Origin of the sequence: Rhodopseudomonas palustris (genome assembly GCF_034479375.1) — a bacterium.
Lineage (GTDB): Bacteria > Pseudomonadota > Alphaproteobacteria > Rhizobiales > Xanthobacteraceae > Rhodopseudomonas > Rhodopseudomonas palustris_M.
In genome coordinates this window covers 2516406-2573755 of sequence record NZ_CP140155.1, presented here as the reverse complement: position 1 = coordinate 2573755, position 57350 = coordinate 2516406, and the positions used below count along the sequence as shown (strand labels likewise).

The following is a 57350-nucleotide window of genomic DNA, read 5'->3' as shown; positions in this document are numbered from 1 at the left end:
CGGCGGATGGGCCGAAGCACTCGGCCGAAGATAGACCGCGGCCACCACAGCTTTGCAAGCGCGGCGCGGCGGAGCAGGTAACTGCAGTCGCGGCGGATTTGCGGCCGTCAACACGTCCTTGCCATTGACGCTGCGAAGCCCGACCCGCTAGACCCGAGTCGAGGCTGATCACGAATCCGACCAGACCCGGTCTCACCAGATCCGATGATTACTGGGCGGGCCTGGTCCCCATGAATATTGTTCAGCCGGCCTCTGACGGCCGGCACCACGCGACGGACAGAACTTGGCGCAGACTCCCGACAGCCAGACCCCGCCGCCGCAACAACCCTGGCTGTGGATGGACGTGTCGACCAGCCATCGCGCGCGCTCCGGCCAGATGAACGGCACGCTGCGGGTCGAGCACAGCATCGCCACCGCGCTGTCCGAACAGATGGGATCGCAGCTCGGCTTCTGCCGCTACGAACCGTTGCGGCGGGACTACGTGCCGGTCGCCGCCGCGCCCGACCTCGGCGCCAGGCCGGTCGCCGCGGCGAAGCCGAAGCCTGCGCGTGCGACGATGCTGTCGTCGATCAAGCCGCTCGGCAAGAAGCTCGAGCGCGCGATCCGCACCTCGGTGCGCGGCGCCGCCGCGCCGCTGTTGCAAAAAATGTCCGGCAGCGCGGGACTGCCGCCGCCCGGCGTGGCCGGCGGCCACGAAGTGCTGCTGCTCGCCGGCGAGAATTGGTCGCGGGTCGACTACGCGGCGGTGGCGCAAATGCGACGCGCCCGCGGCACCCGGATCGCCGCGGTGTGCCAGGACTTCATCCCGGTGGTGGCGCCGCAGTTCTTCGCCGACGGCGAGTTCGTCGCGCAATTCGAGGCCTATGCGCAATTCCTGATCCGCGAATGCGATCTCGTAGTGTCGATCTCGGACTCGACCAGCGCCGATGTGCGGGCCTATGCGAACCGCCATGGCGGGCTGCACGGCGCGATCGAGGTGGTGCATCTCGGCGCCGATCTGGCGACGCCGGCCGCCGCGCGCCGGCCTGCTGCGCTGGGCGGTTCGCAGGCGCAGCGCTTCGTGCTCAGCGTCTCGACGATCCAGTCGCGCAAGAATTTCGACCTGCTGTATCATGTGTGGCGGCGGCTGACCGAGCAGGGAACGCCGGATCTGCCGACGCTGGTGATCGTCGGCCAGCCCGGCTTCGGCAGCGCGGATCTGTTGTGGCAGATCGCGCACGATCCGGTCACCGCGTCATCGATCGTTCATTTGCCGCGCGCCGGCGACGACGAACTGGCGTGGTTGTACCAGCACTGCGCGTTCACGCTGTATCCCTCGTTCTACGAGGGCTGGGGGTTGCCGGTGTCAGAGAGCCTGGCTTTCGGCAAATACTGTCTCGCATCGAACACCTCGTCGCTGCCCGAGGCCGGCGCCGGCCTCGCCGGCCACCTCGATCCCTTGGATTTCGCCGCCTGGCGCGACGCGGTGCTTGACCTGATCGGTTCGCCTGAGCAACTTGCCAAGTACGAAGCGGCGATCCGGGAGAACTATCGCCCGGTGACCTGGGCACAATCCGCCCGCCGCCTGGCGGAGGTGCTGCGCAGCCTGTCGGCCGCGTCCCACCCCAAGATCTAGGAGTCCAATGGTTTCCGTCCTCGCCCGATCGTCGCGCGCCCGGCAGAGGCTGGAGCGGACCCGCGACTGGCTGATACGCGTGCGGGCCGGCGAGAAGCTGTTCATCCTGTCGATGTGCCTGGTCTATGTGATGCACAGCATCTGGCTGGCGCGCACCGTGATGTGGTTCCTGGTGCTGCCGGTGATGCTGATCGCGACGGCGTCGGCCCGGAACCTGCTGCCGATCGTGAGATCGGGCGTGTTCGTCGCCGCCGCGGCGTTCCTGCTGCTGATCATCGGCACCTCGGCGCTCGGCGGCGAGACGCCTGCGCCGATGCTGTTGAAGAACCTGCGCTACCTCGCGGCGGTGCTGGTGTTCGTCGTGGTCGTCGCGCAACTGGTGCGCAGTGACGGCGATTTCCTGCGGCTGCTGTTCCTGGTACTGGCGCCGGTGGCGGCGCTGGCGGCGATCCGCGATGTGGTGTCGTTCAGCGGGCTGTCGCTGGAGACGCTGCTCACCGTCCGGCTGCAGGGCGTCAAGGGCCTGACCGTGTACTACAATTCCAACGTCATCGGCATGATGTTCGCGATGCCCTGCGTCGGCGCGGCGGCGGTGATGGCGTCGCGGACGCTGCGGCGCTGGCAGTTCGCGATGCTGGCGGTGTCGGTGCTGATCCTGCTGTTCGCGATCGTGCTGACCGGCAGCCGCGGCTCGCTGATCGCGGCGACGGTCGGCATCGGCGTGTCGATCCTGTCGGCGAACTGGCGGTTGGCGGCGGCGATCGTGGCGCTGGTGGCGGTCGCCGCCGCGGTCGCGCTGCTGACGCCGCTGGCCGGCGAATTGCTGCAGCGGCGCGACAGCCTGCGGCTGACGCTGTGGCCGGTCTATCTCGACATGGCGCTGCTGAAGCCGTGGCTCGGCTACGGTCTCGCCTTCGACACCCAGCGCACGCTGCCCGACGGCAGCGTGGTGATGAACGGCCACAACATCTTCCTGTGTGCGGCGGTGCGTGGCGGCGTGCTCAGCGTGATGGCGCTCGCGGGCGTCGTTCTGGCGTCGCTGATCAGTGCGCTGCGGGCGTGGTCGCGCCGCCGCGAGATCGTCGCGCTGGCGCTGCTCGCAACCTGTCTCACCGCCACCAGCGTCGACTACGAAATCATCCCGAGCGATCTCGGTTATCTGTATATTCTGTTCTGGCTGCCGGTCGGGATCTGCCTCGGTGCGGCGCTGGCGACGGCGCAGCGCGGGGTTCCGGGCCGTCGCGCCGCGATGGCTGAAACTCCGGCCGCCGCGTCGCCGGCCGCTACGTCACACAATTGCCGACCGGCCGGCGCTTAGCTTTGCCGACTGGATTGTCATACCGATCCGCCATATTCTCGTCTCATCGCGATGTTTCAGGTGTTGCCATGAATACACATCGACCGATCCGTATCGTCGCGCTGGCGGCCGTCGCCGCCTTCACGTACTTGTTCTCCGCGGCTGTTCCCGTGGCCGCCGCGGAACCGACCGCCGTCGGACTCTGGCAGCGGACCGACAACGGCAAGCCGACCGGCAAGCCGGTGGTCTGGGTGCTGATGCTCGACCGCGGCAACAACATGTACGAAGGCGTCGTCGCCAAGACCTTCAACCCGCCCGGCCAGACCGCCATCGCGGTCTGCGACGAGTGCGAGGACGACCGCAAGGACCAGCCGGTGCTCGGCATCTCGCTGATCCGCGACATGAAGCGCAAGGGCCGGGTCTACGAGAACGGCAACATCCTCGATCCGCGCAACGGCGACGTCTGGAAGGCGATGCTCACCGTGAGCCCCGACGGCCAGACCCTGACGCTGCGCGGCTATCTGATGACGCCGGCGCTCGGCAAGGACGAGGACTGGTTCCGGCTGCCCGACACCGCGATCGCCCAGCTCGACCCCGCGATCGTCGCCAAGTTCATGCCCGAACAGGCGGCGGCCGTCACTCCCCCCGTCGGCACCAAGCCCGGCACCACCGCCGGCAAGGCGAAAGCCGCCCCGGCCCCGATGCAAAAGGGCGGCATGATGGCGCCGGCGCCCGCGAAGTAAGCGGGCGGCGCAGAAACGCTTCGAACGACGCGCTGCGTCTTCCCAAAGAGCACCCCTCGGCCCGAGGGGTGCTTTTTTGATTCTTGCCGCACGTGAAGGCTCGAGCGCTTCATCGTTTGATTGAGCGATGTGGCTTCACCAAATGCACCGACTCCTCATCCTGAGTGTCTGACCGGAAATGCGGGCCGCCAAATCAACGCCCTATCTCCGTCATTGCGAGCGAAGCGAAGCAATCCAGTGCGCCGAGCACAAGAGTCTGGATTGCTTCGTCGCTTCGCTCCTCGCAAAGACGAACTTAGGCGCCTGATATGGTTGCTCTCATTTTGAGTCGGACTCTGAGGAGCCGGGCGTATCGAAGGTTGCGGCGACGCAGGACCGGCGGCGCATGGTTCGAGACGGCGCTGCGCGCCTCCTCACCATGAGGTCGTGCCTGTGGTGAGCGTCCCGGGGCGCCGGCGCTGACCATCGAAGACAGAACGGCTCTAATCAGTCTCCGAGGCGGGACGCGGCCGCGCATGGGCGCCGCAGGATCGCGCGGGCGCGTTCGGCTGCTGGCGGCCTATGACACATGTTACGACACATGGCACGCCGAGCGCACGGTCGACGTCAGCAAGATCAAGCCGCTCGAGGTCGCCTGACCGGCTGCCCAACCGGGCATCCCCGAACGTATCTCCCGCTGTGCTTCAGCGCAGCCTCACTGTGCCGCCGGTGGCGGCAGCGGCGCGCTGGTGACGTCGGGGGCGGATTCCAGCGACAGCACCGCTTCGGCCGCCGGCACCGCGGCGTCGGCCATCGCGGCGTGGCCTTCGGCTGAGGGATGGACCGCGCCGCCATAGACGGCGGAGACGACCCCCCAGGTGGCGTCGTGGATGTCGGCCGGCTGGATCGCGGCGGGCAACCCTTGGGGAAACGTCATCGCCGCGAAGTAACTGTCGTTGGCGTCGCGGATCCAGCGCGCGCGCGGCAGGTAGGCGCGGAACTTGCTGGCGCCGACGCCGCAGGCCATCGGCGAATTCGCCGCCTCGACGATGTCGCTGGTGAAGCTGTCGCCACGCGGTGAAAAGCAGGCGCGGTCGAATTCCGGATCGGTCTCGGCGCGGGCGCAGAAGCCGTGATTGGCGAAGGTGCGCTGATGCGCGTCGACGAAGGTCATCGCGTCGGCGGACGGATTGCGGCACAGCACGCCGCCGGTGCATTGCGCCAGATCCTTCAGCCGCGGCAGGAACTCGTTGTCGACGAAGGAGGCGACCGCCGCCAGCCGGTTCGGGTCGGCGTTGAACGACGGATGGACGTCGAAGCCGCCGCGACCGCCGGGGCAGGGGACGCCGCGGCTCGCCAGCGCCGGATTGGCGTAGGTGACGTAGATCACGCGCGACATGTCGCCGTCGACCAGGCCCTTCAGCGTCTCGCGCATCTTCGAAAAGCTCTGCGGCAGCGTCCGCGCCAGCGCGGACCGCGACTCCTCGATCGAGCCGATTACGCCGGAGCGGCGGAAGATGCCGCGTTCGGTCGGGCTGTCGACGATGACGTCGGCGACCAGGCCCGAGAAGTTGATGTCGTTGGCGCCGACCGACAGCAGCACCAGATCGAGCGTGCGCTGCGGCTGGCGTTTTCGCGCCGCGGCGACGGCCTCGCGGAGCTCGGTGAGCTGGCCGTTGACGCTGCCGGGGCAGTTGGTGCCGGATTTGGTGCGATAGCATTCGCGCGGCCGCTGCGAGCCGAACAGGCCGTCGGCGATGGTGGCGCCGGTGCAGGCCAGCGGCAGATAGGTCACCGCGATGTGTGGATGGCGCGCCGCCAGCGCCAGCGCACTACGGGTCTGGTAGCTGTACAGCGAGCGATGGCAGGCGGCGTTGAACCAGGTCGCCGAATAACGCTGCCAGTTCGCCAGCGTGTCCGGCGCCTCGCAGGCGCGGCCGCCTTTGTAGCCGGCGCGGCTCGGCCGATAGAACTGGCCCGGCCCGGCGCCGATGCCGGTCCCGATGCCGAGATAGGAGCGATAGCAGAAGCCCTCGTCCGACAGCCCGATCGGCCGGTCCGGATTGCCTTCGCCGGAGGCGATCGAGTCGCCGAGGCCGGCGATGAAGAAGTCGCGCACCACGATTTCGGTCGTCACCCGCAGCGGCGCGTCGGCGCCGCTGGTGACGTCGACCGTCGCCACGGTGGGCTTGCCGTAGCGGGCGCGGAAATTGATCGGCTCTGCGCAGTCCTGCGTGGCGTTGCGCGGGCCGTCGCCGTCGTCGAAGGTCCAGGCGCAGATCGCGCCGACCGGGATCGCGCCCGCCAGCCGCACCGTGACCGGGTGCTCGGTCGGCGTCAGATAGCTTTCCTTGACGCCGTCGCGGGTGCAGGGCTCGCTGACCCGGCCGGTGAGATCGATGCACAGCCGGTTGACGACATTGCGGGCCCAGCCGCGGCCCTCGCTCTGCAGCCCCAGCGTCTGCTCGGAGGCGAGCACCGTCAGCCCGCGCAGCGCCTCGGCCTGCTCGCGGAAGTCGCGCTCCTCGCGAAACAGCCGGAACCGGTTGCGGACCTCCCAGACGATCTGCATCGAGCCGTCGGTGACCGGGATCGCGGCGACGGGAGGGGCGATCGGTTGCGCGGCGCCGGGCTGGACGGCTGGCGGCGGCGCAAGCTGCGTTTGCGCGCGGGCTGCAGGGGACGCCAGCACGCCGAGGGCGGTGGCGAGCGCGACGAGAACGGCCGGACGACGGAGAAGGGGGACTGTGATCATGCCGCGTTTGACGCCTTGGTTTGGGCGAAAATATGGGAAAGCCGGGCGGATCCTCGTGACCCCTGAGCCGGATGTCTCCTGTGATTGCGCACGGTGTCAAGAAGTAGTAAAATTTCATACCTCTGAGGATGCTTGCATGGCCAACATCGAGAAGGTCAGCGTCGCGCTGACGGGTGAACAGGTCTCGCAGCTCAAGGCGGCTGTGGAGTCCGGCGAATACGCGACCACCAGCGAGATCGTCCGCGAAGCGCTGCGCGACTGGCAGCTCAAGCGCGAGCTGCGTCATGTCGATATCAAGCTGATGCGACAGCTCTGGGACGAAGGCGTCGCCAGCGGTTCGGCCGGCGAGATCGACCTGCCCGCGCTGCGCAAGGAAGCCCGGGCTCGGCTGAAGGCGAAAGGGTGAGTTGCGGCGATGCCGGTCCGGTTGACCTGGACGAAGGCGGCGCGTGACGATCTGCTCGACATTTATGAAGCGATTGCGCGCGACCAACCGGCGATCGCCGAACGCACTTTCGATCGGATCGAGGCGAAGGTCGATCTGCTCGGAACACAACCGCGAATGGGTGTGCGGCGGCGGGATATCCGGCCGGCTCTGCGAATGCTGGTGGAAGCGCCGTCTGATCCTGTATCGCACCGAGCCGGACACCGACGAGGGGCCGCTTCGAGGCGTGGAGATCGTCCGCGTCGTCGATGGGCGACGAAATCTCGCGGCTTTGTTCTGACGCCCTAGCTCAGCCCTGGTTCGAGGAGCGGCGCTGCGCGACCTGGCGGACCGTGGCTGTGGCGCTGAGCGGGTGGCCGGCGGCGGCGCGTTTTTCCTGCCAGGGTTTGACCACGCTCAGCCACAGCTCGCGCATGCCGAGGATCGAGATCGCGATGCCGAACGGCAGCAGGAAGTACAACACGCGGTAGATCAGCAGCGTGGCGATGATATCCTCGCGGGCGAACATCGGCAGCGCCACCAGCATGGCCGCGTCGAACACGCCGAGGCTGCCCGGGGCATGGCTGGCGAAGCCGAGCAGCGTGGCGAGGATGAACACCACCGCCAGCGACACGAAGTCGATATACGGCTCGGACGGCATCAGCATGTACATCGCCATCGCGCAGAAGCCGAGATCGACGACGCCGATCAGCACCTGCACCAGCGTCAGCTTGGCCGAGGGCAGCATCACCTTCCAGCCGTTCTGGCCGAGCTGCCGGCGCTTCTTGCCGGTCGCGATCCAGACGAAATAGGCCGCAATGCCGGCGAGGCAGGCGACGCCGATCAACTGATTGACGCTGTCCGGCAACAGATCCATCGCGCTGGCCGCAGCGGGGTGCCAGATCATGCCGATGCCGAGCACGAACAGATTGCCCAGCCAGAACGTCAGGCCGGAGATGAAGCAGATCTTGGCGACGTCGATCGCGGTGAGTCCATAGTCGGAATAGATCCGGAACCTGATCGCGCCGCCGGTGAACACGGTGGCGCCGAGATTGTGACCGACCACATAGGAGGTGAAGCTCGACAGCGCCGCGATCCGGTACGGCACGTGCAGCTTGCCGATGGTTCGCAGGGCGAAGAAATCGTAGAAGGTCAGCGTGCAGAACGCCCCGACCACGAACAGCGCGGCGAGCCCGATCTGGCCGGGGGTCTTCTCCGTCAGTGCGGTCAGGATGACGGCGCTGTCGACACCCTTCAGGGTGCGGACCAGCGACGTGATCGCAAAGCCGATGATCAGGACGCTCGCCACGATGCCGAGCCGTTTCCAGCCGACATAGGTCTTGAAGCCACGCCCCAGCGCGCTCAGCAGTCGATGCATTCGTCCTCCCGGCGGGGCGGCAACGCGACGGGAGCCGCATGCAACACGGCCTGGCACCTGGCACCCGACAAACTCATCCGCGCAATTCCTTAGGGCATAATCGGCCCGTCGCGCAATCCGGCCGGCGGCACGAACGACGCATCCTTGGGACGGTCGGCGCGGTTGGCCCTTGACGTGGCGCAAACGAGCCGTCCGGCCGCAGCATGGCGGCCCTCTTACTCGGACAGCTCTCGCCTCAGCACGTTCCATATAGGGGGCTCCGCGTCCATGCGCCATCGGATAGCGGCGTTTCGCGCGGCGCGCGGAACGGCTGTCCGGCGGGCTGGTTAACACCGGACCCGGGACGCGACGGAAGAACGATCGCGAAACCGCCCGCTGCTAACCCGAGAGGAACCGCGATGGGACTTTTTACCAAAGACATCAAGACCATGGATGACCTGTTCGTGCACCAATTGCAGGACATCTACTACGCCGAGAAACAACTCGTGAAGGCGCTGCCGAAGATGGCCGACAAGGCCACCGATCCGACGCTGAAGCAGGGTTTCATGACCCATCTCGAAGAGACCAAGGGCCATGTGAAGCGGCTGGAGCAGGTGTTCGAAATGCACGGCGCGCCGGTCAAGGCAGTCGATTGCCCGGCGATCGACGGCATCATCGAAGAAGCGGACGAAACCGCCGGCGAGGTCGCCGACAAGACCGTGCTGGACGCCGCGCTGATCAACGCCGCGCAGGCCGCCGAGCACTATGAAATCGTGCGCTACGGCAGCCTGGTGGCATGGGCGAAGCGGCTGGGCCGCAACGACTGCGCCGCCGTGCTGCAGAAGACGCTCGACGAGGAAAAGGCCACCGACAAGAAGCTCACCATGCTGGCCGAAAGTTCGATCAACATCCGCGCCGCGGGCTGATCGAATTCCGCTTGCTACAAAGTAAGCTGAGGCTAAACGCCGCGCAGGAGACTGCGCGGCGTTTTCACGCCGCGGGAAATTTGCACGAACGACTCTGCGGAAGTTGTATCGGCCGCCAAGTACGACAACCATATGACGACTGATATATGACGACTGATAATGGAGGCGACGTACTCGATGCGGCGCTGCTACGCATCCGGAGCGCCGAACGGCTCCGGTCGGGAACGCTGCGCACGCCGACCGCCAGCACGGCCTGCAGAGCCGTCCTCAGCCCTTGCGCAGCGCAAAATGCGCGCCGCAGAAGGCCATCGCGCAACCCAGCAGCAGTGTTGCCAGCCCCGAGACCACGCCGGCGGTGGTCGGCCCGGCCGACGGCGCCGAGGCCGCTTGCCCCGCTGCGGCCAGCACCAGGACGCCGATCGCGATCAGGAACTGCCGCATCCGCGGCGGGATCTGGCCGGCCACGGCGTGATGCATCAGCGTCGCGGTGAAGTAACCGCCGGCGAAGCCCGCGGTCGCCACCAGCCACCACGCCAGCGCCGCGCGCGCCGGCATGAATTCGGCCAGATCGGTCCGCCACAGCCCGCCGAGATCGAGCCCGAACCGCATCCCCAGCATGTGCAACGCCAGCGCCAGCAGCACGCCGCTGACCAGCGCGCCGGCGAAGATCAGATGGCGGGGGAAATAGGTGGTCTCGGATTTCGGCATCGGGACTCGGGCGATGGATCGGCCGGGACGTTGTAGGAAACCGGGAGGGCGCGGGCAAGCAGCCGGGCGGCGGCTTTGCCTCGTGTGCAGCAGAGCAGGCGGATCGGCCGCATTGCATCGCGACCGCCACTGCGGCAATGACGGCCGAGCAGGAGGCGGCGGTGGCACGATCGGATCGGAATGCGGACGCGGAGAAGGCCGCCTATGCCTTCAGGGCGTCGCTGATCGGCGCGGCGCAGCAATTCGAGCTGACCGACGGCGGCCTGGTGTGGCGGATCGGCCCGAGATCCGGGCTGTGGCCTTATGCGACCATCGCCAAGGTGCGGCTGAGCTACCGGCCGGTCTCGATGCAGTCGCAGCGCTATTGCGCCGACCTCGAGGACACCGGCGGCGCGCGGCTGCGGATCCTGTCGACGAGCTGGCAGACCGTGGCGCTGATGGCGCCGCAGAGCGATGCCTATCGCGGCTTCATCCTCGAACTGCACCGGCGGATGCGCGACGCCGGCAGCCAGGCCGAACTGGTCGGCGGGCTGCGGCCCGGCGTCCACACCGCCGCTCTGGTGCTGATCGCGGTGCTGGCGGCGGCGATGACCGGCCTGCTGGCGCGCGCGGTCGCGACCGGCTCGTGGTCGGGAGCGCTGTTCCTGGTCGGCTTCGCCGCGCTGTTCGGCTGGCAGGTCGGCGGCTTCATCCGCCGCAACCGCCCGCGACGCTATAGCTTCGACGAGGTGCCGAAGGATCTGCTGCCTTAGGAAGGTTGCACACGTCATTCCGGGGCGCGCCGTCAGGCGCGAACCCGGAATCGCGAGCTGTTCATCGTCCTTCGCAACAACTTCTGGATTCCGGGTTCGCGCTGCGCGCGCCCCGGAATGACTACAGCTAGGTATGACGTGTTGTTACTTGCCGTCCCGCACCACCAGCACCGAGCAGGGCGCGTAGCGGACGACGTGGCCGGCGTTGGAGCCGAGGAAGTAGCTGCGCATCGCCGGGCGGTGCGAACTCATCACGATCAGGTCGGCCTTGATGGCGCCGACCTCTTCGATGATCTCGTGATAGATGCCGCCCTGGCGCACCACGGTCGACAGCCGCGCCGGTTCGATTCCCGACGCGCCGGCGACTTCGGCGAGCGCCGCCTCGGCGTCGCTGCGCTGCTGGTCGTCGAAATCCGCCGGCACATATTCGGCCAGCACCACCGGGGTGATCGAGATCACGTGCAGCAGCCGCACCGTGCCGTCATAGGTGCGCGCCAGCGTCGCCGCGGTCTCGATCGCCGGCCGCGCCAGCGCGGTATCGGCGAGATCGATCGGCACCAGAATCGATTTGAACATCGAAGGCCTCCCACGACCGGACGGCGACGCACGCAGTCTAGCGCGAAGGCGGGCCAGTTCCAATTGCCGGGAGGGGCGTCGGGCGGAGGCGCCCTGCTTGCTAGCTCGCCTCGCGCAGAATCTTCGGGCTGACGAAGTGCTGCAGCTTGCCGGCGCCGAAGCGGGCGTCGGCCCAGTCGGCGATCGGGAAGTCGATCACCGCGACCGCGCTGGTCGGCATGCTGCCGGACAGCAACTTGCGGTCGCTCTCGCCGGCGCCGCAGGTGAGGCCGAGCGCCAGTTCCTGCAGGCCGGGATTGTGACCGACCAGCATCAGCCGGTTGATGCCGGCGGAGACCTCGTGGATCGCCTGCAGCAATTGCGCGGGGCTGGCGCTGTACAATTCCGGCAGATGCTCGACCTGCGGCTCGGCGCCGGGCGGGAACAGGTCGGCGAGGATGTCCCAGGTCTGGCGGGTGCGCGTCGCCGACGAGACCAGCACCTGGTCCGGCACCAGCCGGTGCAGGGCGAGCCATTCGGCGATGGTCGCCGCGTCGGTCCGGCCGCGATCGTCGAGCCGGCGGTCGTGATCCTTGCCGCTCGGCGCATCCGTTTCGGTCTTGGCGTGACGCAGCAATATCAGACGGCGCATGGATCCCTTCCGGCGGGCGCGAGCTTGCGGAATAATCGAGAAGTCCGGACAGGACAAGGTGACAAGCGTCCGGGCTGTCCGTAAGGAAACGTCATGACCCCGCCGGCGACAAGTGCGACCAATGGACCGGACCCGCTGGTGCCCGATACGGCGGCGGATCCGCACGCGCGGCTGACCTTCGATCTCGACGTCGACCTTTGCGTGATCGGTGCCGGCCTCGCCGGATTGTCGGTGGCGCTGGAGGCCGCGCAGCAGGGCCTCAGCGTCGCCGTGCTCGAAGCGCGGCGGGTCGGCTGGGGCGCGTCCGGCGCCACGCTCGGCAGCGTGATGCCGGGTTACGGCGTGCCGGTCGGCGACCTGATCGAGCGGATCGGGCTCGCGCACACCCGCGACCTTTGGGCGCTGTCGCGCGAGGGCATGGCGATCGTCGCCGAGCGCGCGTCCGAGGAGGCGATGCCGGGCATCGCGTTGACCGCAGGTGCGCTCGAAGTCTCCAATGTCGACCTCGGCGACCGGCTGATCGAACGGCTGCAGACGCTCGGCGTCGATTTCGGCACCGAGGTCGAGGGCTGGCAGATCGACCGCGTTCGCGACACGTTGCGGACCGACCGCTACTTCCATGCCATCCATTTTCCCGATGCGTTCCAGCTCGACGGCCGGCGCTACATCCGTGGCCTCGAAGCGATGGCGCGCCGCGCCGGCGTCCGGATCTTCGAGGACACGCCGGCGCTCGGCATCGACTTCTCCGGCATCCGCAAGCGCATCGCCACGCCGCACGCGCGGCTGCGCGCCTCCGACATCGTGCTGGCCGGCAATGTCGATCTCGGCGCGCCGTCGCCGCGGCTGACCGCGACGCTGCTGCCGATGTGGCGCGCCGCGGCGCTGACCGCGCCGCTCGGCGAGCGGCTGGCCGAGGCGATCGCGTTCCCCGGCTCGATCACCGATACCGACGGCGTCGATCACTACCGCATCGTCGGCGGCGACCGGCTGCTGTGGACCGGCCCCGAGACCACCTTCCCGGTCGCGCCGAAGCGGCTCGAAGGCCTGATCCGGCGGCGGATCGCGGCGCTGTATCCGCAGCTCGGCGCGGTGGCGATCGCGCAAAGCTGGAGCGGGGCGATCGGCCAGACCGTGCACGGCATGCCGCAGATCGGCGAATTGCGTCGCGGGCTGTGGGTCGCGAGCGGCTTCGGCCGGCAGGGGCTGGCGACCACCGCGATCGCCGGCCGGCTGATCGCGCAGGGCATCGTCCATGGCGACCAGCGCTGGCGGCTGTTCGATCCGTTCGAGCTGGTCTGGGCCGGCGGCCGGATCGGCCGCGTCGTCGGCCAGGGCGTCAGCATCGTCGAACGCCGCGCCGCGATGACCGCGGGCCTGCTGGCGCGCTACCGCGAACGCGCCGCCGCCCGCAGCCGGCTCCGCGAGGAGCGGCTGGAGGCCGCCAACAGTCGCGTGCGGGTCAATCGCGGGCAGCGGCCGGCCGCTGCAGCGCCGCAGGACCGCGGAGAGCCGGGGGCGCAGGACGCCCGCCGCAACGAGCCCGGCATGATCGAGTGATCGTGCCGCGGTGCACGCCGCGTCCGCTCGCGACAATGTGAGTGCGCGGGGAGGGGGCTGATGTAACTTCGGCGGAGCGGCTGCGTATCTCGGTCGAGGCCACGACCCGACCGGGCCGCTCGCGCCCCGCATCGCAGGGAGACACCATGATCGACCGCCGCATCCTGCTCGCTTCCGCCGCTCTCGCCGCGGTGTTCGGTTTCCGCTGGCTGCGGCCCGACGACGCCCGCGCCGCGGAAAAATTCGAGATCGAGAAGACGCCGGAGGAATGGCGCAAGCAGCTCACGCCGATGCAGTATCACATCCTGCGCGAGGAGGGCACCGAGCGGCCGTTCTCCAGCCCGCTGCTGAAGGAACACCGCAAGGGCACCTTCGCCTGCGCCGGCTGCGACCTGCCGCTGTTTTCGTCCGAGACCAAATACGACAGCGGCACCGGCTGGCCGAGCTTCTGGCAGCCGCTGCCGAACGCGGTCGGCGAGCGCAAGGATTCGACGCTCGGCATGACCCGCACCGAAATCCACTGCCGCCGCTGCGGCGGCCATCTCGGCCACGTGTTCGACGACGGTCCGAAGCCGACCGGCCTGCGCTATTGCATGGACGGCTTCGCCCTGACCTTCAAGCCGGAGCCGTCGAAGCCGAGCTGACGCGATCGCCAGGCGCGTCGTCCCAGAACGGGCGCCCAGCGCATTTGCCTTGTCGTTGCGTCTCAGTTCGACGTTTTCAAACCGCGGAAATCGCCGGCCCGATTGACAAGGCCGCGGCATCTCGCCTCTAACCGCCACAATTCAACATCTGGAAATGTTGCGGCTGGCGGATGGATCGAGTTTTGTCCCGGTGGGGTTTCTCCGCCGGTCTGTTGGCGCTGGTCGCGGCCGCGCTCGTGTTGCCTGTCGTGCTCGCTGCGCTGGTGTTTCCGACGCCGCTTTACGACACCCGCGAACTGGTCGCGTGGGGCCGGCATTTCCCGATGCTGACGCCGGTGCATCCGCCGATGATGGTATGGGCCGGCGGCGCTGTCGATCGCGTGTTCGGGCCGTCCGGCACGGCGATCGTGTTCGTCAACCAGATCTGCCTTGCGATCGGATTGGCGTATCTCTACGCCACGCTGCGCCTCCTGGTCGACCGCGCGATGGCAGCCTATGCGCTCGCGCTGACGGCGGCGTCGTTCTACGTCGTGTTCGCGCCGCTGTCCTGGGCGCTCAACGCCGACATCCTGCAGCTCACCTCCTGGCCGGCGGTGCTGTATCACTTCCTGCGCGGGCGCAGCACCGATCGCTGGCTGCACTGGATCCTGCTCGGCGTCTGGGCGGCGATCGCGGCGCTCACCAAATACAACGCCGCGGTGCTGTTCGCCGCGATGGCGGCCGGCATCGTCGCGGTGCCGTCGGTCCGCGCCTGCCTGCGCCGGCCGGGACCCTATCTCGCGGTGCTGGTCGGTGCGCTGCTGTTCCTGCCGCATGCGTTGGCCGCGCTGCGCTACGGCACGACGATCGCCTATGGCGAACGGCACTTCACCGGCTTCGGTTCGGTGGCCGACACGGCCCGGCGGCTCGGCCTGCTCGTCGCCGGCTATCTGCCGGTGCTGCTGCCCGGCGCGATCGTGCTGGCGGTCGCGGCGGGGCGGCGGATGATCGCGTGGCGTGTGCCGCGCTTTTCCGAGGCCAGTGACGAACTCAAGTTCATCGTCGTCGTCAACGTCGCGATGTTCGTGCTGCTGGCGGTGCTGATCGGCGTCTGCGGGCTGGAATACATCGCCCGCTACGGCGCGCCGTTCGCCGAACTCGCGGTGCTGACGCTGGCGCCGCTGTTCACCTGGAACGAGCGCCGGCGCGATCTCGCCGTGCGCCAGACTGTGTGGTCGCTCGGCGCGCTGTACGCCGTGCTCGCCGCCGGGGCTTCGGTCGTCTATCTCGTCTTCGCCTCGCATAGCGGGCTGCAGGAGCCGACCGCGCAGGCGGCTCGGATCATCCTCGCGGACTGGAACAGCAAGTACAAATGCGGTCCCGGTTACTATCTGGGCGACCGGCAGACCGTTTACGGCATCGGCATCGCCGCCGGCCCCGACGGCGATTCGATGACCATCAATTTCATTCCGAAGGCGCGCTGGTTCGATACGGCGAAGCTCGAGGCCAACGGCGCGGTGCTGGTCTACACGCTGCCGCAGGTCCCCGGCGATTTCGCAAAGGCGTTTCCCGGTGCGACGATGTCCGAGGAGAAGCGCATCAGCGTGCCGGTGCTGCGCACCCACACCGGCAAGACCAAGGAGTACTTCTATCGCTTCGTCGCGCCGAGAGCGTGCGGGGGCTGAGGCTGGAGAGCCTTCGCTCACCGCGCCAGCGCGGACCATTTCTCGGCGGCTGCGATCGCGGCCGGGCGTAGTTCGTCGGCCGGCAGGCCGCGGTGCAGCGCCTTGGCATATTCGCAGACCGCCATGAAGGTCGAGGCGCGGGCCTCGTCGACCTCGAAGGAGTGCGGCGTGCCGTCGCCGGTGACCAGCCCGACCAGCCCGTTGAGGATGCCCAGCGCTGCCTTCGAATCCGCAAGCTCGGTCTGCTGCAGACTGTGCAGCACGCGCTGCGCCATTTCACCTTCGCTCATGCTCTCCCGCTCCGACGTCGTGTCCGGTCGCCTGATACAAGAGCGGAATGCCGGATGTCGTGATCTGGCGCAAGCCGGAACCGGGGCGGACGAGGGGCTTCAGTTCAACTCGTCGCCCGGCCGCCATCCCTCAGCGCCCGGCGCAGCACCTTCGACAGGTCCTCGACCGAATACGGCTTGTGCAGCAGTTCGAAACCGTGGTGGCCGTGGTCGGCGAGGACGTGGGCATAGCCGGAATTGAGCACCACCGGGAGGTTGGGCAGGCGCTTCCTGATTTCGCGGCCGAGCGCGACGCCGTCCATGCCGGGCATCACCACGTCGCTGAGCACGAGGTGGAAGCGGGGCGCGTCCTCGTCGAGCAATCGCAGCGCCTGATCGGCGCTCGACGCAAGCACGACATCGTAGCCGAGGTCGTGCAGGAGCTGCGTCGAGAACTCGCCGACCTCGGCATTGTCTTCCACCAACAGCACGCACCGCCGCTCCTGCAATTTGCCGGTGTCGGCGTCGGGCGTGCGGTCACGGGTCTCGATCGGCTTGGTGCTGAGCGGGAGCCGGAGTGTGACTGTCGTGCCGCTGCCGACCGCGCTCTCGACGGTGACGTTGCCGCCGGATTGCTTGGCGAAGCCGTAAACTTGCGACAGCCCGAGGCCGGTGCCGCGGCCGACGTCCTTGGTGGTGAAGAACGGCTCGAAGATGCGGTCGATGTGGTCCTGCGGAATTCCCGCGCCGGTGTCGGCGATCGACACGGCGACGACGTCCTCGATGCCCGCGGCGGTTTCCTGCGCGGTCGGGGCAGCCCGGGCGACGCGGATTTCGAGCGCGCCCTGGCCGTCCATTGCGTCGCGGGCATTGGCGACGAGATTGACCAGCGCCGCGTCGAACTGATTGGCGTCGGCCTCGACCGCGAGCGGCCGCTCGTCGAGCCTCAGCGCGAAGCTGGCGCGCGAGCCGAGCGCGGTCCTCAGCATCTCGGCGATCTGCTCGATCTGGTTGGCCGCGTCGAACACCTGACGGTTCTGGGCGTGACGGCGCGCGAAGGTGAGTAACTGGCCGGTCAGCCTGGCGGCGCGATCGGCGGTGTCGGAGATCGCATCGACGTAGCGGCGCATCCGCTCCGGCGGCAGGTCGCGCCGGCGCAGCAGGTCGGCGGAGGAGCGGATCACGGTCAACAGATTGTTGAAGTCGTGGGCGACACCGCCGGTGAGCTGGCCGATCGCTTCCATCTTCTGCGCCTGGCGGAAGGCTTCCTCGGCCTTGCGCCGCTCGGTGATCTCGACCGCCTCCGGCACGATCGCGATGATCTGCCCCTGCGCGTCGTGCACCGGGCGCATCTGGAAGTCGAACCAGCGGCCGGCGCCGATCGGCAGATCGAGCTGGATCTCGCGCCGCACGGTCTGGCCCGCGGCGACCGCGGCGACGTCGTCGCGGATCATCTCCTTCATCCCGGGCGTGCCGGCGAACCACGGCGTATCCCACACCGGTCTGCCGACGATGTCCTCCAGCGACGCGCCGATGCCGGACAGCGAGGTGAGGTTGGCGTCGATCACCGCGCCGTCGACGTCGAGCAGCGCCTGATAGGTGTAGCTCGCGGCGAAGATGGTGCGCAGCCGCGCTTCCTTCTGCCGCAGTTCGGCGGTGCGTTCGGCGACCTGCTCCTCGAGCCGGTCGTTGAGGTCGCGCAAGGTGGTCTCGGTCCGCTTGCGTTCGGTGATGTCGCGGAAATACACCGAGACGCTCGCGCCATTGGTCGGCGCGACCCGCAGATGAAACCAGCGGTCGCTCGACGGATGTTCGATTTCGAACTCTGAGCCGAGCCGCTGGGTCATGGCGCGCTGCAGGCTCGCCTCTATCCGGCTTCCGATCACCGCCGGATAGACTTCGCGCGCGACCTTTCCGATCAGCGCCGAGGCCGGGCGCCGCATCATCCGTTCGGCGGCGGCGTTGACATAGGTGAAGCGATAGTCGCCGTCGAGCGCGACGAAGCCGTCGCTGATGCTGGCCAGGATGCCCTCGGCGCGGTCGCGTGCCGCCTGCGCTTCCTCCCGCAACGCATGTTCGGTGCGCAGCGCCTCGCGCCGCACCTCGGCGATGTCGAGATTGGAGCGCACCCGCGCCAGCAATTCGCGGGCGCTGAACGGCTTGCTGAGATAGTCGTCGGCGCCGGCTTCGAGGCCTTCGACCCGCGCCTCTTCGCCGGCGCGCGCGGACAGGAAGATCACCGGCACGTCGGCCAGCGTGGAATCGTTGCGCAGCGCCTTCAGCAGGCTCAGCCCGTCGAGCCGCGGCATCATGATGTCGGAGATCACCAGGTCCGGCCGGCGCTTCCAGGCCGCCTCCAGCGCGGCGACGCCGTCGCCGACCGTTTCGACCGCGTAGCTCTCGCCGAGCAGGCGGGCGACGTAGTCGCGCATGTCGGGATTGTCGTCGGCGAGCAGGATGCGCGGCCGCGTCGAGTCGCTGCTGATCGTGCCGCGCCCGAGATCCTCCGCGGTGGAGGCGTAGGGCAGCTCGGCGCCGGCCTCCGGATCGCGTTCGCCCTGCAGCCAGCCCATCGCCTCGTCGAGATAGGCCTGGGCGCGGACATTGGTGGAGACCTGCAGCGCATCGTGTCTTGGGCGGTCGGCAGGCAGATGCGCCGACCCGAACGGCAGCGTGACGCGGAAGGCGCTGCCGCGGCCGAGTTCGCTCTCGACGGCGATGCTGCCGCTGTGCAGCTTGACCAGTTCCTGCACCAGCGCCAGCCCGATGCCGCTGCCCTCGATCGAGCGGCCGCGCGCGCCGTCGATGCGGCGGAAGCGCTCGAACAGATGCGGGATGTCGCCGGCCGGAATGCCGGTGCCGGTGTCGCGCACGACGATCTCGGCGGAGCCGCCGTCCGCGGCCGGGCGCACCGAGACCCCGATCTCGCCCTCGAAGGTGAACTTGAAGGCGTTGGACAGCAGGTTGAGGACGATCTTCTCCCACATGTCGCGATCGACATGGACCGGTTGCGGTAGCAGCGGCGCGTCGATCACCAGACGCAGTCCGGCCTTGTCGATCGCCGAGCGGAAATTGGAGGCGAGCTCCGCGGTGAACGACGACAGATCGACCGGCGTGAAATGCGCGGTGACGCGGCCCGCCTCGATCCGCGCGAAGTCGAGCAGGGTGTTGACGAGTTTCAGCAGCCGCAGGCCGTTGCGGTGGGCGATGCCGAGCAGAGACTGCTGATCGTTCGGCAGCGCCGCCTGATTCATCACGTCCTCGAGCGGGCCGAGCATCAGCGTCAGCGGCGTGCGGAATTCATGGCTGACATTGGAGAAGAACGCGGTCTTGGCGCGATCGATCTCGGCCAGCGCCTCGGCGCGGCGGCGCTCTTCCTGATAGGAATCCCCGTTGGTGATCGCCGCGGCGATCTGCGCCGCCACCAAAGCGAGGAAATCCCGATAGGCGGCGTCGTACAGCCGGAACGGGTTGAGGCCGGCGATCAGGAAGCCGGACGGGCCGGTGTCGCCGCTCGACTGGATCGGCAGGACGATCGCCTGGCTCGGCGGCTGACGCCAGCCTCCGGTCGGGAAATCGAAGCCGAAATGCGCCGACAGATCCGGCATCAGCCGCGGCTCGTCGAACTGGAGCGCGTCCGCGAGCGGCCAGCATTCGGCGCCCGCATCCAGCGACAGCACCGGCTTGACGCCGGGGTGATTCGCATCGATGCCGGCCGAGGCGGCGAGACGGGCGCTCGCGCCGCCGGGCTCGACCAGATAGATCAGCGCGAACGGCAGGTCGCGGGGATCGGTCGACAGCGCCGCGGCGGTACTTTCGCAGGCCTGCGCGACGGTGCGGGATTGCGCGGCGCTGCTGGCGAGGTCGCGCAGCAGCGACAATTGCCGCTCGCTGATGACGCGCTTTGTGTCGTCGGTGTTGGCGCAGAAAATGCCGCCGGGGGAGCCGTCCTCGGTCGGGATCGGGCTGTAGGAGAAGGTGTAGTAGGTTTCCTCCGGAAACCCGTTGCGCTCCATGATCAGGAGCTGTGCCTCGACATAGGTGCCTTCGTGGCCGCTGGTCGCCTTGGCCAGCAGCGGCGCGATGTCGTCCCAGATTTCGTGCCAGACCTCCCGGGTCGGCCGGCCCAGCGCCCAGGGATGCTTGCCGCCGATGATCGCCTTGTAGGGGTCGTTGTAGAGATAGATCAGGTCATGACCCCAGCCGATCCAGATCGGCTGCTGCGAGGTCAGCATGATGCGGACGGCGGTCTTGAGCGCCTGCGGCCATTGCTCGGGAGGACCGAGCGACGTCGCCGCCCAATCGAATTGCCGCAGCAGGGTCGTGAGTTCGCCGCGTCCGAGAAACAGGTTCTCGTGACCGGCGGATCCGCGCCCGGGCGATGACCCCGGCCAATCGACGTCTGCCAACACTTCCCCCGCACGTTGAACGGGCCGAACGCCCGACCCGGCAAATGGTTCCATCAGGAAAACCGCCGGCTTTCGCGCCTCGGGATCGGCAAATGTTGCCGCCGCCCGGCAATTCCAGCTCCTCGGAAAGGCCTGCTGCGAGTCCCCAAGTCACTGAAAAACAACAAATTTGCCTGTTGGCACGGCGATTGCCGAGAGAGCGCAGGATCGTGTCGTGAAGTCTGACAACAAGCGGCCGCGCGTCGGCTCGAATTGGGAGAAGTGAGTAATGGGTATCTTCGGCGCTCTCACCACCTCGGTCGCGGGCCTGCGCGCGAACTCCTATGCGCTCGAAAACATCTCGGGCAACATCGCCAACTCGCAGACCACCGCCTTCAAGCGCGTCGACACCTCGTTTCTCGATCTGATCCCCCAGGCCGGCACCAACCAGCAGCTCGCAGGCTCCGTGACCGCGGAATCGCGGCTGACCAACACGCTGTCCGGCTCGGTGCAGTCGGCGTCGGTGTCGACCTACATGGCGATCAACGGCGAGGGCTTCTTCGCCGTGCAGAAGCCGGGCTCCTTCTCCGACAACAGCCCGGTGTTCACCGGCGTCAACAACTACACCCGCCGCGGCGACTTCTCGCTCGACAAGAACGGCTATCTGGTCAACGGCGCCGGATACTATCTGCAAGGCGTGGCGATCGATCCGACCACCGGCAACCCGGTCGGCAGCACGCCGACGGTGCTGAAATTCCAGAACGACTTCCTGCCGTCGCAGGAGACGACCAAGATCAACTATCGCGCCAATCTGGCGCGCTATCCGCTCACCACCAAGCACGACAACTCGATCCCGGGTTCGGAACTGCTGCGCGCCGCCGACTTCGCCAACAACCCACAGGTCAGCGGCACCACGCCGCCGCCGTTCGGCGACAATTCCAGGGCCGGCTTGCAGATCAACAGCAAGGCCGGCACCGCGATCACCGGCGCCACCACGCTGAGCGGCGCCGCCAGCTCCAATTCGATCGGCGTCAATTTCGCGGTCGGTGACGCCATCGTCGTCAACGGCACCACCATCACCTTCACCGCGTCCGGCGGCACCGACGACGCCACCAATATTCCGGTCGACTCGACGATCACCAATCTGCTGAGCAAGATCGACGCGATTTCCGGCGGCGGCGCGGCGTCGACGGTGACGTCGGGTGCGCTCGAGCTGCACACCGGCACCGCCAGCGACCTGACCATCACCTCGACCAGCGCCGCCTTCGCCTCGCTCGGCCTGACCAGCCCGTTCAGCGTGATCCGCACCGGCGGCGGCACGGTCGGCACCGGCCAGGTGATCGGCTCGGACAACCAGACCTTCCTCGACGAGTCGATCTCGGGTGGCGCCACCACCGCCTATGACGGCTCCGGCGCGCCGGTGAACGTGCAGTTCCGCTGGGCGAAGATCGACTCCGCGACGCTCGGCACCGGCCATTCCGACGTCTGGAACCTGTTCTATCAGGTCAATCCCGACGCCACCGGCACCGCGGTCGCCTGGCAGAACGTCAACACCAACTTCACCTTCAATTCCAGCGGCCAGATGAACCCGGTGATCGGCCAGCTCACGCTGACCAACCTGACGGTGTCCGGCGTGTCGCTCGGCAACGTCACGATGTCGTTCGGCACCGGCGGCCTGACGCAATTCTCCGACACCAACGGCAACGTCCAGGTCAACCAGTTGCAGCAGGACGGCTACGCCGCCGGACAATTGACCAGCGTCTCGGTCAGCAACGAGGGCCGCGTCGTCGGCTCCTATTCCAACGGCCGCAACATCGATCTCGCCGAGGTCTCGGTCGCCACCTTCAACGGCGCCAATTTCCTCAAGCGCATCGACGGCGGCGCGTTCGAGGTCACCAACGAATCCGGCGAGGCCCTGTACGGCAAGGGCGGCAGCATCTCGGGCTCGTCACTGGAATCGTCGAACACCGACATCGCCGACGAATTCACCAAGCTGATCGTCACCCAGCAGGCCTATTCGGCCAACACCAAGGTGATCACCACGGCGAACACCATGGTGCAGGACCTGCTCAACGTGATGCGCTGATCGGCGCGTCGCCTCTTCTTCGTTCGTCCAACCGGTAGTCGGTCATGAGTCTCGGAGACGCACTTTCGATCGCAATGGCGGGCCTGCGCGCCAACCAGGCTTCGATGTCGCTGGTGTCGTCCAACGTCGCCAACGCCGAGACGCCGGGTTACGTCCGCAAGACCGTCAATCAGGTCACCACGCTGTCCGGTCCGTCGGGCAGCGGCGTCCAGATCAACGGCGTCAATCGCGAGCTCGACGCCTATCTGCAGGCGCAGCTCCGCACCGAGACGTCGGGCGCGTCCTACGCCTCGTTGCGGTCCGACTTCCTGCAGCAATTGCAGGGCCTGTTCGGCGATCCGAACTCGAACGGCACGCTGGAAGACGCCTTCAACGGCCTCACCGCGGCGGCGCAGGCGCTCGCCACCAGCCCCGACAGCACCTCGGCGCGGATCGGCGTGCTGAACGCCGCGCAGGTGGTGTCCGGCGTACTGAATTCGATGTCGAACGGCATCCAGACGCTGCGCACCGGCGCCGAGACCGGCCTGACCGACTCCGTCAACACGGCGAACAATCTGCTGCAGCGGATCGCCAGCATCAACAACAACATCCGCACCAACCCGGCCGGCGGCACCTCGACCGACGCGGCGACGGCGTCGCTGCTCGACCAGCGAGATGCGGCGATCAACCAGCTCGCGCAGTTGATGGACATCCGCGTCGTCACCGATGGCTCCAACCAGGTCACGGTGTTCACCGGCTCCGGCATGCAGCTCGTCGGCATGCAGGCCGCGCAGCTCAGCTTCGACGCCCAGGGCACCGTCACCCCGAGCACCACCTGGAATCCCAACACTTCGGCGAGCGAACTCGGCTCGGTCCGGATCGTCTATCCCGACGGCAGCACGGCCGATCTGACCAATTCGCTGAAGTCCGGCAAGATGGCGGCCTATGTCGAGCTGCGCGACAATTCGCTGGTGAAGGCCCAGACCCAGCTCGACCAGTTCGCCGCGGCGATGGCCAGCGCGCTGTCGGACAAGACCACCGCCGGTACGCCGGCGACGTCCGGCGCGCAGACCGGCTTCGACCTCAACCTGACCGACATGAAGGCCGGCAACACCGTCAACATCAGCTACACCGACATCACCACCGGCGCGCAGCGCACCGTGTCTGTGATGCGCGTCGACGATCCGGCGGCGCTGCCGTTGCCGCAGACGGCGACGCTCAATCCCAACGACTACGTGGTCGGGATCGATTTCTCCGGCGCCTCCGGCTCGGTCACCGCGCAGCTCAACGCCGCGCTGAACGCCCGCAACCTGCAGTTCACCGGCACCTCGCCGAACATCACGGTCCTGAACAATCCCGGTTTCTCGACGGTGAATTCCGCCTCGGTGACGACGACTGTGACGTCGCTGACCGGCGGCAGCGCCGAGGTGCCGTTGTTCACGGATGCCGGCTCGCCCTACACCGGCGCGATCGGGGCCAACGGCACGCAGATGACCGGCCTCGCGCAACGCATCTCGGTCAACCCCGGACTGATCACCGATCCGTCGCGGCTGGTGGTGTATTCGACCACGCCGCAGACCGCGGCCGGCGACACGACGCGGCCGGATTTCATCACCAAGCAGCTCGCCAGCAGCAAGTATCTGTACTCGGCGACGACCGGAATCGGATCGAATGCCGCGCCCTACAAAGGCACGCTGGAGAGCTTCCTGCAGCAATTCGTCAGCCAGCAGGGCTCCAACGCCCAGGCGGCGTCGCAGCTCGCGGACGGACAGAGCGTCGTGCTGAACACGCTGCAGCAGAAGTACTCGACCCATTCCGGCGTCAACATGGACGAGGAAATGGCGCATCTGCTCTCGCTGCAGAACGCCTATTCGGCGAACGCGCGGGTGATGTCGACGGTCAACCAGATGTATCAGACGCTGATGCAGGCTTTGTGAGGCGGCGATGGCGATCGATGGCGTAAGCGGGCGGACTTCCTATATCGGCTCCGGGATTCTCAATCTCCGCAGCCAGATCGAGGATCTGACCGCGCAACTCGCGAACGGGCGGGTCTCGACGAGCTATGCGGGCATGGGCACCGGGCGCGGCCTCGCGATCGGGCTGCGCGCGCAGGTGGCGAACATCGCCAGCTATTCCGACACGATGACCAACATCAACACCCGCATCAGCGTCGCCAATCTGTCGCTGCAGCGGCTCAACGCCATCGGCAGCGAGGTCAAGGGTGCGGCCGCGAGCGCCGGCTCGACGCTCGACAATACCGGGCAGACGCCGGGGCAGAAGACCGCGTCGCTCGACTTCTTCGATTCCGTCGACATGCTGAACGCGCAGTCCAGCGACCGCTACCTGTTCTCCGGCCGCGCCACCGACACCGCGCCGGTGACGGCGGCCGACCAGATCATGGACGGCAACGGCGCGGCGATCGCCGGGCTGAAGCAGGTCATCAGCGAGCGCCACGACGCCGACGTCGGCACCACCGGGATGGGACGCACCATCGTCTCGGCCGGCGCCACGCCGAACTCGGTGCAGATCGGCGAGGACTTCGCCGCCAATCCGTATGCGCTGCCGACGCCGATCGGCGCCTCGCCGTTCGGGCTGAAGATCTCGTCGATCGCCACCACGATCGTCGGCGCCACGGTGACCCAGCCCACCGAAACGCCGCCGACCATTGCGCCGGCCGCACCCAATCCGGTCGCGATGGGCATCGATCTGGGCGGCGTCGTGCCCACCGAGGGGCAGACCGTTTCGTTCACCTTCGACCTGCCGGACGGCACCCAGGAGACCATCAAGCTGACGGCGTCGTCGCAGACGCCGCTGCCGGCGAACAGCTTCGCGATCGATCCGGGCGACCCGCTGGCGGTGCCGCCGGTGCCGGCGTCGCCCTCGATCACCGCCGCGAATCTGCAGACGGCGCTCACCGACGCGGTGCAGAAACTGTCGGGCAGCGCGCTCGCCGCCGCCTCGGCGATCAAGGCCGGCGACGACTTCTTCGCCAACACGCCGCCGCTGCGCGTCGCCGGCACCGCGCCGTTCGGCAACGCCACCGCGCAGGTCGCCGGCACCCCCGCCGACACCGTGTTCTGGTACAATGGCGAGCCGGACTCGGCGTCCGACCCCGCGCGCGGCACCGCGATCGGGCGGGTCGACGACGCCATCACCGTGCGATACGGCATCCGCGCCGACGAGCAGGCGCTGCGCAAGCAGTTGCAGACCGTGGCGGTGTTCGCCGCGGTGACCACCTCGGCGACCGACCCCAACGGCTCCAACAAGCTCGCCGCGCTGAACCAGCGGGTCGCCGCCAACCTCGCTACCGTGCCGGGCGAGCAGACGATCCAGAACATCCAGGCCGATCTCGCCGGCGCGCAGGCGGCGATGAAATCCACCGCGGATCGCCAGACCCAGACCAAGGCGCTGGCGCAGACCATGCTGGACTCGATCGAAGGCATCAACAACGACGAGGTCGCCACCAAGATCCTGGCGCTGCAGACCAGCCTGCAGGCGTCGTATCAACTGACCTCGCAGCTCTATCAGATGAGCCTGGTCAAGTTTCTCTAGTTAACGATCTCTCAACAAACGGGCCGCCGTCGCGCCCACGCACGGCGGCCCTAATGTTTGTTCAGCGCGCAGCGCGGACGGTGCAAGTCACGCGAATCCCAGCACCTTTCGAGGAATGAGGCGCTCGCCGGCGTCGCGGCGAGGTTTCCGGGGCGCGTCGCGCGGCGCGAGGAAGCCCGTGAAATTACGCGGAGTCATGTCGGTCAAAGCCGCTGCCGCTCCTTTACGCATTTTTAGAGTCTGCCGGTCATGGTTCCGCGGTCGATCAAGAAGATCGCAGTTGTGCACCAGGAAGGTAGCAAAAAATGTCAGGTATCGTTCTCTCGAATGCCGTCCGCCAGAACCTCTCGTCGCTTCAGGCCACGGCCGATCTGCTCGCCACCACCCAGAGCCGCCTCTCGTCCGGCAAGAAGGTGAACTCGGCGCTCGACAATCCGACCAACTTCTTCACCGCCGCTTCGCTCGACGCGCGCGCCAGCGACATCAACAACCTGCTCGACGGCATCGGCAACGGCGTGCAGATCCTGCAGGCCGCCAACACCGGCATCACTTCGCTGACGAAGCTCGTCGACAGCGCCAAGTCGATCGCCAACCAGGCCCTGCAGACGACCTCGGGCTACGCCACGAAGTCGAACGTCTCGGCGACCATCGCCGGTGCGACCGCCGAGGACATCCGCGGCACGCAGAGCTTCACCAACGCGACCGCGACCGGCAACGTGATCTTCGACGGCACCGCCGGCGGCACCACGGCTGCGGCGGGCACCGATACGCTCGGTGGCGCGATCGTCAGCATCGCGGCTTCGGCGGCCGTGACCGTTCTCGGCGCCGCTGACAACACCGCGCTCGGCAGCGTTCTCAGCGTCGGCACCGCCGCCGCCACCGCGGCCGGCAGCAACCTGATCAGCGAACTGACCAACGGTTCGACCGTGACGGCGACCGGCCCGGCCGCTGGTGATTCGATCACCGTCAACGGCAAGTCGATCACCTTCACCACCGCCGGCGCGTCCAGCAAGGACTCTTCGGGCAACTACACGATCGGTCTCGACCAGACGGTCAACTCGCTGCTCGACACCATCGACACCATCAACGGCAACACGGGCCTGTCCTCGACCGTTACGGGCGGCAAGCTCGAACTGCACTCGGGCACCAACAGCCCGCTGACGGTCGGCGACAACGCCGGCGGCGCCGTTCTGGCCAAGCTCGGCCTGACCGCGCAGACCGTCGATACCGCTGCCGCGACCGCGTCGGCGAACATCTCGGCGAGCACCCAGCTGTTCAACACCCATGGTGGCCTCACCACCACGGCGATCGCTGACGGCACCCAGCTCACCGTGAACGGCAAGACCATCACCTTCAAGACCTCCGATGCTCCGCTGGGCAACAACATCCCGACCGGCACCGGCGTTCTCGGCCGCATCGGCACGGATGGCCAGGGCAACTCGACGATCTATCTCGGCGACCAGACCAAGTTCACCAACGCGACGGTGGGCGATCTGTTGACCGCGATCGATCTCGCGAACGGCGTCAAGGCGGCGTCGATCTCGGCGGGTGTCGCCACGATCAGCACCAACTCCGGCCAGACCGCGTCGGCTGTCGCCACCGGCATCACCACCATCCAGAGCTCGACCGGTGGCGATCTGAACGTCACCGGCTGGACCGACCTGTTCAAGAACCTCGGCCTGACCACCGCGTCCGGTACCGGTCCGCTGACCCTCACCAAGCAGCGCACCACCAGCGGCACGACGATGGGCACGCTGATCGCGGACGGTTCGACCCTGAACGTCAACGGCAAGACCATCACCTTCAAGAACGCCGCGGTTCCGACCGCGTCTTCGTCCCACACCGGCATCTCCGGCAACGTCGAGACCGACGGCAGCGGCAATTCGACCGTGTACCTGCAGAAGGGCACGCTCGATGACGTCCTGAAGGCTGTCGACCTCGCCACCGGCGTCCGCGTCGCCACGCTGGGTATTTCCGGCGCGACGATCGCGACCGCCAATGGCGCGGCCAACTCGTCGATCACCAGCGGCTCGCTGAAGCTGTCGACCGGCCTCGCGTCGGATCTCAGCATCAACGGCACCGGCAACGCGCTGGCCGCCCTCGGCCTCACCGGCCCGAGCGGTTCCTCCAGCTCGTTCACCGCAAGCCGCGGCGCCGCCGCCGGTAGCCTCGACGGCAAGACCTTGACCTTCTCCTCCTTCAACGGCGGGTCGGCGGTCAATGTCACGCTCGGCGACGGCACCAACGGCACGGTCAAGTCGCTGGCCCAGCTCAACGTCGCGCTGGCCGCCAACAACCTGACGGCGTCGATCGACAACGCCTCCGGCAAGCTGACGATCGCGGCCTCCAACGACTACGCCTCGCGTACGCTGGGCGGCTCGGACGGCGGCGTGATCGGCGGCACTCTGGCCTCGCAGTTGACCTTCACCGTGCCGACCGGCCCGGTGGCCGACGTCAACGCCCAGAACACCCGCGCCGGCCTGGTCAAGCAGTTCAACGACGTGCTCGACCAGATCAAGACCACCGCTCAGGACTCTTCGTTCAACGGCGTCAACCTGCTGAACGGCGACAACCTGAAGCTGGTGTTCAACGAAACCGGCAAGTCGACGATCTCGATCCAGGGCGTGACCTTCAACCCGACCGGCCTCGGCCTGTCGACCCTCACCTCCGGAACCGACTTCATCGACAACAACGCGACCAACTCGGTGCTGACCAAGCTGAGCGCCGCTTCGACCGCCCTGCGGTCGCAGGCCTCCGCGTTCGGTTCGAACCTGTCGATCGTGCAGGCCCGTCAGGAGTTCTCGAAGAACCTGATCAACGTGCTGCAGACCGGCTCGTCGAACCTGACGCTGGCCGACACCAACGAGGAAGCGGCGAACAGCCAGGCGCTGACGACCCGCCAGTCGATCGCGGTGTCCGCGCTGTCGCTGGCCAACCAGTCGCAGCAGAGCGTGCTTCAGCTCCTGCGTTAAACGTGAAGCGATCGTCGAACTAACGATCTGGAAGCGGCGGGGGAAACCCCGCCGTTTTCTTTTCCGGGCGCCGCTTCGCCGGAGCGGGGCCCGACATGATCCGATCCGGCCGCGCCGGCATTCGCCTTGCCCTGTGCGGCGAAATGTGGTCGGAGTGATTCATCGGCAAATCAGCGACGGCATCCTTCCATGAGCCAGACCGCCCCGATACCAGGTAGCAACGTCGTCTCGCAGGCCGCAGCCGCGCCGCGCACGCCGGCCGCCGATGAAATTATCGCTGCGATCATCGCCGCGCTGCCGGAGCTCGCGCATCACCATGCGCCGGGCGGGACGGCGTATCAGGCGCTCGCCGTCGCCGCGCGCCAGGCGGTGGTGACGCTGTTCGCGCAGGGCGGCAGGGACGTGCCGTTCGGACCGTTCGGGCCGATCAGCTTCCCGTATCATGCGATGGGGGCAGTCGACTCGCTCGACCTGTTCGGGCTCGACGAGCTGATCCTGTTCGCGTTCTACTGGCAGAACCGCGGCACCTACAAGACGACGGCCGACATCGGCGGCAATATCGGCCTGCACAGCCTGGTGATGGCGCGCTGCGGCTTTTCGGTCGCGAGCTACGAGCCCGATCCCGAGCACATCGCGCTGTTCAAGGCGAACATGGCCGCCAACGGCGTGACCACGGTGACGGTGCACGAGGCGGCGGTGTCGGCGCAGGCGGGGCAGGCGGAATTCCTGCGGCTGCGCGGCAATACCACCGGCAGCCATCTCGCCGGCGCCAAGAGCGATCCCTACGGCCAGATCGACCGCTTCGCGGTCAGGCTGGAGGCGTTCGCCGCCATCGCCGCGAAGGTCGACTTCGCCAAGATCGACGCTGAGGGCCACGAGGCCGTCATCATCACCTCGCTGCCGGCGGAGCGCTGGGACGGCCTCGACGTGATGCTCGAGATCGGCAGCGACGCCAACGCCGCGGCGATCTTCGACTACGCGTCGCGCGCCGGCGTGAATCTGTTCACCCAGAAGACCGGCTGGCGCAAGGCGCGCACGGTCGCCGACCTGCCGACCTCGTACAAACAGGGCAGCGCCTTTCTCACCCGCAAGGACGCGATGCCGGGGCTTCCGGCTTAGTCGCAGGGGCATCGGCGGAAGCCGGCCCGCGGGCGTGCGGCGGGCCGCGCGGCCTCGGTCCCGTAAAGTACCGAGGGTGGTTTCGCGGACGATGCGGGACGCCTCCTGCGGCCGCTTCTTTTGTTTCCGGTCCGTGTCTGTGCGTTGCCAGTTCGTTGCGATTCAGTCATTAGTGACGAATCACGCGCATCGTGGGCGCCTGGAACGCAGATGATGAAGTCGCGCAAGACGCAGGCCCGGGAGTTACACTCTCAAGAATCGTCGGGTGATATCCAAGCGGATGTCGCCCCGAGCCCGCTGGTCTCCAAAGCGCAGATGCTCGGCTATTACGACTTCCTTCGCGACACGCTCGCCGCCACCCAGGTCTCCGATCGCGACGGCCGGAGCTTCGGCCAGGAAGTGGCTGCGTCGCTGGTGATGGCCTGGGCGCGCGAGGCCCATGCCGAAGGCCGCAAGCTGATCTTCATCGGCAATGGCGGCAGCGCCGCGATCGCCAGCCACATGGCGACCGACTATTCCAAGAATGGCGGGATGCGCGCGCTCTGCCTCAACGACGGCGCGATGCTGACCTGCCTCGGCAATGATTACGGCTACGAGCAGGTGTTCGCCAGGCAGATCGATCTGTTCGCGCAGGAGGGCGATCTTCTGATCGCGATCTCGAGCTCGGGCCGCTCGCCGAACATCCTCAACGCGGTGGCGGTGGCAGAGCAGCGCGGCTGCCGGATCGTGACGCTGAGCGGCTTTTCCGCCGAAAACCCGCTGCGCAGCCAGGGCGACATCAATTTCTACCTCGCTTCCGACCAATACGGCTTCGTGGAGATCGGCCATCTGACGCTGTGCCACGCGATCCTCGATTTCGCCTGTGGCCAGCGCGTGCCGCTGCCGGCCGTCGGCTGATCGCGCCGCGCGGCTCTACCGGCGCGTGCTCCGATGCGTGTATCTCCGGCAGACGATGCAGGGGTGATTCGTGGATGCGGCGATTGCGCTGCGATCCCGGTGTGGCGTTTGCGTGCCGAAATCGATGCTGAGGACGAATTGTCCGGCGAACCCCGCGACCTGCGGAACAAGCCCGTGACGATCTCGATGGGATGACGCGATGAAGATTCTGGTGACCGGCGCCTGCGGCTATGTCGGGTCCACTCTGGTGCCGAAACTGCTGGCGCGCGGCGACGACGTGGTGGCGTTCGACATCATGTGGTTCGGCAACGACCTCACCCCGCACCCGGCGCTGACGGTGGTGCGCGGCGACGTCCGCGACGCCGCGACGATACCGCTCGACGGCATCGATGCGATCATCCATCTCGCCTCCGTCGCCAACGATCCGTGCGGCGACCTCAATCCGAAACTGACCTGGGAGATCAGCGCGCTCGCCACCATGCAACTCGCCGACCGCGCCGCGCGCGAAGGCATCGCGCGCTTCATCTACGCGTCCTCCGGCAGCGTCTACGGCATCAAGGAGGAGGAGCAGGTCACCGAGGATCTGACGCTGGAGCCGATCTCGGAATACAACAAGACCAAGATGGTGGCCGAGCGGGTGATGCTCAGCTACGGCGGCGACATGGCGGTGCAGATCGTGCGCCCGGCGACGGTGTGCGGGCCGTCGCCGCGGATGCGGCTCGACGTCTCGGTCAACATGCTGACCATGCAGGCGCTGACCAACGGCGAGATCACCGTGTTCGGCGGCAACCAGGTTCGCCCCAACATCCATATCGACGACATCACCGATCTCTACGTGATGCTGCTGGAGCGGCCGGAACTGCGCGGCGTCTATAATGCGGGCTTCGAGAACATCTCGATCCTCGATATCGCCCGGATGGTCGACGCCCAGGTGCCGACCAAGATCACAGTGACGGAATCGAACGACCCGCGCTCCTACCGGATCAACTCCGACAAGTTGCTCGCGACCGGCTTCAAGCCGAACAAGACGGTGAACGACGCGATCCGCGAGATCATCGTCAAGTTCCAGCGCGGCGAATTGAAGAACGAGGACCGACACTACAATCTGCGCTGGATGCAGCGGAGCGTGCAGGCGTGACCCGACCGATTCCGGCATCCTCGCCCGAAGCGAAGGCCGGCGCGGCGTTCGGAAAAGTCCTGGTGCTCGGCAGCAATTCCTTCACCGGCGCCGAGATGGTGCGCGATCTGCTCGACCACGGCGCCGAGGTGGTCGGCGTCAGCCGCTCGCCGGAGCCGCACGAGGCGTTCCTGCCGTATCGCTGGACCAATGCCGAGCGGTTTCGGTTTCGCCAGCTCGACCTCAACCACGATCTCGACGCGCTGATGGCGCTGATCGAGGCCGAACGGTTTCCCTGGATCATCAATTTCGCAGCCCAAAGCATGGTCGGCGAGAGCTGGCTCAATCCCGACCACTGGTTCATGACCAACGTGGTCTCCACCGTGCGGCTGCACGAGCGCCTGCGGCACTGCGACTTTCTCGATCGCTACGTCCACGTCACCACGCCGGAAGTCTACGGCAACGCCACCGGCACGCTGACCGAGGACGCGCCGTTCGATCCGTCGACGCCCTATGCGGTGTCGCGCGCGGCCGGCGACATGAGCCTGCGCTCGTATTTCCGCGCCTACCAGTTTCCGGTGCTGTACACCCGCGCCGCCAACGTCTACGGCCCCGGGCAGCGGCTGTACCGGATCGTGCCGCGGACCATTCTGTTCATCCGGCTCGGCCGCAAGCTGCAACTGCACGGCGGCGGCACCTCGGAGCGCTCGTTCATCGCCGCCTCCGACGTCGCCGAGGCGACGCGGCGGATCGCGGCCGCCGGCACGCTCGGCGAGACCTACCACATCGCCACCGACCGCATCGTCACCATCCGCGAGCTGGTCGAACTGATCTGCGCGACGATGGGCGTGCGGTTCGAGGATCACGTCGAGATCGTCGGCGAGCGGCTCGGCAAGGACTCGGCCTACAAACTCGACAGCGGCAAGATCCGCCGCGAGCTCGGCTGGAGCGACCGCATCACGCTGGAGCAGGGCATCGACGACACCATCCGCTGGGTCGATCGCTGGTTCGACGTGCTGAAAGACCAGCCGTTCGACTATTCGCACAAGCCTTGAGGACCTCGATGGGCCAGGAAATCGATCTGCTCGTCAACTACCCGCGCACAAAGCGCAATGTCGACGAGCGCGGCCAGACCAAATCCGAAGAGGATCGCGCGATCGCGCGGCAATTCGGCAAGGACTTCTTCGACGGCGACCGCCGCCACGGCTATGGCGGCTTCAACTACATGGCGCGGTTCTGGCAGCCGGTGATCCCGACGTTCCAGTCGCATTTCGGCCTCGACGCCTCGTCGTCCGTGCTCGACGTCGGCTGCGCCAAGGGTTTCATGCTGCACGACATGGCCGAACTGATCCCCGGCATCACCGTGAAGGGCGTCGACGTCTCGGCCTATGCGATCGAGCACGCAATCGACGACATGAAGTCGCATCTTTCCGTCGCCAGCGCGGTGAAGCTGCCGTTCGCGGATAATTCGTTCGACGTGGTGATTTCGATCAACACCGTGCACAATCTGGTCCGCGACGACTGCGCCACCGCGCTGCGCGAGATCGAGCGGGTCGCGCGCAACGGCGCGTTCATCACGGTCGACGCCTATCGCGACGAGGACGAGAAGCGCCGGATGATGGCGTGGAACCTCACCGCGCAGACCATCATGCATGTCGACGAGTGGAAGGCGTTCTTCGCCGAGATCGGCTACACCGGCGATTACTACTGGTTCATCCCATGACCTGGTTCGTTCGATGACCGAGCTGTCGCATCGTCTGCTGTTCGACATGATGCGCATCCGCGCCGTCGAGGAGACGATCGCTAAGCGCTACGGCGAGCAGAAGATGCGCTGCCCGACGCATCTGTCGGTCGGGCAGGAGGCCGTCGCGGCGGCGGCCGGCGCGGTGCTCGAGCCGACCGATCTCGCCGTCAGCGGCCATCGGGCGCACGCGCATTACCTCGCCAAGGGCGGCTCGCTGCAGGCGATGATCGCCGAGATCTACGGCCGTGTCACCGGCTGCTCGCGCGGCAAGGGCGGCTCGATGCATCTGATCGACGAGAGCGTCGGCTTCATGGGCTCGACCGCGATTGTCGGCGGCACCGTGCCGGTCGGCGTCGGTCTGGCCTATCCGATGAAGCTGAAACAGACCGGGCAGATTTCCTGCGTGTTCCTCGGCGATGCGGTGCCGGAAACCGGGGTGTTCTTCGAGTCGGTGAACTTCGCCGTCGTGAAGAAACTGCCGGTGCTGTTCCTGTGCGAGAACAACGGCTACTCGGTGTATTCGCCGCTCGGCGTGCGGCAGCCGCCGGGCCGCAAGTTGTACGAGTTGGTAGCCGGCTTCGGCCTGAAGACGTTTCACGGCGACGGCAACGACGCCCGCGCGGTGCATGCGGCGCTGAGAGAAGGCGTCGATGCGATCCGCGCCGGCGAGGGGCCGCGGTTCTACGAATTCGAGACCTATCGCTGGCGCGAGCATTGCGGCCCGATGTACGACAACGACATCGGCTATCGCAGCCTTGCCGAATACGAGGCGTGGAAGCTGCGCGATCCGGTGCTGGCATTGCAACGCACGCTGATCGGCGAGGGCGCGCTGAGCGAAGGCGAGATTGCCCAGATGCAGGCGCGGATCGATTCCGAGATCGACGAGGCGTTCGCCTACGCCGAGGCGTCGCCGTTCCCGGACGCCACCGACGCCTTCACCGACGTCTATGCGGGGCCGGCATGAGCACGAGTTTCGCCGCCGCCATCCGCGATGGCCTCGCGACAGCGCTGAGCGTGGACGACAGCGTGATCTGCTTCGGGCTCGGCACCGACGATCCCAAAGGCGTGTTCGGCACCACGCTCGATCTGCACAAGGAGTTCGGCCCGGACCGGGTGTTCGACATGCCGACCTCGGAAGCGGCGATGACCGGGATCGCGATCGGTGCGGCGCTGAACGGGTTGCGCCCGGTGATGACGCATCAGCGGCTCGACTTCGCGCTGCTGTCGCTCGATCAATTGGTCAACAACGCCGCCAAATGGCGCTTCATGTTCGGCGGCGCGCGCGGCGTGCCGATCACCATCCGGATGATCATCGGCCGCGGCTGGGGCCAGGGGCCGACGCATTCGCAGAGCCTGCAGGCGTGGTTCGCGCACATCCCCGGGCTGAAAGTGGTGATGCCGACCACCGCCGAGGACGCCAAGGGCCTGCTGCTGGCCTCGATCTTCGACGACGATCCGGTGATCTTTCTCGAGCATCGCTGGCTGCACAACATGAAGGGCGAGGTGCCGGCCGGCGACGTCCGCACCCCGCTCGGCAAGGCGCGGGTGGTACGCAGCGGCGATGCGGTGACGATCGTGGCGATGAGCTACATGACGGTCGAGGCGCTGCATGCGGTCGATCATTTGGCTTCGCAGGGCATCAGTTGCGATCTGATCGATCTGCGCACGATCCGCCCGCTCGACTGGCCGGCGATCGTTAGCTCGGTGCAGAAGACCGGGCGATTGCTGGCGCTCGATTCCGGCCACCTCACCGGCGGCGTCGCCGGCGAGATCGTGGCGCGGATCGCGACCGATCACTTCGCGAGCCTGAAATCCGCGCCGCAGCGGCTCGCCGCGCCGGACGTGCCGGAAGCGACCACCCCGGCGCTGACCAAGAATTATCACGTCCGCGCCGAACACATTGTCGAGGCCGTCGGCCGGATGCTCGGCCGCGAGGTCGAGACCGCGTCTCTCGTTACCAAACGCCAGTTCCCGCACGACGTGCCGGGCGACTGGTTCTCCGGTCCGTTCTGAGGGGCGATGATGGCACAGACTCACCACGTCATTGCGAGGAGCACCCGGATCGGCGCTCCGCGCCGTCCGCGCACAGGCTCCGCGACGAAGCAATCCGGGTGCTCCGCACGCGGCGCTCTGGATTGCTTCGCTGCGCTCGCAATGACGGGGAGAGGGCAGGCTGAAATACTGCGGAGGCAACGATGCTCGTGACCTTCCGCGCCGCCGTTCTCCGCGAGCTCAATCAGCCGCTACGGATCGAGACCGTCGAGGCGCCGCCGCTCGCGGCCGGGCAGGTGCTGGTCAAGCTGGCTTATTCCGGCGTCTGCCACAGTCAGGTGATGGAGGCGCGCGGCGGCCGCGGCGTCGATCGCTATCTGCCGCATATGCTGGGACACGAAGGCTCTGGCGTCGTGGTCGAGACCGGCGCCGGCGTCAGCAAGGTCAAGCCGGGCGACCGCGTCATTCTCGGCTGGATCAAGGGCAAGGGCTCCGACGCGCAAGGCATCCGCTACAAAGCCGGCGACGGCTTCGTCAATGCCGGCGCGGTGACGACCTTCAACGAATACGCCGTGGTGGCGGAGAACCGCGTGACGCTGCTGCCGCAAGGCCTGCCGATGGACGTCGCGGTGCTGTTCGGCTGCGCGCTGCCGGTCGGCGCCGGCATCGTCATCAACATCGCCAAGCCGCAGCCGGGCAGCACGCTCGCGGTGTTCGGCCTCGGCGGCATCGGGCTGTCGGCGCTGATGGCTTGCAAGCTCTTCGACTGCAAGCAACTGATCGCCGTCGATGTCGAGCCGGCGAAGCTCAACATGGCGCGCGAGCTCGGCGCCACCACGACGATCGACGCGTCGCAGCAGGACCCGGTCGCCGCGGTCCGCGAGCTGACCGGCGGGCTCGGTGTCGATTATGCGATCGAGTCGGCGGGGCTGGTCAAAGTGATCGAGCAGGCGTTCGACGCCACGCGCCGGTTCGGTGGGCTGTGCGTGTTCGCCTCGCATCCGCGCAGCGGCGAGAAGATCGCGCTCGATCCGTTCGAGCTGATCTGCGGCAAGCGCATCCTCGGCACCTGGGGCGGCGACGCCAATCCGGACCGCGACATCGACCTGCTCGCCGGTCTGTTCCGCGACGGCAAGCTGCCGCTGGCATCGCTATTCAGCCGCCGCTACGCGCTCGACGAAATCAACGACGCCCTCGACGATCTCGAACAGCGCCGCAGCGTGCGGCCGCTGATCGAAATCGATGCGGCGCTGGGATGACCGCGATGCTGCATCCCGAGACCGAAGCGATGCTGCAGCAGATCCGGGCCGAGGCCGGGCCCGACCGCGCCATCGTGTTCGTCTCCGGCAATTTCAACATCGTCCATCCCGGCCATCTGCGGCTCTTGAAATTCGCCGCCGAATGCGGCGATGTTCTCGTCGTCGGCGTCGTCGCCGATCCCGGCTACGACTGGATGCTGCCGAGCGATCTGCGGCTCGAAGGCGTGCACGCGATCGGCTTCGTCGATCACGCCTTCCTGCTGCGCGACAGGCCCGAGGACGTCGTCGCCGCGCTGAAGCCCGCGGTGGTGGTGAAGGGCAAGGAGCACGAGGGCGCCGACAATCCCGAGAAGCCGGTGCTGGATTCCTACGGCGGGCGGCTGCTGTTTTCCTCCGGCGAGGTGGCGTTCTCCTCGCTCGATCTGATCCGGCGCGAATTCCGCGAGTTCAACCCGTCGTCGATCTTCAAGCCGCTGGACTATCCGCGCCGGCATCGCTTCGACGTCGCCGATCTCAAGACCGTGCTGGCGAAATTCCCGACGCTGAAGGTGCTGGTGATCGGCGATCTGATCGTCGACGAATACATCGCCTGCGATCCGCTCGGCATGTCGCAGGAGGACCCGACCATCGTGGTCACGCCGGTGCTGCGCGAGTTGTTCGTCGGCGGCGCCGGCATCGTCGCCGGCCACGCCGCGGGGATGGGCTGTTCGGTCAGCCTGCTCACCGTCGGCGGCAAGGACGCGATGGCTGATCTCGCGCGCGAGCGGCTGGCCTCCTACAACGTCGACGCGACGATCCTCACCGACGAGAGCCGGCCGACGACGTGCAAGCAGCGTTTTCGCGCGGGGAACAAGACGTTGCTGCGCGTCAGCCATCTCAAGCAGCACGACATCGACGTCGACTTGCAGGACAGCATGCTGGCGACGGTGCGCGACAAGCTGCCGACGACCGACCTCGTGGTGTTCTCGGACTTCAACTATGGCTGCCTGCCGACCAAGCTGGTCGAGGCGATCTCGGCGCTGTGCCGCGAGCGGTCGATCCCGATGGTCGCCGACAGCCAGTCGTCGTCGCAGGTCGGCGACATCTCGCGCTTCCGCAACATGCTGCTGATCAAGCCGACCGAGCGCGAGGCGCGGCTGGCGCTGCGTGATTTCGACTCCGGTCTGGTGGTGCTGGTCGAGGCGCTGCGGCAGAAGGCAAAGGCCAAGAACGTGATCCTCACGCTCGCCGCCGAAGGCCTGCTGGTGCACGCCGCCGCCGGTCGCGGCTCGGTGCTGACCGATCGGCTGCCGGCGTTCAACACCGCGCCGAAGGACGCAGCGGGGGCGGGCGACTCGTTCTTCGTCTGCGCCGGGCTCGCGCTGGCAGTCGGCACCGACATCTGGCGCAGCGCCTATCTCGCCTCGATCGCCGCGGCGTGCCAGGTCGGCCGCATCGGCAACATTCCGGTCACCGCCGCCGATATCATTAAGGAACTGGACGCGTGAGCGCGCCCGCGAAAGCGCTGCTGGTGGCGGCCGGGCTCGGCACGCGGCTGCATCCGCTGACGCAGGTGCTGCCGAAATGCCTGATGCCGATCGCCGGCCGGCCGCTGCTCGGGCTGTGGCTGGCGATGCTGCGCGACGCCGGCTTTTCCGAGATCGTCGTCAATCTGCATCACCACGCCGATTTAGTGAGCGAGTACATTCGCCGCTCGCCGTGGGCCGAGCACGTGATCCTCGCGCATGAAAAGACGCTGCTCGGCACCGGCGGCACGCTGCTGCATCATCGTGCGCGCTTCGCCGGCGGCCCGACGCTGTTCGCCCATGCCGACAATCTCAGCCTGTTTGCGCCGGGCGATTTTCTCGCCGCGCATCGCGCCCGGCCGCTCGATTGTGCGATGACGATGATGAGCTTCGTCACCGATCATCCGCAGAGCTGCGGCATTCTCACCCTGGATGCGGACAGGCGCGTGCTGCAGATGGACGAGAAGCCGCAGCAGCCGAAGGGCGACCTCGCCAACGCGGCGGTCTATGTGATCGAGCCCGAGGTGATCGATTTCATTGCCTCGCTCGGCAAGCCCGTGGTCGATTTCTCCACTGAAGTCCTGCCGGTGTTCATGGGCCGGATCTTCTCATTTCACAACGCCGACTATCACCGCGACATCGGCACGCCGGCGAGCCTGGCGCTTGCGCAGCTGGACTATCCGCTGGCGGCGGGGCAGTTCGAGGCCTCTCGCCGTCATTGCGAGGAGCGCAGCGACGAAGCAATCCACGCCTCGCCTGCAGGGCTGGATTGCTTCGCTTCGCTCGCAATGACGAGTGGCGACGATCCGTGGTACGGGCTGATGACCAACAACGATGGCGCGCTGGCGACCGCGTTCGCGCGGGCCGCTGCGACAGCCTATGGCGGAGGGCGTTAGATGCCGGGCAGCGTGATCATCGCGGCGATCTCCAGCGACATCGGCGTGCAGCTGGCGAAGCTGTATCGCGCGCAGGGTCTCGAGGTGATCGGCACGTATCGCTCGGCCGGCAATCTCGACGAGCTGAAAGCCGACGCGGGCATTCATCTGGTGCCTTGCGATTTGTCCGACGCTGGCAGCGTGCGGCGTGCGGGTGCCGAGATCGCGGCGCTGAACAAGCCCTGGGAGCGCTTCATCAGCGCGGCGGGACAACTCTCGCCGATCGGCGATTTCTTCGGCCGCGATTTCGACGATTGGGAAGCGTCGCTGTCGCTGAATGCGGTGGCGCAGATGCGGCTGCTGCACGCGCTCTATCCGCTGCGTCGGACCGGCGCCGTCGCGAAGGTCGCGTTCCTGGTCGGCGGCGGCATCAATGGGCCGTTCCGCAACTACTCGGCCTATTGTCTCGGCAAAATGATGCTGGTCAAGCTGTGTGAACTGCTCGACGATGAGTATCCGGACGTGCACGCGATCGCGGTCGGCACCGGCTGGGTCAACACCAAGATCCATCGCCAGACCGTCGAGGCCGGCGACGACGCCGGCGTCAATCTGCGCCGCACGCTGGCGTTTCTCGACAGCGGCGAGCAGGGCACCAGCATCGAGGATATTTTCGGCTGCATCGAATGGGCATTCGGCGCCGGCCGCGCCGCAACCGGCGGGCGCAATGTTTCCGTGGTGCATGACGGCTGGCGCGACGGCGGCGCGGCGCTGGTCGCGCGGCTCGAAGCCGACACCAACATCTACAAGCTGCGGCGGCACGGCAATTGAGCGCGCCGGTGAGCGCCAGGAGGTTCGCGTGAAGCTGTCCGACTACGTCATCGATTTCCTCGCGCGGCGCGGCGTCAGCCATGTGTTCGGCATCTCCGGCGGGGCGGCGGTGCACATGTTCGATTCCGCCGCGAAGCATCCGGACGTCACGCCGATCTTCCCGCAGCACGAACAGGCCGCGGCGATCGCCGCCGACGGCTATGCGCGCGCCACCGGCAGGCTGGGCGTCGCCATCACCACGTCCGGGCCGGGCGCGACCAATCTGCTCACCGGCGTGTGTTGCGCTTACTACGATTCGGTGCCGACGCTGATGATCACCGGGCAGGTCGCGACGCATCGGCTCAAGGGCAAGAACGACGTGCGCCAGCTCGGCTTTCAGGAGACCGACGTCACCTCGATCTTCGCCACAGTGACGAAATACGCGGTGCAGATCAGCGATCCCGCGACGATCCGCTATCATCTGGAGAAGGCCTATCACCTCGCCTTCGAAGGCAGGCCCGGCGCGGTGCTGATCGATCTGCCGGACGATCTGCAGCGCGCCGAGGTCGATCCGGAGGCGCTGGCGTCGTTCGTGCCGGAGGCGCAGATCGCCACGATCGATCTTGACGCCGAGATCGCCGCATTGCTGCCGCTGATCGCGCAGGCGAAACGCCCGGTGCTGGTTCTGGGCGGCGGGCTGTCGACGCCGCGGATCGGATCGATGCTCGATCAGCTGATCGACCGGCTCGGCATGCCGGTGCTGACGACCTGGGCCGCGACCGATCTGATCGCGCATGATCATCCGCTGCGGGTCGGGCCGTTCGGCGTCTACGGGCCGCGGCTCGGCAATTTCACCGTGCAGAACGCCGACCTCATTCTCTGTCTGGGCAGCCGGCTGTCGCAGAACGTCACCGGCGGCATCCTGCCGTCGTTCGCGCGCGCGGCAACGATCGTGATGGTCGACGCCAGCCGCGGCGAGATGGACAAGTTCGACGCGCGCGGCATCGCCGTCGCGACGCGGATCGAGGCGCAGCTCGACGCCTTCGTGCCGAAGCTTCTCGGCGCGCTCGAGGCCGCACCGCCGCGCGACGAATGGCTGGCCAAGATCGCGCATTGGCGCGCCGCGCTGCCGGACGATCGCCCTGGTCCCGCGCCCGCCAATGCCGGCTTCGTCGATGCCTACGACTTCGTCGACAAGCTCAGCGACGCCGTGCCCGCCGACGAGTTGATCTATGTCGACACCGGCGGCAATCTGACCTGGACCTGCAACGGCTTCCGCATCCAGCGCGGCCAGCGGCTGATTTCCGACTGGAACAACACCGCGATGGGCTACGCGCTGGCGGCCGCGATCGGCGCGGCGGTGCAGGCCCGTGGCGGCGTGAGCTGCATCATCGGCGACGGCGGCCTCATGCTGTCGCTCGGCGAATTGGCGCTGCTGGCGCGGCACAAGCTGCCGGTGCGGCTGTTCCTGTTCAACAATCACGGCCACGGCATCCAGAAGCAGACATTGGAGACCTGGCTCGACGGCAACTATGTCGGCGTCGACGCGCCGAGCGGATTGTCGTTCGTCGATGTCGTCAAGGTCGCCGAGGCGATGGATCTGCCGGTGGTCACGATCAGCCGCAGCGCGGACATCGCCGCCAAGCTGCGCGAGGTCTATGCGCGCAAGGGACCGGTGTTCTGCAATGTCGAGATCAATCCCGCGCAGAAGCTGTATCCGGTCCTGAAATTCGGCGCGCCGCTGGAAAGCCAGATGCCGGCGATCGACGATGCGCTGATCGCGCGCGAGATGATCGTGCCGGCGTTCGTCCCGGGCGCGCCGCCGAAGCACAGCGGCGGTGCGGGCGTTTGAGATCGCGCCTGCGACGTTGATGCGGCATCGAAGCAATATGCCTCAGCCAAATGCACTGAGTCCTCATCCTGAGGAGCCCGGCGAAGCCGGGCGTCTCGAAGGATGAGGCCACGGGTGCCCGCGGCCAATGGTTCGAGACGGCGCTTCGCGCCTCCTCACCATGAGGTTGTGCTTGTTGTGATGAGTTGCCAACCAAATCGATTTTTGACGCCGAGACGTAACTGGCGTCAAAGACGTGGATGGCCGGGACGAGCCCGGCCATGACGAAAGTAACAGCCTATTATCAAGCGTGCTGCGATCAGCGCCGCTTGCCGTCCGCAGGCTTCGCCTCCGCCGGCGTCGCGCACCAGCGGCGCCACATTGTGCGGTAGGCGTCTTCGACGGCGCGGGTGTAGGCGGCGGGGCCGCAGCGCTCGGCGATGAAGGCGGGCAGGCCGCGGCGGATCGAGCGCAGCCGCTCGCGGTCGGGATCGAGGGCGATCTCGATGTAGCGTTCTTCGCTGGTGGCGATGAATTCGGGCAGGCCCGCGGCCGCCAGGATCGCCGAGCCCACCCGGCTGGCGACGGTGTTGCCGAGCCTGCTCACCACCGGCACGCCCATATGCAGCGCTTCCCAGGTCGAGACGCCGCCCGCCTGCGGGAACGGATCGAGGCAGAGATCGATCTGTCGCAGCGTCTGCAGATGTTCCTGCCGCGTGGTCGAGCCGAGCAAAGTGATGCGGCCGGCGCCGACGCCCTGCGCGGCGAACTTGTCGAGCAGCGTCTGGCGCACCGCGGGATCGTCGATCTGGTGATCTTTCAAGATCAAGCGCGACGCCGGATTGTCGGACATGATCTTCGACCATACCGCGATCGCGGCATCCGAGATCTTGCTGATGCGGTTGAGCGAGCCGTAAGTCAGATAGCCGTTGCGGTCGAACGGCAGTTCGGGCGACTGCAGTCCCGCCGGCGGCGGCTCGATGATCACGATCGAGGGCAGGTCGTAGATCGCCTCGGCGTAGAACTGCCGCACTTCGTTCGGTACGGCGACGGGATCGGCGAGCAGATAGTCGATCACCGGCAGGCCGGTGCCGGTGGCGTGGCCCCAGGCGGTGACCTGCACCGGCGCGGGTTTTCGCGCGAACACGCGCAGCCGATTGCCCGCCGAGTGACCCGACAGGTCGATCAGGATGTCGACCTTGTCGGCGCGGATGGTCTCGGCCAGCCTGGTGTCGGTCCATTGCGAGGAGTCGCGCCATTGGTCGGCGATCGCCTCGAACGATTTGGTGGCCTGATCGGGCAGCACCACGCCGGAATAGCAGATCACGTCGAAGTGGGTGCGGTCGTGATTCTCGATCACCGGGCGAAACGAGAACGCCGCGGAATGCTGCCGGAAATCGGCCGAGACATAGCCGACCACGAGGCGACGCTCGGGATCGCGATCATTGGCGAACGGCGCCGCATGGCTCTTGTAGAGCCGCGCGCCGACATGCTTCCACCAGTCCGCACGCGCGGCCTGCTGCGACTGGAAGTCGGCGTCGGAGCAGAAATCCATCGAGAAGATCCGGCTGGAAATCGCCGGCTCGTAGTCCGGCTTCAGCGCCAGCGCGCGGCCGTGCAGCGCGGTCGCGGTGTCGGCGTCGCCGAGCGAGGCCATGCAATTGCCGAGCAGCGTCAGGGCGGGCACGGAGTTGGGTTCGATCTTCAGCAGCGCGGTGCAGGTCGCCAATGCGCCTTCGACGTTCTTCATCTGCAGGAGCAGATCGGCGCGAGCGATGCCGGCGTCCATCGGTCGCTTGCCGATCGACAGCGCGCGGTCGTAGCTCGCCAGCGCCAGGTCGAACTGCTTCATCTCCTTCAGCGTGGTCGCCTGGTTCATGAAGGCGACGTCGTGAAGCGGATCGATTGTGATCGCCTGCGCGTAGCTGTTCAGCGCCTCGTCGTAGCGGCCGAGCTTGTGCAGCGCGTTGCCGCGGTCGTTCCAGGTGTCGGCGTGGTCCGGAACGAGTTCGAGCGCCCGGTCGAGGCTGGCGACCGCGTCGTCGTAGCGGCCGAGCGTGATCAGCACGTTGCCGCGATTGGCGTGGGCGAAGGCCAGCGCCGGATCCAGCGCGATCGCCTTGTCGCAGGCGGCCAGCGCTTCGTCGTAGCGCTGCGCCGTGTTGAGTACGCTGCCCAGGTCGGACTGCGCCTGCGCCGATTTCGGATCTTCGATCAGCGCGCGCTTCAGCGAACGGATTCCGGCGTCGAAATGGCCGGTCTGATATTCGGCGAGGCCGAGAAAGTGCAGCGCCTGGAAATTGTTCGGGCTCTTCTTCAGCACCTTCTTGTAGGCGGATTTCGCCTCGTCGTATTGCCCGGCCTGGTGCATCACCCGCGCCCGCATCAGCAGCAGCACGGGCTCGTAGGATTTGTCGTATGGCGGCGAGGCGCTGGAGGCCTTGTTGCGTCCGGGCTGCATGGCGTTTCCGAATCGGCCTGAGGAAGACTGCTCGTCGGGCGATCCTACGCACCTCGGAGACGATCGTGTAGATCGCGCGGATACTCGGATGCCCGCGTAAAATATTCATTAACCATACGATCCCGGCATGCGCCCGGACCGACCCTCAACAATGCCTTAACGCCGAGGCCGGCAGCGCCGCCGACAGGGCGAATCAGCGCCGTTTTGGGACCCCGGCGGCCGGCCCAGCGGAAGGCTCGGCAAATGATCGACGTTGATATTGTTGAAGTTTTTGTCTCCGTGCCGGCCTTAATGCGCTGTTAACCATATTTTAAAGCCCGGCGGCCATAGTCTCGATGCTCAGGAAGAAGGTTGGCCGAGAATCGGCCGCGTTGATCCGGACCGCACCCGCGTATGTGCGTGCCGAGGTCCCTCTCCAGAACAGGCGTCTAAACACAACCGGCAAGCGTCGCGGCAACGGCCCTCGACGCAAGCAGCAGCGCGCGACTGAAGTCGCCGCCCAGCGCGGATCAGGAAGGTTTGCACCATGTCTGATGTGGTTCTCTCGGCAGCGGTTCGTCAGAACCTGCTTTCGCTGCAATCGACGGCGGATTTGCTCTCGACCACCCAGAACCGGCTTGCCAGCGGCAAGAAGGTCAACACCGCGCTCGACAACCCGACCAACTTCTTCACCGCGGCAGGGCTCGACAGCCGCGCCAGCGACATCAACAACCTGCTCGACGGCATCAGCAACGGCGTCCAGATCCTGCAGGCGGCCAACACCGGCATCACCTCACTGAACAAGCTGATCGACACCGCCAAGTCGATCGCCAATCAGGCGCTGCAGTCGAACGTCGGCTACTCGACCAAATCCAACGTCTCGGCGACCATCGCGGGCGCCACTCCGGACGATCTGCGCGGCACTCAGACATTCGCAAGCGCGACCGCCACCAGCAACGTGGTCTATGACGGCACCGCCGGCGGCACCAACGGCGTGTCGCTGACCGATACGCTCGGCGGCGGCGTCGGCAGCATCGGCGGCACCAACATCACCAAGGCGGTCGCGGCCGACGCCACCGCCACCGGCGGCGTGCTCTACACCGGCACGGCGACGGCGACCGCGACCAGCGCGGACCTGATCAGCTCGCTGACCAACGGCTCGACCGTGACGCCGACCGGCCCGCAGGCCGGCGACACCATCGTGGTCAACGGCAAGAACATCACGTTCACCACCACGGGCTCGGCCACCGCCGACACCAACGGCAATTACACGATCGGCATCAACCAGCCGATCAGCGCGCTGCTGGCGACCGTCGACACCATCAACGGCAACACCAGCAACCCGTCGGTCGTCGACGCCAACGGCCACATCCAGCTCCATACCGGCACCAACCGGGAGCTCTCGGTCAGCGACACCTCGGGCGGTACGGTGCTGGCCAAGCTCGGCTTCGGCGTCAGCGTCACGGTCCCGCTCGGCACCGGCGCCGCCACGCCGATCACGGCGACCACCAAGCTGTTCAATACGGTCGGCGGCCTAGGCCCGGCGATCGCCGACGGCACCACGCTGACGGTCAACGGCAAGTCCGTGACCTTCAAGGCGAGCGATCCGCCGAGCGCCGCGGGGCTGCTCGTCGGTTCGGGCGTGCTCGGCAACATCGTCACGGATACGTCGGGCAATTCGACGATCTACATGGGGACGAGCAACACCTACACCTCGGCCACCGTCGGCGACGTGCTGACCGCGATCGACCTCGCCAGCGGCGTCAAGTCGGCGACGATCGCCAACGGCGTCGCGACCTTCGCGGCCAACGGCACGCCGTCGCAGATCTCCGCCGGCGGCGCGGTGACGCTGCAGACCTCGACCGGCGCCGATCTCAGCATCACCGGCCCGGCCGATTTCCTGAGCTCGCTGAACCTGACCGCTTCGACCGGACCGGGCCCGGCGACGCTCACCGCCACCCGCTCGACCGGCGCCGGTACCATCGGCACGCTTATCGAGGACGGCTCGACGCTGAACGTCAACGGCAAGCTCATCACCTTCAAGAATGCGCCGGTCCCGCTTCCCTCGGCCAGCCACACCGGCGTCACCGGGAATGTCGAGACCGACGGCCTCGGCAATTCGACCGTGTATCTGCAGGGCGGCACCATGGCCGACGTGCTGAGAGCGATCGACCTCGCCACCGGCGTGCAGTCGGCGACGCTGTCGCAGAGCGGCGCGACGCTGACGACGCAGACCGGCTCCGCCAACTCGTCGCTGTCCAGCGGCTCGCTGAAGGTTTCGACCGGCAGCGCCTCCGACCTCACCATCAGCGGCACCGGCAACGCGATGCTGGCGCTCGGCCTCGCCGGCAACACCGGCACCTCGACCGAGTTCAAGGCGTCGCGCTCGTCCGGCACCGGCGGCGTCAGCGGCAAGACCCTGACCTTCACCTCGTTCAAGGGCGGCACCCCGGTCAGCGTCACCTTCGGCGACGGCACCGGCGGCACCGTCAAGACGCTGTCGCAGCTCAACACCAAGCTCGCGACCAACAACATGATCGCGCAGATCGACGCCAACGGAAAGCTGACGATCTCGTCGAACAACGACTACGCCTCGGCGACGCTCGGCTCGACCGCCGACGGCGGCACGCTCGGCGGCACCATCACGGCGACGCTGAGCTTCACCACGCCGAACCCGCCGGAACCGGACGTCACCGCGCAGGTGGCGCGCGCCAAGCTGGTCGAGCAGTACAACAACGTCATCCAGCAGATCACCACGACGTCGCAGGACGCGTCGTTCAACGGCGTCAACCTGCTGAACGGCGACACGCTGAAGCTGGTGTTCAACGAGACCGGCAAGTCGACGCTGAACATCGTCGGCACCGCGTTGAGCCCGGCGGCGCTCGGCCTGCCGACGCTGGTGTCCGGCGTCGACTTCATCGACAACGCCTCGACCAACAAGACGCTCGCCTCGCTCAACACCGCGGCGACCACGCTGCGGTCGCAGGCGTCGTCCTACGGTTCCAACCTGTCGATCGTGCAGATCCGGCAGGACTTCGCCAAGAACCTGATCAACGTGCTGCAGACCGGCTCGTCGAACCTGACGCTCGCCGACACCAACGAGGAAGCCGCGAACAGCCAGGCGCTGTCGACCCGGCAGTCGATCGCGGTCTCGGCGCTGGCGCTGGCCAACCAGTCGCAGCAGAGCGTGCTGCAGCTCCTGCGATAATCGCGACGCCACGAATCGCGGCGAGGGCGTCGAGGCCGCCCTCGCGCCACGCGGCGATTCGTTGGACCGCAACGACGCGCTCGACTTATCCCCTGAAACACGGCATTGGATCGCGGTGCAAAGCCTGCGCATAACAAACGCGTGGGCTGGCGGAACGAGTCGTCCTTGGTCGCAATGACCGCAATCAAAGGAAAACACGATGCCATTGCGAGTCGAATTGAAGCCGTTCGAGCGGATCGTGATCGGCCAGAGCGTGATCACCAACTCGGATTCGCGCACCACGTTTCTGATCGACGGCGACGCGCCGATCCTGCGCGAGAAGGACATTCTCACCGCGGAGACCGCGAACACCCCGGTGAAGCGCGTCTATCTCTGCGTGCAGATGATGTATCTGCAGAACGACATTCCCGCCTATCAGGATCTGTATCTCGGCTTCATCAAGGAATTGCTCGAGGCCGTACCGAGCTTTCGAGAGACGATCGAGGCCACGAGTAATCTAATTTTAAGTGGCCAACTTTATAAGGCGTTGAGGGAAATCCGACCGCTGATCAAGCGCGAAGAAGAACTGTTACAGAGGTAACGATGTCGAGTGCTGCTCAGGCCTACGCCCGCACCGCGCAAAGAACGGCTTCTCCGAGGGAAATCGAAGCGCAAGCATTGCTGAAGGCGGCCAGGCAGCTCCAGGACGTGGTGACGAACTGGTCCGAGCGCGGCGCCATCGGCCTCAACGAAGCGCTGATGTTCAATCGCAAGCTGTGGTCGATCTTCGTCAGCGACGCGATGCGCGACGACAATCCTCAGACTCTCGAGATCCGGCAGAACATCGCCAACATCGGCGTGTTCGTGCTCAGCCAGTCGACCGCATTGCAGATGGCGCCGCAGGTCGAGGCGCTCAACGCACTCATCGAAATCAACCGCAACATCGCCGCCGGTCTCAGCGGCCGCGCCTGACGGCGGTGGTGTCCGACAGCGGTCATGCCGATCATGACGTCGAAGCGGACAAGCGTCATCGCCCGCACCTGCGTCGGCAGGCCGGGTGTTGCAGCCGATAGCCGTCCGCGCTCAGACGGTGCGGTCCGTCGGGATCGGGCCGGTTCGGTGCTGGAGCTTCGACTGATCCTGTTCGCGGAAGTAGGCGCGAGCCCTGAGCTGCCACGATTCGGGATACTGGTTGACCACCTCGGCCGTGCTCTCGTCGACCAGAACGTAGACCATCGCGGCCGACGCCTGATCGAAGATCACCTGACGCGAAATGGTGTCCGCGCCGACCTTGGCGGCACTGCTGGCCACGGCATTGCTGCCGGCGCCGCTGTCGAGGGCGGTCACGCTCTTGGGCGCAGGTAGCTGCGTCGCGACCGCGGTTTGCACCGCCTCAGGCTCCGGCCTGACGACGGGTGTTATCACCAGTTGCCCGACGGGCTTTATGGTGAAGTCGAAACTCATGGCAGCCTCCTGGCTCCATCAAGGTCAATCCACCCCCCCACCAAATATGGTGCACGGAACCCCTGAAGCTCCTCCTGCAAACTCCCCTTAGATTTGATTCAAATGCCGCGCGCGAAAACGCCGCCGGCGTCGCGGCCGGGCGGTGTGGAAAACGGGGGCAAACGGTGGTGTCCGGAGAGACCTACAGCGAGCGGCTGACGGCGATCGGCGTCAGGTTGCGCGGGCCGGGTGCTGCGCGCTTGCCGGAGGCCGTGTAGGTCTGCGGAATGTTGCGGCGCTGGATCTCGGCGTTGACGCCGCGCACGATGCCCTCGGACACCGCGTGGGCCGTGGCGAGCACGGTGAGGTTGACCTGCAGCATCGCGCGGAACACCTCGTGGTGGCGATGCAGCGTGCCGAGCAGGTCGGGCGTCGCCTTGGCCATATAAGGCTGGCTCGCCTTCACCTGCGTGATCGCGGTGATGTAGCTTTTCGTGAGCTCGTTCTTCTGGCCCTCGAGCCGCAGCGCATCGGGAATCTTGCCGGCGCGGACCAGTTCGGTCTCGCGTTCGATCACCGCCAGAAGCGCGTTCATGACCTCCGTCAGTCCGTTGGCGAGCTTGCGCGCGTCGGCCGGCGAAGCGACCGGCTGCACCGGGGCGGGGGCGGGGGCCTGCTGGCGTTGCATCTGCGTCATGGCATCGTCCTTTGCGATCAGGTCGCGCTGGCCTGCTGAAGAATGAGAGTCCTGAACACGTCGTTGGCGATGCCGACGCCGCCGGCCTTGGCGACGGTCTGCGAATATTGCTCGGTCAACATCGATCGCCACACCCCGGTTCCGACAGTGTCGCCGAACGGGCCGTCGCCCTTCAGGCCGCTCGTCATCTGCGAGAACATCGAATTCAGGAACATCGCCTCGAACTGCTCGGCGGAGTCGCGCGCCTTGGCCTGCGCCTTGGGCGAGACCTTGGCCAGAGCGGCGTTCAGGTCGATGTCGGGCCGGCCGTCGTGCCTGAGGGCGGTCTTGGCGTAGGTGGTGGGGACGATCGACATCACATCACCTCGATATCGGCTTCGATCGCGCCGGCGGCCTTGATCGCCTGCAGGATGCCGATCAGGTCGCGCGGGCCGATGCCCAGGCCGTTGAGACCATCGACGAGCTGCTGCAGCGACACGCCGTCCTTGACCAGCGCCAGCTTCTTGCCGTCCTCGGTGACGCCGATCCGCGAATTCGGCGTGACCACGGTGCGGCCGTTCGCCAGCGGATTGGGCTGGCTGACCTGCGGGCTTTCGGAAATCGATACGGTGAGATTGCCCTGTGCGACCGCGACGGTGGCGACACGGACGTCGCGGCCCATCACGATGATGCCGCTGCGCTCGTCGATGATGATCTTGGCGGCCTGGTCCGGTTCCACCTGCAACTGCTCGATCTCGGTGACGAAGGCGACGGCGTTGCCCTTGAACTCGGCCGGAATCGAGAGCTGGACGGTCGAAGGGTCGATCGGTTCGGCGCTCTTGGTGCCGAGGAAATCGTTGACCGCCGCCGCGATCCGCTTGGCGGTGGTGAAATCGGCGTTGCGCAGCGCCAGCCGGACGCTCGGCAGGCGATTCAGCGCGAATTCGATCTCGCGCTCGACGATGGCGCCATTGGCGATTCGGCCGACGGTCGGCACGCCGCGGGTGATCTTGGCGGCTTCGCCCTCGGCCTGGAAGCCGCCGATCGCGAGCGATCCCTGCGCCACCGCATAGACGTTGCCGTCGGCGCCGAGCAGCGGCGTCACCAGCAGGGTGCCGCCCTGCAGGTTCTTGGCGTCGCCGAGCGCCGAGACGGTGACGTCCATCCGGGTGCCCTGGGTGGCGAAAGCCGGCAGATTGCCGGTCACCATCACGGCAGCGACGTTGCCGGTGCGGATCGTGGCGCCGCGGATGTTGACGCCCATCCGCTCCAGCATCGCCTGCAGCGACTGCTTGGTGAAGGGGATGTTGTTGAGGGTGTCGCCGGTGCCGTTGAGGCCGACCACGAGGCCGTAGCCGATCAACTGATTCTGCCGCACGCCCTCGATATTGGCGAGGTCCTTGATCCGCGAGGTGGCGTTGGCGGCCACGCCCGACAGCAGCAGCGCAGACAGGGCGGCTGCGGCCAGCTTCAGGATCACGGCGGAAACGCTCGGCATTGTAGTCTCCTCGGCGGCTGACGCGGCGGCACGCAGCGCAGTCACGCCAGCTTCCCTTGCGAGCGCCATGCCAGTTAGGGAATGCGATCTAAGTATTTGATATTGATATAACTTACCAGGTATGGCCCCGCTCCGTGGGAACCGGGGGCGCGGCAAAACCGAGCGCCAGCGGCAAAATTTGCCGACCGTTTACCTGCTGTTAACCATAAACGACGACGCTGGGTTGCAGGGGCCTCAGCGCGGTTGCCGGCTTGGGTGTAAGCTGTTCCCCGCGCGGCACCCAGCCAGGACCTGTCCGGCGAGAGAGACCATGCGAATCTACGGCCCAAACGGCACCACCCCTTCGGCCCCCTCCGGCAACGCCCGGCGGACCGGTTCCAGCACCTTTTCGCTGCCGACCAGCACCGCACAGCCCGGGCAGGCGACACGAACGGCCAGCGCGCCGCTGGCGCCCACCGGGCTCGATGCGCTGATGGCGATGCAGGGGGTCGAGGACGCCACCGAAAGGCGCAAGCGCTCCGTGGCGCGTGGCCGGACCGCACTCGACGTGCTCGACGACCTCAAGATCAGCCTGCTGGCCGGCTCGTTCGACACCGCCACGGTGACGCGGCTGCGCGCCGCGGCCGCGGAACTGAAGGCCTCTTCGGGCGATCCGGGTCTCGACGCGGTATTGTCGGAAATCGAGCTGCGCGTCGAGGTCGAACTGGCCAAGGCCGGACAATACTGACCGACGCGCGACCGACCAAGGGTGCGGCAGCTTCCGCCGCTCAAACGATGTGCAGCAGCGGACGCGACGGCGGACGATATTGTCTGTCATCTGCGCGCGCTATATAAGCTGCCGCGCAGGCGGGGCTATTGCCGCCCAACAAGATCATGGATTGCCCCTTGGATAAGTTGAAAAGCTATCGACCCTCCGAGAAAGAGCCGTTCATGAATGAACGGCAGCGCGAGTATTTTCGCGCCAAGCTACTGGCCTGGAAGGACGAGATTTTGCGCGAAGCAAAGCTCACGCTCCAGACCCTCCAGGAAGAGAACGTCAATCATCCCGACCTGGCCGATCGCGCCTCGTCGGAAACCGACCGCGCCATCGAACTGCGTGCGCGCGATCGGCAGCGCAAGCTGATCTCCAAGATCGACGCTGCACTGCAGCGCATCGACGACAACACCTACGGTTACTGCGAAGAAACCGGCGAGCCGATTTCGCTGAAGCGGCTCGAAGCCCGCCCGATCGCGACGCTGTCGGTCGAAGCGCAAGAGCGCCACGAGAAGCGCGAGAAGGTCTATCGCGACGAGTAGTTCGCGCCGAGGCGCAGTCGGCGTTCGCGCGGCTGTCCGATGAATTTCGGCGCCGCTCCTGATCGGGAGCGGCGCTATTTTTTTGTCGGCTTTTCAGGCGCTCCGGCTCAGTGGCGGCGATGCCGCAGGCGCGGCTGCGGCTGGACGTCCTGCTGCTGCGCCCGGAACGCGAAGACCGGGTTGATGTCGCAACCGGCCCGGGTCCCGGATGCCGTGGTCATGCACTGCTGGTAGCTGTCGAACTGGCAGTTGCCGGGATAGCCCCATTCGCCGCCCTGCAGGCAATACGCGAAGTCGCGGGCCGAGGCTGGCGCCGCCGCAAGTGTGACGACGGCGGCGGCGGCCGCAAGCAGGGCGGCGCTGGTTCGGATCATCTCGATTCTCCAATAGGCCGGCCCGGCGGATGCGGGAGCAGGCGGGTTGCCGCGGAACTTAACGTCGCCGGCGCGCGATACAACCGGCGCCATGCGATGCGGTCCATGCATCGGATCACATTGCCGCGCCGCGACCCGCCGGTGCGGCTCGTGGTGCCCGGCGGCCGCCGAAAAGGCCGCGGCCTCCGTCCGGGGGAGAGCCGGAGGAGGCCGCGCTGGTACACCTGACCGCGCCTAGGTTCGCGGCCGGGTGTGGGAGCTCGAAAACTGAAACTCAGAACGGCAGCAGCACGTCCATCACCTGCTGGCCGTAGCGCGGCTGCTGCACGTCGGTGATCTGGCCGCGGCCGCCATAGGCGATGCGGGCCTGCGCGATCTTGCTGCTGTCGATGGTGTTGTCGCTCTGGATGTCTTCCGGCCGGACGATGCCGGCGACGATCAGTTCGCGGACTTCGAAATTGACGCGAATTTCCTGCTTGCCCTCGACCACCAGATTGCCGTTCGGCAGCACCTGCGTCACCACCGCGGCGACGCTGGTCTTCAAGGCTTCCTGGCGCTGCACCGAGCCCTTGCCGTCGGTGGTCGAGGTGGCATCGGTGGTGAGCAGGCGGCCTGGAAGCACCTCGGCGGCGTCGCCGGTCAACAGCTTGCTGCCGGCGAAATCGGTGATGCCGGAATTTTCCGAACTGGAGCGGCTGCGCTGGGTCTGATTGGCGATGTTGGCCTTGTCGGTGAAGTTCACCGTCACCGTCATGATGTCGCCGACCTTGGCGGCGCGCTGATCGCGGAAGAACGCGCGCGAGCCGTTCCGCCACAGCGAGTTGGCGTTGTACGACGCGACTTCCGGCTTCGGCATCGGCATCTGCACCGGCTTGTAGCCGGGCTGCGTCGTCGGATTCTCGATTGCGCTCAGCGCCGGCCGTTCGCCGATCGCGGCGAGGCGGTCGATCGAGGAGCAGCCGCCGGCGAGACCTCCCGTCGCAATCAGCGCGGCGATCAGAACGATGCGGTTGGTCGGTACTGGCTTGAACATGAAACTCACTCGGTCCTGGCGGCGGCGGGGGCAGGCGCGGCGGCGGGAACGCCCGGCGCTGTAGCGGGATTGGCGCTGGCGAGGATGCGCGGCACGGCGACGGTCACCATCACCTGTCCGCGTCCGATCACGGTCGCGGCCACGGTGCGCTTCGAGTGGAGATTGAGCACGTTGACGACGTCGCCCTCGGTGCCGGTTTCGAGCGCCTTGCCGCGCGACGTCAGGTAGATGCCGGCGGCCTGATAGATCAGCGTGACGCCCTGATCGCGCGTGACCAGATCGGGCTTGGCGAGGTCGGTGGCGCGTACCAACTGGCCGCTGCGCAAGGTGCGCCGCGCCTGCATGCCGATCGCAACATCGCGCGCGATGGCGTCGGACTTGGCCTCGGCCTTGGGGCGGCGTTCGATGGCGACGTCGGAGGCTTTGATGACCTCATTGCGTTCGATCGAGCGGGTCAGCACCGTGGCCGAAACGGTCTCGACCGCGGCGCCGGTCAGGCGCAGCCGCACCGGCGCGCTGTCGGAACCCGCGATTTCGAAACTGATGTCGAACCGCCCGCTGCGCCGGTCGAACCGTTCGGAGACGAGTTGCAGCGGGCCGGTGTAGCTGGCCGGCAGCGTCTGGGATTCGATCTCCCGGTCCCAGGTCAACGCCAGATCTTCGGCCTCGCCGAAGCCGTGGCGGCGCTGCAGCGTCTCGATCACTTGCTGCTCGATCTCCTTCGCCGGCACGCTGCGGGCGAGGCGGGCGACGGTGACTTCACGGATGTCGCGGGTGTCGACGCCGATCACCTGATGCGCACGCAAGGCGGCGAGCACGGATGCGGTCGGCAGCGCGCCGGTGGTGCCGAGGTCGGGCGCGCGATAGATCGCGATCTTCGCCGCGACGCCGGCATTGTCGATGACGTCGCCGATCCGCACCAGTTCGTCGGCTACCTCGACATGCGCGCGCAGCACCGGCGAGAGCAGCACGTCGTCGGTCCGTTGGTCGAGGGCCGGCACGGCGGCCGGCGGCGTTTTCTCGGCTGCGGTCGCGGCGAACGGCGCGGCGAGCAGAGCGGTGATGAGGAGCGATCGGATCATTGGTCAGCTCCCTCAGCGGAACATGTTGGAGGTTGCTTGCAGCATCTGGTCGGCGGCGCTGACGACTTTGGCGTTCATCTCGTAGGCGCGCTGTGCGGAGATCAGGTCGGAGATTTCCGTCACCACTTCGACGTTGGCCTGCTCCAGCGTTTTCTGCATCATGTCGCCGAGACCGTCGGCGGTGGCGATGCCGTCCTGCGGCGGGCCGGACGCCTGGGTCTCGATGAACAAATTGTCGCCTTGCGGCTGCAGCCCGGTCTTGTTGATGAAGCGCGTCAGGCCGATCTGGCCGAGCACGGTCGGCGCTGTCGCCCCTGCCACCGTCACCGACACCTGACCGTTGGTCGCGACCGTAATGCTGGTGGCGCCGTTCGGGATGGTGATGGTCGGCTGCAAGGGGTTGCCGTTCGCCGTGACGACGCGGCCGGTGTTGTCGGTGGTGAACGAGCCGTCGCGGGTGTAGCTGAAGGTGCCGTCCGGCATCTGGATCTTGAAGAAGCCCTCGCCGCGAATGGCGAGGTCGAGATCGTTGCCGGTGGTCGACAGCGTGCCCTGCGTCATCAGCCGCGGGGTGCCGACGGTCTTGACGCCGCCGCCGATGTCGACGCCGACCGGCAGGATCGTGCCCTGGTCCGACGCTTGCGCGCCGACCCGCCGGACGTGGTCGTAGATCAGGTCCTGGAATTGTGCCGTCTGCTTCTTGAACCCCGTCGTCCGCATATTGGCGATGTTGTTGGAAATCACCTGGACGTTGAGTTCCTGGGCGGCCATGCCGGTCGCTGCGGTGTAGAGTGCGCGCATCGTCGATCTCCTTACGCCGGGACTTCGGCAAGCCGCTCGATGGCGGCCTTCTGCAGGTCGCCTTGCTGCTGCAGTAACGACGAGACTTTCTGATAGGAGCGGGTGACGTCGATCATCCGCGTCATTTCCAGCACCGAGTTCACGTTCGATTTCTCGACGTAGCCCTGGCGCACGATCGCCTTGGTGTCGGGCGCGCCGGGGTCGGAGGTCGCGGCGAACAGATTGTCGCCCTGCTTCTCCAGGCTCTGCGGCCGGGCGAACGACACCAGCCGCAGCTTGCCGCGCAGCGAGTCGATGGTGGCGGTGCCTTCCAGCACGCTGATGTTGCCGTCCTGCGCGACGTTGATCGCCTTGTCGGTCGGCTGGAACACGATCGGGCCCGAGGTGCCGAGCACCGGATAGCCGGAGGCGTTGACGAGCTGGCCGCGCGGATTGATCGACAGCTTGCCGTCGCGGGTGAAGCGCTCGCCGGCCGGGGTCTGCACCACAAGGAACGCCGAACCGTCGATCGCGACGTCGAGCGGGTTCTTGGTCTCGTTCAATGGGCCAGCGGAAAAATCGTGATACGCGGCGCGGTCCTGCACGAAGCTGACGCGGCGGTCCCGGCCCTGGAAATTGTCCTCATGCGCGCCGGTGTTCAGGAATTCCTGAAACATGGAGCGTTCGGCCTTGAAGCCGTTGGTGTTCATATTGGCCAGATTGTTCGCGACGACATCCATCTGCCGTTCGAGCACGACCTGCCGCGACAAGCCGACCAGAAGCGTATTCTGCATCGGTGGTTCTCCCTTCCAGGATCCGCCCCCGGTCCTCCCAGACCTTCCGCGGATCGCCTCGAACCGACGCTCTCCCAAGCAGCGGCTCGCGATCTTACTTGCGAGCGCCGTGCCAAGTTGAAATAGTCAGTGATTTCAAGCGCTTGGTCGTTTTGGAGGGGAGGGAGAGGCCGGCAATTAGGGACTTGTTGACCATGTCACCCGGCAGAATCTTCCTAGTTGGCGCCGTCTGGAAAGGTTCCGTTAACCATTGCGCCATAGCGTCGTCACATCAGGGCCTGGTGCGCTGGCGGCTTTAGTCTCGCGTTTACGGTTCGCCTTGGCGGCACAGCGGCTCTTCTCGCAACACGGAACTGCGCCCATGGCGGACCCAGAAAAACCGGATGAAGGCGCAGAGGGCGCCGAAGGCGCCGCGCCGAAGAGCAAGAAGAAGCTCATCATCATCGCGGCCGCGGCCGGGCTGCTGCTGATCGGCGGTGGCGGCGGCGCGTGGTTCTTCATGTCCAAGGGCCACGACGCCGAGAAAGAACACGCCGAGGCCGCCGAGAAAGTGAAACCGCCGAATTTCCTCGAGGTGCCGGAGATCATGGTCAATCTCGCCGGTTCGCCGGGCGAGCGGGTGCAGTATCTCAAGGCCAAGATCGTGCTCGAGGTGAAGGACGAAAAGCTGATCGAACAGATCAAGCCGACGCTGCCGCGGATCACCGACCTGTTTCAGACGTATTTG

At 66.9% G+C, this 57350-nt stretch carries 50 protein-coding genes (1 of these 50 only partly in view); 33 read left to right on the top strand and 17 right to left on the bottom strand.

The features are described from left to right. Positions 1-283 precede the first annotated feature (283 nt). From SR870_RS11675 to SR870_RS11660, 4 genes are all read left to right on the top strand, one after another. Positions 284-1615, top strand: a complete 1332-nt coding sequence (locus SR870_RS11675; RefSeq protein ID WP_322518122.1) for a glycosyltransferase family 1 protein — start codon at positions 284-286, stop codon at positions 1613-1615. Between the two features lie 7 nt (positions 1616-1622). Next, positions 1623-2933, top strand: a complete 1311-nt coding sequence (locus SR870_RS11670; RefSeq protein ID WP_322518121.1) for an O-antigen ligase family protein — start codon at positions 1623-1625, stop codon at positions 2931-2933. A 68-nt stretch (positions 2934-3001) separates the two neighbouring features. Beyond that, entirely contained in the window at positions 3002-3655 is a 654-nt protein-coding gene (locus SR870_RS11665) for a DUF2147 domain-containing protein (RefSeq protein ID WP_322518120.1), read from the top strand. Between the two features lie 515 nt (positions 3656-4170). Continuing rightward, the gene (locus SR870_RS11660) at positions 4171-4293 is read left to right on the top strand and encodes a hypothetical protein (RefSeq protein ID WP_322518119.1); all 123 of its coding nucleotides are present in this window, start codon (positions 4171-4173) and stop codon (positions 4291-4293) included. A 56-nt stretch (positions 4294-4349) separates the two neighbouring features. On the opposite strand, the gene SR870_RS11655 is transcribed toward SR870_RS11660, so the two are convergent. Continuing rightward, positions 4350-6389 (bottom strand): hypothetical protein, encoded by a 2040-nt coding sequence (locus SR870_RS11655; protein ID WP_322518118.1) that lies wholly within the window; start codon positions 6387-6389, stop codon positions 4350-4352. Between the two features lie 136 nt (positions 6390-6525). Between SR870_RS11655 and SR870_RS11650 the strand changes: the two genes are divergently transcribed. Continuing rightward, a complete protein-coding gene (locus SR870_RS11650; protein WP_322518117.1) occupies positions 6526-6795 on the top strand; it encodes a type II toxin-antitoxin system ParD family antitoxin in 270 nt (89 codons plus the stop codon). Positions 6796-6804: 9 nt separating this feature from the next. Then, positions 6805-7122 (top strand): type II toxin-antitoxin system RelE/ParE family toxin, encoded by a 318-nt coding sequence (locus tag SR870_RS11645; protein WP_322518116.1) that lies wholly within the window; start codon positions 6805-6807, stop codon positions 7120-7122. Position 7123: 1 nt separating this feature from the next. On the opposite strand, the gene SR870_RS11640 is transcribed toward SR870_RS11645, so the two are convergent. Further along, positions 7124-8191, bottom strand: coding sequence for a UPF0104 family protein (locus SR870_RS11640; protein WP_322518115.1), 1068 nt, complete (start codon positions 8189-8191; stop codon positions 7124-7126). A 398-nt stretch (positions 8192-8589) separates the two neighbouring features. Between SR870_RS11640 and SR870_RS11635 the strand changes: the two genes are divergently transcribed. Continuing rightward, positions 8590-9096 carry a ferritin-like domain-containing protein gene (locus SR870_RS11635; RefSeq protein ID WP_322518114.1) on the top strand — a complete coding sequence of 169 codons (507 nt, stop codon included), beginning with the start codon at positions 8590-8592 and terminating at the stop codon, positions 9094-9096. Between the two features lie 267 nt (positions 9097-9363). On the opposite strand, the gene SR870_RS11630 is transcribed toward SR870_RS11635, so the two are convergent. Next, the gene (locus SR870_RS11630; RefSeq protein WP_322518113.1) at positions 9364-9804 is read right to left on the bottom strand and encodes a hypothetical protein; all 441 of its coding nucleotides are present in this window, start codon (positions 9802-9804) and stop codon (positions 9364-9366) included. Positions 9805-9941: 137 nt separating this feature from the next. On the opposite strand from SR870_RS11630, the gene SR870_RS11625 reads away from it, so the two are divergent. Beyond that, a complete protein-coding gene (locus SR870_RS11625) occupies positions 9942-10556 on the top strand; it encodes a hypothetical protein (RefSeq protein ID WP_322518112.1) in 615 nt (204 codons plus the stop codon). A gap of 144 nt (positions 10557-10700) precedes the next feature. On the opposite strand, the gene SR870_RS11620 is transcribed toward SR870_RS11625, so the two are convergent. Together SR870_RS11620 and SR870_RS11615 are read right to left on the bottom strand one after the other, a co-directional pair. Next, on the bottom strand, positions 10701-11132 hold the full coding sequence (locus tag SR870_RS11620; RefSeq protein WP_322518111.1) for a universal stress protein: 432 nt from the start codon (positions 11130-11132) through the stop codon (positions 10701-10703). A 100-nt stretch (positions 11133-11232) separates the two neighbouring features. Continuing rightward, a complete protein-coding gene (locus tag SR870_RS11615; RefSeq protein WP_322518110.1) occupies positions 11233-11763 on the bottom strand; it encodes a histidine phosphatase family protein in 531 nt (176 codons plus the stop codon). A 93-nt stretch (positions 11764-11856) separates the two neighbouring features. On the opposite strand from SR870_RS11615, the gene SR870_RS11610 reads away from it, so the two are divergent. The 3 genes from SR870_RS11610 (at position 11857) to SR870_RS11600 (ending at position 15628) form a co-directional block, all read left to right on the top strand. Next, on the top strand, positions 11857-13320 hold the full coding sequence (locus SR870_RS11610) for an FAD-binding oxidoreductase (protein ID WP_322518109.1): 1464 nt from the start codon (positions 11857-11859) through the stop codon (positions 13318-13320). Between the two features lie 146 nt (positions 13321-13466). Continuing rightward, positions 13467-13964: a peptide-methionine (R)-S-oxide reductase MsrB gene (gene msrB, locus SR870_RS11605; protein ID WP_322518108.1), complete on the top strand. Its 498-nt coding sequence runs from the start codon at positions 13467-13469 to the stop codon at positions 13962-13964. A gap of 182 nt (positions 13965-14146) precedes the next feature. Next, positions 14147-15628 (top strand): glycosyltransferase family 39 protein, encoded by a 1482-nt coding sequence (locus SR870_RS11600; RefSeq protein ID WP_322518107.1) that lies wholly within the window; start codon positions 14147-14149, stop codon positions 15626-15628. Between the two features lie 17 nt (positions 15629-15645). Here SR870_RS11600 and SR870_RS11595 read toward each other — a convergent pair whose 3' ends face one another. Beyond that, positions 15646-15918: a hypothetical protein gene (locus SR870_RS11595; protein WP_322518106.1), complete on the bottom strand. Its 273-nt coding sequence runs from the start codon at positions 15916-15918 to the stop codon at positions 15646-15648. A 104-nt stretch (positions 15919-16022) separates the two neighbouring features. Further along, a complete protein-coding gene (locus SR870_RS11590; protein WP_322518105.1) occupies positions 16023-20306 on the bottom strand; it encodes an ATP-binding protein in 4284 nt (1427 codons plus the stop codon). Positions 20307-20574: 268 nt separating this feature from the next. Here SR870_RS11590 and SR870_RS11585 point away from each other — a divergent pair, with 268 nt between their 5' ends. From SR870_RS11585 to SR870_RS11510, 16 genes are all read left to right on the top strand, one after another. Continuing rightward, positions 20575-22371: a flagellar hook-basal body complex protein gene (locus SR870_RS11585; RefSeq protein ID WP_322518104.1), complete on the top strand. Its 1797-nt coding sequence runs from the start codon at positions 20575-20577 to the stop codon at positions 22369-22371. Between the two features lie 44 nt (positions 22372-22415). Beyond that, a complete protein-coding gene (gene flgK, locus SR870_RS11580) occupies positions 22416-24287 on the top strand; it encodes a flagellar hook-associated protein FlgK (RefSeq protein ID WP_322518103.1) in 1872 nt (623 codons plus the stop codon). Between the two features lie 7 nt (positions 24288-24294). Further along, positions 24295-25902, top strand: coding sequence for a flagellar biosynthesis protein FlgL (locus tag SR870_RS11575; protein WP_322518102.1), 1608 nt, complete (start codon positions 24295-24297; stop codon positions 25900-25902). A 305-nt stretch (positions 25903-26207) separates the two neighbouring features. Beyond that, complete coding sequence (locus SR870_RS11570) at positions 26208-28874, top strand: DUF1522 domain-containing protein (protein WP_322518101.1); 2667 nt, start codon at positions 26208-26210, stop codon at positions 28872-28874. 189 nt (positions 28875-29063) lie between these two features. Continuing rightward, positions 29064-29993, top strand: a complete 930-nt coding sequence (locus SR870_RS11565) for an FkbM family methyltransferase (protein ID WP_322518100.1) — start codon at positions 29064-29066, stop codon at positions 29991-29993. A gap of 210 nt (positions 29994-30203) precedes the next feature. Then, on the top strand, positions 30204-30890 hold the full coding sequence (locus tag SR870_RS11560; RefSeq protein WP_322518099.1) for an SIS domain-containing protein: 687 nt from the start codon (positions 30204-30206) through the stop codon (positions 30888-30890). A gap of 199 nt (positions 30891-31089) precedes the next feature. Continuing rightward, on the top strand, positions 31090-32028 hold the full coding sequence (locus SR870_RS11555; protein ID WP_322518098.1) for an SDR family oxidoreductase: 939 nt from the start codon (positions 31090-31092) through the stop codon (positions 32026-32028). Further along, positions 32025-33062, top strand: a complete 1038-nt coding sequence (locus SR870_RS11550; protein ID WP_322518097.1) for a GDP-mannose 4,6-dehydratase — start codon at positions 32025-32027, stop codon at positions 33060-33062. Before SR870_RS11555 ends, SR870_RS11550 begins: the two co-directional genes overlap by 4 nt. A gap of 8 nt (positions 33063-33070) precedes the next feature. Beyond that, positions 33071-33730 (top strand): class I SAM-dependent methyltransferase, encoded by a 660-nt coding sequence (locus tag SR870_RS11545; RefSeq protein ID WP_322518096.1) that lies wholly within the window; start codon positions 33071-33073, stop codon positions 33728-33730. A 13-nt stretch (positions 33731-33743) separates the two neighbouring features. Further along, positions 33744-34715, top strand: coding sequence for a thiamine pyrophosphate-dependent dehydrogenase E1 component subunit alpha (locus SR870_RS11540; protein WP_322518095.1), 972 nt, complete (start codon positions 33744-33746; stop codon positions 34713-34715). After that, positions 34712-35764 carry an alpha-ketoacid dehydrogenase subunit beta gene (locus tag SR870_RS11535; protein WP_322518094.1) on the top strand — a complete coding sequence of 351 codons (1053 nt, stop codon included), beginning with the start codon at positions 34712-34714 and terminating at the stop codon, positions 35762-35764. The genes SR870_RS11540 and SR870_RS11535 overlap by 4 nt, the downstream gene beginning before the upstream one ends. Positions 35765-35946: 182 nt before the next feature. Further along, complete coding sequence (locus SR870_RS11530) at positions 35947-37002, top strand: zinc-binding dehydrogenase (protein WP_322518093.1); 1056 nt, start codon at positions 35947-35949, stop codon at positions 37000-37002. 5 nt (positions 37003-37007) lie between these two features. After that, positions 37008-38489, top strand: a complete 1482-nt coding sequence (locus SR870_RS11525; protein ID WP_416221163.1) for a PfkB family carbohydrate kinase — start codon at positions 37008-37010, stop codon at positions 38487-38489. After that, positions 38486-39403 carry a nucleotidyltransferase family protein gene (locus tag SR870_RS11520; RefSeq protein WP_322518091.1) on the top strand — a complete coding sequence of 306 codons (918 nt, stop codon included), beginning with the start codon at positions 38486-38488 and terminating at the stop codon, positions 39401-39403. The genes SR870_RS11525 and SR870_RS11520 overlap by 4 nt, the downstream gene beginning before the upstream one ends. After that, the gene (locus SR870_RS11515; protein ID WP_322518090.1) at positions 39404-40210 is read left to right on the top strand and encodes an SDR family NAD(P)-dependent oxidoreductase; all 807 of its coding nucleotides are present in this window, start codon (positions 39404-39406) and stop codon (positions 40208-40210) included. Continuing rightward, positions 40122-42041 (top strand): thiamine pyrophosphate-binding protein, encoded by a 1920-nt coding sequence (locus tag SR870_RS11510; RefSeq protein ID WP_322518089.1) that lies wholly within the window; start codon positions 40122-40124, stop codon positions 42039-42041. The genes SR870_RS11515 and SR870_RS11510 overlap by 89 nt, the downstream gene beginning before the upstream one ends. Positions 42042-42339: 298 nt before the next feature. On the opposite strand, the gene SR870_RS11505 is transcribed toward SR870_RS11510, so the two are convergent. Continuing rightward, positions 42340-44481 (bottom strand): tetratricopeptide repeat protein, encoded by a 2142-nt coding sequence (locus SR870_RS11505; protein WP_322518088.1) that lies wholly within the window; start codon positions 44479-44481, stop codon positions 42340-42342. 526 nt (positions 44482-45007) lie between these two features. Here SR870_RS11505 and SR870_RS11500 point away from each other — a divergent pair. From SR870_RS11500 to flaF, 3 genes are all read left to right on the top strand, one after another. Continuing rightward, the gene (locus tag SR870_RS11500) at positions 45008-47668 is read left to right on the top strand and encodes a DUF1522 domain-containing protein (protein ID WP_322518087.1); all 2661 of its coding nucleotides are present in this window, start codon (positions 45008-45010) and stop codon (positions 47666-47668) included. A gap of 199 nt (positions 47669-47867) precedes the next feature. After that, positions 47868-48248 carry a flagellar biosynthesis repressor FlbT gene (gene flbT, locus SR870_RS11495; protein ID WP_322518086.1) on the top strand — a complete coding sequence of 127 codons (381 nt, stop codon included), beginning with the start codon at positions 47868-47870 and terminating at the stop codon, positions 48246-48248. A gap of 2 nt (positions 48249-48250) precedes the next feature. Continuing rightward, positions 48251-48619: a flagellar biosynthesis regulator FlaF gene (gene flaF, locus SR870_RS11490; RefSeq protein ID WP_322518085.1), complete on the top strand. Its 369-nt coding sequence runs from the start codon at positions 48251-48253 to the stop codon at positions 48617-48619. A 111-nt stretch (positions 48620-48730) separates the two neighbouring features. Here the strand turns inward: flaF and SR870_RS11485 are convergent, their stop codons facing one another. From SR870_RS11485 to SR870_RS11470, 4 genes are all read right to left on the bottom strand, one after another. Then, entirely contained in the window at positions 48731-49111 is a 381-nt protein-coding gene (locus SR870_RS11485) for a hypothetical protein (protein ID WP_322518084.1), read from the bottom strand. 181 nt (positions 49112-49292) lie between these two features. Continuing rightward, positions 49293-49787: a hypothetical protein gene (locus SR870_RS11480; protein ID WP_322518083.1), complete on the bottom strand. Its 495-nt coding sequence runs from the start codon at positions 49785-49787 to the stop codon at positions 49293-49295. A gap of 17 nt (positions 49788-49804) precedes the next feature. Beyond that, entirely contained in the window at positions 49805-50143 is a 339-nt protein-coding gene (gene flgJ, locus SR870_RS11475) for a flagellar assembly peptidoglycan hydrolase FlgJ (protein ID WP_322518082.1), read from the bottom strand. Continuing rightward, a complete protein-coding gene (locus SR870_RS11470) occupies positions 50143-51264 on the bottom strand; it encodes a flagellar basal body P-ring protein FlgI (protein WP_322518081.1) in 1122 nt (373 codons plus the stop codon). Before SR870_RS11470 ends, flgJ begins: the two co-directional genes overlap by 1 nt. A gap of 310 nt (positions 51265-51574) precedes the next feature. Here SR870_RS11470 and SR870_RS11465 point away from each other — a divergent pair, with 310 nt between their 5' ends. Both SR870_RS11465 and dksA read left to right on the top strand, forming a co-directional pair. Then, a complete protein-coding gene (locus SR870_RS11465) occupies positions 51575-51991 on the top strand; it encodes a flagellar assembly protein FliX (RefSeq protein ID WP_322518080.1) in 417 nt (138 codons plus the stop codon). Positions 51992-52194: 203 nt separating this feature from the next. After that, positions 52195-52560: an RNA polymerase-binding protein DksA gene (dksA, locus tag SR870_RS11460; RefSeq protein ID WP_198135187.1), complete on the top strand. Its 366-nt coding sequence runs from the start codon at positions 52195-52197 to the stop codon at positions 52558-52560. A gap of 107 nt (positions 52561-52667) precedes the next feature. Here dksA and SR870_RS11455 read toward each other — a convergent pair whose 3' ends face one another. The 5 genes from SR870_RS11455 to flgF form a co-directional block, all read right to left on the bottom strand. Continuing rightward, positions 52668-52934: a DUF3551 domain-containing protein gene (locus tag SR870_RS11455; RefSeq protein ID WP_322518079.1), complete on the bottom strand. Its 267-nt coding sequence runs from the start codon at positions 52932-52934 to the stop codon at positions 52668-52670. 274 nt (positions 52935-53208) lie between these two features. Further along, the gene (gene flgH, locus SR870_RS11450) at positions 53209-53967 is read right to left on the bottom strand and encodes a flagellar basal body L-ring protein FlgH (protein WP_322518078.1); all 759 of its coding nucleotides are present in this window, start codon (positions 53965-53967) and stop codon (positions 53209-53211) included. Between the two features lie 5 nt (positions 53968-53972). Further along, positions 53973-55049: a flagellar basal body P-ring formation chaperone FlgA gene (flgA, locus tag SR870_RS11445; protein ID WP_322518077.1), complete on the bottom strand. Its 1077-nt coding sequence runs from the start codon at positions 55047-55049 to the stop codon at positions 53973-53975. A 12-nt stretch (positions 55050-55061) separates the two neighbouring features. Then, complete coding sequence (flgG, locus tag SR870_RS11440; protein ID WP_322518076.1) at positions 55062-55850, bottom strand: flagellar basal-body rod protein FlgG; 789 nt, start codon at positions 55848-55850, stop codon at positions 55062-55064. 11 nt (positions 55851-55861) lie between these two features. Continuing rightward, positions 55862-56623, bottom strand: coding sequence for a flagellar basal-body rod protein FlgF (flgF, locus tag SR870_RS11435; RefSeq protein WP_322518075.1), 762 nt, complete (start codon positions 56621-56623; stop codon positions 55862-55864). Positions 56624-56984: 361 nt separating this feature from the next. Between flgF and fliL the strand changes: the two genes are divergently transcribed. Beyond that, on the top strand, positions 56985-57350 hold the 5' portion of the coding sequence (gene fliL / locus SR870_RS11430) for a flagellar basal body-associated protein FliL (protein WP_322518074.1). It continues 138 nt past the right edge of the window; the window shows 366 of its 504 coding nt (coding positions 1-366); its start codon is at positions 56985-56987; the stop codon falls past the right edge of the window.

Excerpts from the sequence above, each read along its gene's own strand:
- SR870_RS11660 (WP_322518119.1), top strand. The coding sequence starts at position 4,171 with ATGGGCGCCGCAGGATCGCGCGGGCGCGTTCGGCTGCTGGCGGCCTAT.
- flgK (WP_322518103.1), top strand. The coding sequence starts at position 22,416 with ATGAGTCTCGGAGACGCACTTTCGATCGCAATGGCGGGCCTGCGCGCC.
- SR870_RS11575 (WP_322518102.1), top strand. The coding sequence starts at position 24,295 with ATGGCGATCGATGGCGTAAGCGGGCGGACTTCCTATATCGGCTCCGGG.
- SR870_RS11465 (WP_322518080.1), top strand. The coding sequence starts at position 51,575 with ATGCGAATCTACGGCCCAAACGGCACCACCCCTTCGGCCCCCTCCGGC.
- SR870_RS11670 (WP_322518121.1), top strand. The coding sequence starts at position 1,623 with ATGGTTTCCGTCCTCGCCCGATCGTCGCGCGCCCGGCAGAGGCTGGAG.
- msrB (WP_322518108.1), top strand. The coding sequence starts at position 13,467 with ATGATCGACCGCCGCATCCTGCTCGCTTCCGCCGCTCTCGCCGCGGTG.
- flaF (WP_322518085.1), top strand. The coding sequence starts at position 48,251 with ATGTCGAGTGCTGCTCAGGCCTACGCCCGCACCGCGCAAAGAACGGCT.
- SR870_RS11530 (WP_322518093.1), top strand. The coding sequence starts at position 35,947 with ATGCTCGTGACCTTCCGCGCCGCCGTTCTCCGCGAGCTCAATCAGCCG.
- SR870_RS11610 (WP_322518109.1), top strand. The coding sequence starts at position 11,857 with ATGACCCCGCCGGCGACAAGTGCGACCAATGGACCGGACCCGCTGGTG.
- SR870_RS11560 (WP_322518099.1), top strand. The coding sequence starts at position 30,204 with ATGATGAAGTCGCGCAAGACGCAGGCCCGGGAGTTACACTCTCAAGAA.
- flgA (WP_322518077.1), bottom strand. The coding sequence starts at position 55,049 with ATGATCCGATCGCTCCTCATCACCGCTCTGCTCGCCGCGCCGTTCGCC.
- SR870_RS11515 (WP_322518090.1), top strand. The coding sequence starts at position 39,404 with ATGCCGGGCAGCGTGATCATCGCGGCGATCTCCAGCGACATCGGCGTG.
- SR870_RS11470 (WP_322518081.1), bottom strand. The coding sequence starts at position 51,264 with ATGCCGAGCGTTTCCGCCGTGATCCTGAAGCTGGCCGCAGCCGCCCTG.
- SR870_RS11480 (WP_322518083.1), bottom strand. The coding sequence starts at position 49,787 with ATGACGCAGATGCAACGCCAGCAGGCCCCCGCCCCCGCCCCGGTGCAG.
- SR870_RS11500 (WP_322518087.1), top strand. The coding sequence starts at position 45,008 with ATGTCTGATGTGGTTCTCTCGGCAGCGGTTCGTCAGAACCTGCTTTCG.
- dksA (WP_198135187.1), top strand. The coding sequence starts at position 52,195 with ATGAATGAACGGCAGCGCGAGTATTTTCGCGCCAAGCTACTGGCCTGG.
- SR870_RS11625 (WP_322518112.1), top strand. The coding sequence starts at position 9,942 with ATGACGGCCGAGCAGGAGGCGGCGGTGGCACGATCGGATCGGAATGCG.
- SR870_RS11505 (WP_322518088.1), bottom strand. The coding sequence starts at position 44,481 with ATGCAGCCCGGACGCAACAAGGCCTCCAGCGCCTCGCCGCCATACGAC.
- SR870_RS11615 (WP_322518110.1), bottom strand. The coding sequence starts at position 11,763 with ATGCGCCGTCTGATATTGCTGCGTCACGCCAAGACCGAAACGGATGCG.
- SR870_RS11620 (WP_322518111.1), bottom strand. The coding sequence starts at position 11,132 with ATGTTCAAATCGATTCTGGTGCCGATCGATCTCGCCGATACCGCGCTG.
- SR870_RS11555 (WP_322518098.1), top strand. The coding sequence starts at position 31,090 with ATGAAGATTCTGGTGACCGGCGCCTGCGGCTATGTCGGGTCCACTCTG.
- flgJ (WP_322518082.1), bottom strand. The coding sequence starts at position 50,143 with ATGTCGATCGTCCCCACCACCTACGCCAAGACCGCCCTCAGGCACGAC.
- SR870_RS11595 (WP_322518106.1), bottom strand. The coding sequence starts at position 15,918 with ATGAGCGAAGGTGAAATGGCGCAGCGCGTGCTGCACAGTCTGCAGCAG.
- SR870_RS11570 (WP_322518101.1), top strand. The coding sequence starts at position 26,208 with ATGTCAGGTATCGTTCTCTCGAATGCCGTCCGCCAGAACCTCTCGTCG.
- SR870_RS11650 (WP_322518117.1), top strand. The coding sequence starts at position 6,526 with ATGGCCAACATCGAGAAGGTCAGCGTCGCGCTGACGGGTGAACAGGTC.
- SR870_RS11540 (WP_322518095.1), top strand. The coding sequence starts at position 33,744 with ATGACCGAGCTGTCGCATCGTCTGCTGTTCGACATGATGCGCATCCGC.
- SR870_RS11630 (WP_322518113.1), bottom strand. The coding sequence starts at position 9,804 with ATGCCGAAATCCGAGACCACCTATTTCCCCCGCCATCTGATCTTCGCC.
- SR870_RS11565 (WP_322518100.1), top strand. The coding sequence starts at position 29,064 with ATGAGCCAGACCGCCCCGATACCAGGTAGCAACGTCGTCTCGCAGGCC.
- flgF (WP_322518075.1), bottom strand. The coding sequence starts at position 56,623 with ATGCAGAATACGCTTCTGGTCGGCTTGTCGCGGCAGGTCGTGCTCGAA.
- SR870_RS11545 (WP_322518096.1), top strand. The coding sequence starts at position 33,071 with ATGGGCCAGGAAATCGATCTGCTCGTCAACTACCCGCGCACAAAGCGC.
- SR870_RS11525 (WP_416221163.1), top strand. The coding sequence starts at position 37,008 with ATGCTGCATCCCGAGACCGAAGCGATGCTGCAGCAGATCCGGGCCGAG.
- SR870_RS11665 (WP_322518120.1), top strand. The coding sequence starts at position 3,002 with ATGAATACACATCGACCGATCCGTATCGTCGCGCTGGCGGCCGTCGCC.
- SR870_RS11655 (WP_322518118.1), bottom strand. The coding sequence starts at position 6,389 with ATGATCACAGTCCCCCTTCTCCGTCGTCCGGCCGTTCTCGTCGCGCTC.
- SR870_RS11640 (WP_322518115.1), bottom strand. The coding sequence starts at position 8,191 with ATGCATCGACTGCTGAGCGCGCTGGGGCGTGGCTTCAAGACCTATGTC.
- SR870_RS11645 (WP_322518116.1), top strand. The coding sequence starts at position 6,805 with ATGCCGGTCCGGTTGACCTGGACGAAGGCGGCGCGTGACGATCTGCTC.
- SR870_RS11585 (WP_322518104.1), top strand. The coding sequence starts at position 20,575 with ATGGGTATCTTCGGCGCTCTCACCACCTCGGTCGCGGGCCTGCGCGCG.
- SR870_RS11635 (WP_322518114.1), top strand. The coding sequence starts at position 8,590 with ATGGGACTTTTTACCAAAGACATCAAGACCATGGATGACCTGTTCGTG.
- flgG (WP_322518076.1), bottom strand. The coding sequence starts at position 55,850 with ATGCGCGCACTCTACACCGCAGCGACCGGCATGGCCGCCCAGGAACTC.
- SR870_RS11485 (WP_322518084.1), bottom strand. The coding sequence starts at position 49,111 with ATGAGTTTCGACTTCACCATAAAGCCCGTCGGGCAACTGGTGATAACA.
- flbT (WP_322518086.1), top strand. The coding sequence starts at position 47,868 with ATGCCATTGCGAGTCGAATTGAAGCCGTTCGAGCGGATCGTGATCGGC.
- SR870_RS11535 (WP_322518094.1), top strand. The coding sequence starts at position 34,712 with ATGAGCACGAGTTTCGCCGCCGCCATCCGCGATGGCCTCGCGACAGCG.
- SR870_RS11455 (WP_322518079.1), bottom strand. The coding sequence starts at position 52,934 with ATGATCCGAACCAGCGCCGCCCTGCTTGCGGCCGCCGCCGCCGTCGTC.
- SR870_RS11510 (WP_322518089.1), top strand. The coding sequence starts at position 40,122 with ATGACGGCTGGCGCGACGGCGGCGCGGCGCTGGTCGCGCGGCTCGAAG.
- flgH (WP_322518078.1), bottom strand. The coding sequence starts at position 53,967 with ATGTTCAAGCCAGTACCGACCAACCGCATCGTTCTGATCGCCGCGCTG.